Origin of the sequence: Anoxybacillus sp. EFIL (assembly GCF_013096955.1) — a bacterium.
Classification (GTDB): Bacteria; Bacillota; Bacilli; order Bacillales; family Anoxybacillaceae; genus Anoxybacillus; species Anoxybacillus ayderensis.
In genome coordinates this window covers 519,045-576,715 of the sequence record NZ_SDLH01000001.1, presented here as the reverse complement: position 1 = coordinate 576,715, position 57,671 = coordinate 519,045, and the positions used below count along the sequence as shown (strand labels likewise).

Genomic DNA, 57,671 nt, shown 5'->3' with positions numbered 1-57,671 from the left:
TGCTCCATACATTCAACAAGAAGTGTTGTTAAGCACGCACCGTTATCGATATATGAAGAAAAAGTTACAGACGATTATGACGAAAGCGACGACCGTATTAAGCGAACATGCGAAAAGAAGCGGATTTGTACCGATTGGCGTTGAATTAGGGTTTGGTGAAGGGGAGTTGCTCCCGCCGCTTTCGTTTACATTATCGGACGGGACGATGTTGCAGTTTGTCGGGCGCATCGACCGCGTCGACCAAGCAACGAGCGAACAAGGTGTACTTCTTCGCATTATTGACTATAAATCGAAACAAAAGACGCTTGATTTAACGGAAGTATATTACGGTTTAGCGTTACAAATGTTAGCGTATTTAGATGTCGTGCTTGAGTATGCGGAAAAGCTCGTTGGCACATCGGCGTTTCCAGCAGGGGTGTTGTACTTTCCGATTCATAACCCGACGATGAAACTGAATGAATGGCTTGAAGAACACGAGCTAGAGAAAAAGTTTTTAGAACAGTTTAAAATGGGTGGCTACGTATTAGCCGACGAACAAACGGTGCGGCTGATGGATGAACAAGTAGAGCCGGGAACGAGTTCTCTCGTTATTCCTGTTCGTTTCAATAAAAATGGAACGTTTGCGCAACATTCAAAAGTGTTAACAGAGCAACAATTTACGATGTTAAGGCAACATGTGCGCCGTCTAATCGTCGATGTAGGTGAACAAATGATCGACGGCGTGACGCATATTGCACCGTACAAACAGAAAAATAAAACAGCTTGTCAATATTGTGAGTTTCGCGATGTGTGCCAATTTGACGAAGGGGTCGATGCGGAACAATATCGCGTGTTCAAACCGAAAAATAATATAGACGAATGGTTAAAGGGGTGATCGTGTGATTCCGCGAAAACCACGAGAAAGTCAATGGACGGATGAACAATGGAAAGCGATTTATGCCACAGGTCAACATACGCTCGTTGCCGCCGCCGCAGGTTCAGGAAAAACAGCGGTGCTTGTCGAGCGCATTATTCAAAAAATATTGCATAAAGAGCGGCCGATCGATGTCGATCGGTTGCTTGTTGTGACGTTTACGAATGCGGCAGCAGCAGAAATGCGCCAGCGTATCGGAGAAGCGTTAGAGAGAGCGCTCGAAAACGAACCGCACTCGCTTCATTTGCGCAGGCAACTCAGTCTTTTGCAAAAAGCGTCTATTTCCACGATTCACTCGTTTTGTTTAGATGTCATTCGCAAATATTATTACATGATCGGCATTGATCCGGTGTTTCGCATCGCGGATGAAGGGGAGATGGCGCTATTAAAAGAAGAAGTGTTAGAAACGTTATTTGAACAATATTATGCGGAAAACGATGAAGCGTTTTTAGCTGTTGTTGACAAATATACGAGCGATCGGACAGATGCGGATTTGCAAACGCTTATTTTACGGCTATATGAATTTTCTCGTTCGCATCCAAACCCGAACGAATGGTTACAACAAATCGTTCATATGTACGATGTCGAAGAAGGTGCACGCGTCGACGATTTACCGTATGCACATTACCTTTTTCAAGCGGTTGATTTGGCGCTAGAGACAGCGGAACAACGATTGGCGCAAGCGTTGCAAAAAACGAAAGAGCCAGGTGGACCGGATTATTTGCATGCAACGCTCGTTAGCGATCAACAAGTTATTGCCAAGCTCAAAGAGGCGCGTGCTGAATCGTGGCAAAAGCTACATGAAACGATGAAAAACGTATCGTTTGCGACGGCAAAAAGAAAGCCGAAAGACGGGACATATGATGAACAATTGATTGATGAGGTAAAAAAACTGCGCGAGCAAGTGAAAAAAGAAATAAACAGTGTAACAGAAGAACTGTTTTCGTTTCAACCCGCGACATACGTGCGCCATTTGCGCGAGATGAAGCCGATGGTTGCTACGATCATACAAATGGTGCAACGGTTTGCCGATCTATTGCAAGCGAAAAAAGACGAAAAAGGGATCGTTGATTTTTCAGACTTAGAACATTATTGTTTACACATTTTACGCGATCGTTCTGCGGAACATGAGTTCAAGCCGTCGGAAGCGGCTCTTTATTATCGAGCGCAATTTGCCGAAGTGCTCGTCGACGAATACCAAGATACAAATATGGTGCAAGAGTCTATTTTACGGCTCGTATGTAACGACGATGAAGCGACAGGCAATTTGTTTATGGTCGGCGATGTGAAGCAATCGATTTACGGCTTTCGTCTTGCGGAACCGTCGCTTTTTTTACAAAAATATGATCGGTTTACGAAAGACGGCGAGGGCGGATTGCGCATTGATTTAGCGAAAAACTTTCGCAGCCGAAAAGAAATATTAGATGGAACGAACTTTATTTTCCGACAACTCATGACGGAAACGGTCGGGGACATGCGTTATGACGATGACGCGGCTCTTCGCTTTGGCGCGCGCGATTATCCGGAAAAACAAGTGCCAGTCGAATGTGTGTGGATTAATGAAGCAAAAGAAGAAAGCGACGAAGAAGAACAAGAAGATGTGACAGCCGTTCAGCTTGAAGCGAGATGGATCGCGAAAAAAATCAAACAACTGCTTGCCGAGCCGTTTTTCGTTTACGACCGTCGCTTAAAAGGAGAACGGCGTCTCATGTATCGCGACATCGTCATTTTATGTCGCTCGATGTCGTCTGCTTCAGCGATGTTAGAAGAATTTCGGAAGCAAAACGTTCCGGTATATGCCGAGTTGTCGACAGGTTACTTTTCAGCGACCGAAGTGTCAATTATGTTATCGCTTTTGAAAGTGATTGACAATCCGTATCAAGACATTCCGCTTGCAGCGGTGCTTCGCTCACCGATTGTTGGATTGGACGAAAATGAGTTGGCGCGCATTCGTTTGGCGAAAAAAGACGGGGCATTTTATGAGGCGTTGCTTGCTTTTGTCGAGCAATCACAAGATGATGAGCTTTATGAAAAAGTGAAACGTTGGCTTTCGTATTTATCGGAGTGGCGTACAGCCGCAAGACAAAAGCCGCTTGCTGACTTCATTTGGCAATTGTATCGTGATACAAACTTTTACGACTACGTCGGCGGAATGCCGGGAGGAAAACAGCGGCAAGCGAATTTACGCGCGTTGTATGATCGCGCAAAACAATATGAAAAAACGTCGTTTCGTGGCATTTTTCGCTTTTTACGTTTTATTGAACGGCTAAAAGAGCGCGAGGACGATTTTGGAGCGGCGCGTTCGCTCACAGAACAAGAAGATGTTGTGCGCATGATGACGATTCATAAAAGTAAAGGGCTTGAGTTCCCGATCGTCTTTTTAGCAGGTGCTGCAAAACGATTTAACACGAAAGATTTGCGCGGCGACTACATATTAGATAAAGATTTCGGGTTAGGGATGCGCTATGTTCATCCGACGTGGCGGGCAAGCTATCCGACGATCGCGCAGCTAGCGATCAAGAAAAAAATGAAACTGCACATGCTTGCGGAAGAAATGCGCATTTTATACGTCGCGCTGACGCGTGCAAAAGAAAAGTTATATATCGTATCGACGGTAAAGGATATCGAAGCGGAAAAGAAAAAATGGCAAGAAGTCACTTATACATCCACGTGGGAACTTCCTGCGTATGTCATTGAAAAGGCAAAAAGCTATGCGGATTGGCTCGGTTATGCCCTCATCCGTCATCCACAAAGCGTTTGTCCGTCGAAAACGGTGCTTCACGATGCATCGCTATGGGAGATGCACGTTGTGTCGGCGCATGCGCTTGAGCAAGAAGATGAGCAAGCAAATGAGCATCGTGACATCGTTGAAGCGATTCAACAACTGCAACCTGTGGCGATTAAAAGCGAATATGAAGAAGAAGTCAAGCGCCGCCTTTCTTGGACGTATACGTATGCGAGCGCAACGACGTTAAGGGCGAAACAAAGTGTATCGGAATTAAAACGACAACGCGACATATACGGTGGACATGCCGAACAGCCGTTTCGAAAAGAGATCGTTGAACGGCCGCGCTTTTTGCAAGCGAAAACGATGACGCCAGCCGAACGAGGAACGATTATGCATCTTGTGATGCAACATATTGACGTAACAAAAGAAGTGACTGCTCATGAGGTGCAGGAGCAAATCGCGCGCATGATAAACGGAGAATGGCTCACCGAAGAGCAGGCGAAAGCGGTTGATATAGAAAGCATCGTTGCCTTTTTCCACACTCCGATCGGCAAGCGAATGCAACGTGCGAAGCGACTTGAACGGGAAGTGCCGTTTTATTTGGCGCACGAGATGGAGGGGGAAACGGTGATCGTTCAAGGAGTCATTGACTGCGTATTTGAAGATGAATACGGGCTCGTTTTAATTGACTATAAAACAGATCGCGTATCGTGGATGAATGACCCACAGGAACAACTAAAGCGACGATATGAAGGGCAATTAGCGTTATATCGTGAGGCGATCGAAGCGATTTGGAAAAAGAAAGTAACCGAAACTTACGTGTACGCTTTTGACGGTGCGCTACTTGTAGCGATGGGAGGGGATTAATTTGCGTATTTTGCATACGGCTGATTGGCATTTAGGGAAAACGCTTGAAGGGCGAAGCCGCTTGAGCGAGCAAGAAGCGGTGATCGATGAAATAGTAGAAATCGTACAGAAGGAAAACATCGATGTCGTATTGCTTGCTGGCGATGCGTTTGATACAGTCAATCCGCCTGCTGATGCGGAAAAGCTTTTTTATGAATCGCTTTCACGTTTGAGCGATCACGGAAAACGTCACGTTGTTGTCATTGCGGGAAACCACGATCACCCGGGTCGTTTAAGTGCGGCCGCTCCGATTGCCGCAAAACATGCGATTACGTTGTTAGGATTTCCAACGGATGTTGTGCAGCGCTTGTATGTTCCATCAGCTGATGAAATATTAATCGTTGCGGCGCTTCCGTATCCGTCAGAGTCGCGCTTGAACGAATTGCTTTCCGACGAATGCGATGAAACGTTGTTGCGCGCACGATATGATGAACGCATTCGCGCCATTTTTGCAAAAATGAATGCATCATTTCAAGAAGATGCCGTCAATATTGCAATGAGTCATTTATATGTCGCTGGAGGGGCAACGTGCGATTCCGAGCGCCCGATTGAGCTCGGCGGAGCATATACGGTGTCGCCAGCAAGCTTCCCTCAGCGTGCGCAATATGTCGCACTCGGTCATTTGCACCGTCCTCAAGATGTGAAACATGCGGTGATGCCGGCGCGCTATTCCGGCTCACCGCTCGCCTACAGTTTTTCCGAAGCAGGATACAGCAAGTCGGTGACGATCGTTGACGTGCAGCCGCGCTCTGCTCCTGCCATTTCAGAATGTTGGCTTTCCAAAGGGCGTCCGCTTGTCAAATGGAAAGCGACAGAAGGGTTAGCGCAAGTGTATCGTTGGATTGAGGAAGGGCGCGATCGCGGGGCGTGGATTGATTTAGAAATTGATGTCGAGCAATCGTTAACGTTAGAAGAAACACATCGGTTGCGTAAATTGTATGACGGATTTGTTCATATTCGCCCGAATTACTTAAAAAAGGACGATGTTGTGCGTGAAGTGCGCACCGATGTTCCGATTGAAACGTTGTTTACGCGTTTTTATGAACGGCAAACAGGCGGGGGAAAGCCGTCTGAAGAGCTCGTTCAACTATTTTTGCAGCTCGTTGCTGAGGAGGATGAACGATGAAACCGATTCGTTTAACGATTGCAGGGTTGCATAGTTTTCGCCAGAAGGAAACGATTGATTTCGAACGGCTATGCGAAGGGGGATTGTTTGGCATTTTCGGTCCGACAGGAAGCGGAAAGTCGTCGATTTTAGATGCGATGACGCTCGCGTTATATGGAAATGTCGAACGCGCGGCAAATCAGACGAACGGAATTATGAACCATGCGGAAAATGAACTATTCGTTTCGTTTACATTTGAATTACAACATGCGGAAGGAGTAAAGCGATATACGGTTGAGCGCTCGTTTAAGCGCGCGGATGCGCTGCGCATTCGTTCTGTCGTCAGCCGCTTCATCGAAGAAGGAAACGAGCGCGTCGTCATCGCAGATAAGACGCGTCTTGTTGATGAACAAGTAAAACAACTGCTCGGTTTAGAAATGAAAGATTTTACAAGAGCTGTCGTTTTGCCGCAAGGAAAGTTTGCTGAATTTTTGTCGTTAAAAGGATCGGAGCGCCGTCAAATGTTGCAGCGGTTGTTTCATCTAGAACGGTATGGCGACGAATTAAATAAAAAACTAAAAAATAAATTGGCCGAAGCGTCTGCGAAGTTAGAGGCGATCAAAGGGGAGCAAGCTGGGCTTGGCGACGCTTCGAAAGAACAAGTCGAAAAACAAAAACAAGCGTTGACAGAAAGAAAAGAGGCGCTAGAGAGAGCGAAAAACGAGTTGCGTCACATGCATGAACGATATGAAAAAGAAAAACAATTATGGCAATGGCAATGCGAGAAAGAAAAAGTAGAACAACAGCTGAATGAATGGAGAAAGCAAGAAGAACGGATGAAACAGCTTGAGCAGACGTATGAACGAAGCAAAGAAGCTGAACGTCTTGCTCCGTATATTGAACAAGTAGAACGAAGCGAAAAAGAGGTTGCACATTGGCAACAAAAAGCAAGTGAACGATCTTTTCAATTACAGCAAGTGCGCACGATGTATGAACAAGCAAGCAAACAATATGAACAATGTCGTGCGAAAAAGAACGAAGAAGAGCCGAAAGCGTTGCAAAAGCAAGAGCAGCTGAAGCAAGCGCTACAAACGTTGGCGCTTATGCGGTCGCTTGAACAACAACAAGCAAAGCTACGCGCGAGTTTGCAAGAGATAGAGCAAAAAGAACAACAAGCGCGCCTTCAGGTTGACATATGCACGAAAGAATATACAACATGGAGTGCAAAACAAGCGGAATTAAAAAAACAATGGGAAGAGAAAAAAGTCGACGTGCATGTGAAAGAGCGTTTGGAACAAGCAGATGAAAAAAAGAAGCATATTCAATTGCAGTGGCAAGCGCTTGAAGAAATAGAAAAGGAAAAACAAGAAAAACAGAAAACATATGAAGCGATGAAACAAACATATGACCGAGAAATGAAACAAATGCAACAACTTGAAGCGCGTCTAGCTGAAGAGTTTCGCCATGTAGAATGGTTGTATCATCGCGTCTGTGAGCGGGAAAAGCAAGCGATGGTGCTTGTCTATCAATGGAAAGAAGAAAAAAAGCAAGTGGAAGCGGCACGATTACATGATTTAGCGGCTACGTTAGCCGAACGCTTGCGTGATGGGGAAGCTTGTCCGGTTTGTGGTTCGACGCATCATCCGAGTCGGGCAAAAAGAAAACAAGTGGCGCTCGATGAAGAAGCGCTCGAACGGATCGACCGTTCTATTCAAATCGGGGAACAGCTCGTTGCGGCGATACAGCAAATAAAAATGCAAGTCGAACAGCTGTCACAACTCATGTTACGCCACCCTTTGCCACAACGTGTCGATGCAGAAAAAGTGAAACGAGAAGTGGAAGAAGCACCGCTTTCTTCTTTAAAAGAAATCGAAACGGAAGGAAAGGCGCTGCAACAAGATTATATTGCATGCCGCGACCGGATGTATCGCTATATCGAGAAATGGAACGAACAAAAACAAAAAGAGCAACAATATGCATATCAAATGGAAACCGTTCGTCAACAAATCGCTGAATTAGAGGAAAAATGTGCAGAGCGACGCACGCGCATCGAACAAGAAAAAAAGATGTGGCATGAGGCGTATCCAGATGTATCGTTTGAACAAGTCGATGACATCGTTCGCAACCTTCGCAAGCGCGAACAGGAAGCCCAGCAGTTGCAACAGCGCATTGAAAAAAGCGTGACCGTACTAGATAATAAACGAGCGGAATTAGAGCAATGGAAAGAAACGTATCAAGAGGTCATAAAACAAAAAGCAGAATGGACAACTGAATGGAATATGCAACAGCAACAATATGAACAATATAAACAAACGCTGCCAGAAGGAATGGATGAGGAGTCTGTAAAACAACAGCTCATTCGTATAGAGGAAACGTTACAACGTGTCAAGCGTGAAGAAGAAGAGGCGTATGCCCGATGGATGTCATTACAACAACAACTGCACACGTTGCAAGCGGACAAACAAGCCGCAGATGTCGCTTTACAAGAAGGAGAGAAGCGAAAACAAGAAGCGGAACGAATGTTGGCAGAACAATTCCAAAAAACTGTTTTCAAAACGGTGGATGATGTGCTTGCGTCCCGCTTAGATGAACAAACGAAACAACAAATCGCTCATGACATTCAACAATATAAAGATATACTCATGAAGCTACAAAATGAATGGCAGCGATTAAATGAGGCGATGAATGGCGTCGTCATGACGAAACAACAATGGGAAGAAACGATGTGCGCGTACGAACAAGCGAAGCAACAAGTGGACGAACATATGCGGCAACTCGGTTCACTTGAAGCGATCGTCGCTGATTTAGAGGCGAAACATGCGCGCTTTGAACAATTGCACCAAGAAAGAATGCAACTAGAAAAGCTCGTCGGTCAGTACGAGGAGCTGCAAAAAGTGTTGCGCGGAAATAGCTTCGTTGAATTTATTGCGGAAGAACAGCTCGTTCATGTGACGCGCTATGCATCGGAACGACTTGGGGAATTGACGAGACAGCGTTATGCGATTGAGCTAGATTCCGAAGGAGGTTTTGTCATTCGTGACGATGCAAACGGAGGTGTACGTCGTCCGGTGACGACATTATCGGGAGGCGAAACGTTTTTAACATCTTTATCGTTAGCGTTAGCGCTATCGGCGCAAATTCAGCTGCGCGGGGAATATCCGTTGCAATTTTTCTTTTTAGATGAAGGATTCGGCACGCTTGACCAGGAGTTGTTAGATGTCGTCATGACCGCATTAGAACGATTGCGAGGAGAACATATGGCGATCGGGGTCATTAGCCACGTTCAAGAGTTGCATGCGCGCATGCCGAAACGGCTCATTGTAAAACCAGCAGAACCGTCTGGAAAAGGAACGACAGTCCAACTTGAAGTGATGTAAAGGAGACGGGCGATGAAAGGAATATGTGAACTGTGCGGGAGAGACGATGTTGTGTTCACCGCTCATCATTTAACGCCGAAAGAGTATGGCGGAACAGAAACGGCCAAACTATGCTTTCCTTGCCATAAGCAAATTCACGCGTTATATACGAACGAGGAATTAGCGAGTCGGCTATATACGATCGAGCGGTTACAACATGATGAACGCATCGCGTCATTTATTCGGTGGATTCGAAAACAACCAGCTGATCGGTTGCCGAAAATAAAAAAGGCGAAGCGGCAAAAGCGTTAAGCATTGCCGACAACGTTTTGATCGAATGCGTCGCAATCGAGCGTATTTGTTAAGCTAATGCCGTTGTTGGCGATAATAAAATTGCCTGTATTAAACGCGCCTGCGCCAGCGAATGTTTTCGATGATATTTTCGGTGAGACATATAACGTATCCCCTACTTGCATGACGGCGCCGCTAGCGACGAGGTTAATTTTAATCGGACCGACGAGAGCGGGCATGTCGTTCTCTCCTTTCTGTCAGCTGACGAATATGTTTGACTCGTGATTCCGCTTCTACATTTTTCGTGGAACCGATATGCACGACAGATGTAGAAGAAACCCCGATGATGCGAATGGAATGAACAGCGATGAGCGGGCAATCGTGCAACGTATAACGACAAACGTGTTCATGATCAACAGGTGGAAGCGGAATCAGTTTTGTAAAGATCGGAAAGGCGAGCGGAAATTCGTTGCTGTCGACATATTCAAATTGTCTTTGAACGGCAAGCGCCCGCCCAGAAAGACGAATGTGTTGGCTGTCTCCAACTTGCACGACAGAGCTAAAGGAGACGGCATTTGCTTTTAGTAAATGAACGACGGAAAGGCGGCTCATCGCTTTTCCTCATTTTTTTTATTGTTTTGTTTTTGTGGAAACGGACCGATAATTAACGATTCTGGCGGTGTGTCGAATGCGGAAGCTAATTGGATCGTTTCGCTATCGCCGATTAAAACGAGCGAGGCGCTCGCCACCCCCCCGATGGCGATATGACCAACCGATAAATGATGATTCACAACTGTCATATTCATTCGTTCGTCTCCTCTCGTGGTAAATGTTTTAAAAATGTCTCGATCGAATGTTCAATGTCTCGTTTTAAATAAGCGATAATGTTTTGTTGTAATTGTTCGTTTTCTGTTTCGCTTTCCCCATATTGTCGCAAATAAAAATGAATGCGATCATCAATTTGTCGAGCAATATCTTGCAATATAAATTGGCGATATGTTGGATCAAGCGACCGCTCATACGTTTGCTCGATGCGGGCGATGATGTGTTCTCCTTCTTCTTTTAAATATGAATGAACGGCTGTTTGAATGTTGCGAAAGAGCGGTGTCGGTTGCGGTGTCGGTTGTGGAATAATTGTTTGTGTTTTTGGAACCGCAAAATTTTCAATCGTATCTTCCCCGAACGTTGCAGGATTTAGACCGATATTTAACGTTCCTTCTAACGTTTCCACTTTTAGTTGATCAAAATGATATTCAATTTTTTCAATCGTTGTGCGCGGCTTTTTTTTTAACTGTTCATATTGTTGTTGTAAATCATGTATCGCTTGTTCAAGCGATTGCATTTTTTGTTGTTGCCATTTTAAATATGCCTCGAGCTGTTTAAAGTAATCGTGCCACATGCGCGCTGCCTCCTTCTTTTTCGGCCCGTTTATTTTCTAGTTTATGGCCGAGCCAAAAGAAGTAGCACTGTTTTATACAGGGGATTGAAGCGGGACGAACGGTCCTTCTTCCCCTTGAATATTGATTTTTGCTTCCGGAGCGGGTTCGGTAAATTGTCCGGTATTGCTTAATGTGGCGAGCGGTTGTACCTTTCCGGTCGTTCCGATTTGAAGGACGGATGAGTTCGTGAGCGAGCCGATTTTTAATTGATGAATGGAAATCGTTTGTTGAATATAAAAGTTCATGTTCCCACCTCGCTAGGCGTTTCCGGTAATATTGCTATCGGCAATATCACGGTCGTTCGTATTCGTGTTGCTATATTGGTTATAAATATGCAAGCCGTCTCCTGTATTAAATGAACCAGCGCCAGCAAACGTTTTCGCTACGCTGTATGGAGAGATGGCAAATACATCGCCGATATGAAACACGCCGCCGCTTCCGATGCTGTTAATTTGGACTGCTCCAACAATGGCAGGCATCGGCTATCCCTTGCTTTTTACGTTGCTATCGGCGATGTCTGGATCGATTGTATTTGTAAAGCTGATGAACGTGTTCGTTTGTAAAAAATCTCCTGTATTTCCGCCGCCGGCACCTGCGAGCGATTTAGATGAACTTTTTGGTGCGATTTGTAACGTATCGCCGAAATTGACGGTCGCGTCGCTACTGACGTTCGTAATTTTAATCGGACCTGCGATATAGGAAGGCATGGCCATCGTCCTTTCTCTCATTCTTTCCCTTATCCAATCATATGAAAACAACGAAAGAAATGTGCTCCACAAAAAGAAAGATATGTTATAATATTTCTGAAAAATGATAATTTTTAGATAAAAATGGGGGGAATGGGGATGAATGTGCCATTAGTATTAACGCATTTTTTAGATCGCGCCGTATCGCTTTATGGGGATAAAGTCGGCGTCATTAGCGAAGAACAATCGTTGACGTATCGCGAGCTGTATGAACGTGTGAACCAATTGTCGCACGGGTTAAGCGATATCGGAGTGAAAAAAGGAGATCGTGTCGCTTATTTAGCTCCAAATACGTTAGAAATGCTTGAAGGGTTTTATGGGGTGTTTCAAACAGGGGCGATCATGGTACCGTTAAACATTCGTTTAAAGCCAGACGATTACGTATTTATTTTAAACCATAGCGAAAGTAAAGTGTTGTTTGTTGATGCGGAGTTGTATCATTTAATTGCGCCAGTCAAAAACGAGTTGCAAACAGTTGAGCATATCATTGTGCACGGCAAAACGGACGACATTGCTGAAATCGCTTACGATACATGGCTTGCTCAATATACGACAGAGCCGTTTGCTCGTCCGGATATCGATGAAAACGACGTATGTAGTTTGTTATATACGAGCGGAACGACGGGAAATCCAAAAGGGGTCATGTTGACCCATCGCAACAACTATTTGCATGCGTTAAGTACGATGCACCATTTACGCGTGTCGGATCGGGATGTATATTTGCATATTTTGCCGATGTTCCACGTAAACGGATGGGGGGCACCGTTTTACTATACAGCGAACGGAGCGACGCACGTTTGCTTGCGTAAAGCGATTCCTGAAGTCATTTTCGAATACGTCAATAAATATAAAGTGACCGTTATGCATATGGCGCCAACGGTGTTAAATACGTTGTTGCAATATTATGAGCAACACGTGCCGACAATTGAGCATGATGTGCGTGTCGTCATTGCAGGTTCTGCTCCGCCGCCAGCATTTGTCACGCGTGTTGAAAAAGAATTAGGTTGGGAGTTTATTCAAGTGTACGGCATGACGGAATCATCGCCATTAAGCACGGTTTCTACCGTCCGTTCGCATTTGCAACATTTACCGCTTAGCGATCAATATCGTATGAAAGCGAAAGCAGGTTATGCGATGATTGGCTGTGAAGTGAAAGTCGTCAATGAGCATGGGGAAGAAGTGCCGCGCGACGGAAAGTCGATCGGAGAAGTCATTGTGCGCAGCAACGGTGTGATGGCAGGCTATTGGAAAAACCCAGAGGCAACGATGGAGACGATTCGCAACGGTTGGCTGCATACAGGAGATATGGCGACGATTGATGCATACGGAAATATCGACATCGTCGATCGGAAAAAAGATATTATTATTAGCGGTGGGGAAAACATTTCATCGATTGAAGTCGAAGGGGTGTTGTACGAGCATCCAGCGGTGTTAGAGGCGGCAGTGATTGCTGTTCCGCATGAAAAATGGGGCGAAACGCCGCATGCGTTTGTCGTTGTCCGTCCTGGAAAAGAAGTGACCGAACAAGAACTCATCGCTTTCTCACGTGAAAAACTTGCTCATTTTAAAGCGATTACCGGTGTGACATTCGTTCAAGAATTGCCAAAAACCGCATCAGGAAAAATTCAAAAAGTACATTTACGCAACGAATATTGGCAATCAATAGGGAAGACAGGAAGATATGTGAATTAATGAGAAAGAGCCGTTGTCGATTGACAGACGGCTCTTTTTTCTTTACGCTGAAATGGAAAAGGAGGGAAAAGATGCGTATTTCAATCATTGATGCGGTGCGCGGGGTGGCGTTATTCGGCATTTTGCTTGTGAACGTTCTTGATTTTTCGCTTCCGACGATGTATGTCGATGCTACGGTGTTTGCGAAAGATGGGGTTGATCGTTTCCTGCTTGTATTTGTAGATATATTTGTGCAAGCGAGCTTTTATCCGCTTTTTTCGTTGTTGTTCGGCTGGGGAGCGTGGATCATGCTTGAAAAAGGTGGCGAGCGGTTTCAAGTGATTTTTTTGCGCCGATTGCTTGCGCTGTTGTTATTTGGTATGATTCATGCGTTTTTTATTTGGCATGGCGATATTTTAATCGGGTATGCGATCGTTGGTTTGTTTCTTTTTCCGTTTTTTCAAGCGAGCGCAAAAACGTTGCGTAACTGGGCGCTTTCGCTTTGGAGCAGTTGGGCTTTCGGTTCCACCGTACTCATGTGGCTGATGTGGAAAATGAGCGGTGATGTCGATTTTTCAGAGCCAGAGCTGGCAAAGCAGGCGATCGCAAATTATCAACAAGGCACGTGGGAACAAATTTTTATGCAGCGAGCATATGATTGGTTGTACGTCAACTCATTGACACAAGCATTCATTTTTATTTTAACGATTTTCCCATTTTTTTTATTTGGGGCATTTATCGCAAAAGAAAAATGGTTTCATGACGTCAACCGACATCGCGCAACGATCCGAAAATGGTGCATCGGCTCGTTTATTATTGGCATGGCTTTCAAATGGCTTCCGTATGTCGAAAAAAATATCGTAACCGAGTATGCCCAAGATATGATCGGAGGTCCTGCGCTCGCCCTGTTTTATTTGACCGCGTTTTCGTTTGTGACAGAGAAAGTGATTCGTTTTTTTGCGCCTGTCGGCAAAATGGCGTTCACGAACTATTTGATGCAATCCGTCGTTTGCACGACCATTTTTTATTCATATGGCTTCGGCTTATATGGGAAAGTAACGCCAAAACAAGCGCTCGCTATCGCACTCGTTGTATATGTCATGCAAATATGTTTGAGTCATTGGTGGCTGAAAAAACATACGATCGGCCCGCTGGAACGCGTATGGCGATGGATGACGTACGGAAAAAAGAAAACGACATGAACAGATCATGTCGTACACGGCTTGTCCTCTTTTTCTTTATGAAAAAGCACGGCTTCTTTCAAATGCTTATTTAACAATTCGTCAAGCTCTTGGCTGCATTGGATCGTTTCCTTCGCAGAAAAACCGTACATTTGCGCCAATTCAATTAATTGTCGTCTTTTCTTTTCGATGAGGGAAAGAGACATAAGATTCACCAACATTTTTCATTTTCGTCAACAGTCTGTAAATGACTGCGTGTATAAACTATTATACATATTATAAAGAAAAAGGAAATAGGATAATGTGCTGAAAAATGATTTTTTTTTCAAAGGAGTTTAGCTATGAAAAAGAGAACATAATGATGTTCGATCATACAAAAGAGGGGATGAGGACATGAAATTTGTTACAGCGCACGCTGGATCGGATGTGTTTGTAGGGGTTGTTCATGGGAAGAAGGTCGTTCATTTATCGAAAGCGGATGAAACGATACCGAATACGATGATCGAATGTCTCGAACTTGGCGAATCGTTTATTGAAAAAGTGCAGCGTGTGCTTGAGCGCGCACAGCGAGAGTGGACGTATGATCTTCATGATGTGCAGTTGCTTGCGCCGATTCCACGTCCGACAAAAAACATTTTTTGCATCGGAAAAAATTATGCCGATCATGCGCAAGAAATGGGAGGCGTAGCGGATCGCGAAAATATGATTGTATTTTCGAAAGCGCCAACGACAGTGATCGGGCATGAGGCACCGATTTTACGCCATGCGGATGTGACCGATCAGCTAGATTATGAAGGAGAGCTTGCGATTGTGATTGGGAAGAAGGGAAAAGCGATCCCGAAAGAACAGGCGCTCGATTACGTATTTGGTTATACGATTGTAAACGATGTGACGGCGCGCGATTTGCAAGAACGACATAAACAATATTTACTTGGTAAAAGCTTAGATACGTCATGTCCGATGGGACCGTGGATCGTTCATCGGTCGGCAATTGCTGAGCCGCATGCGTTACATATTGAAACGAAAGTAAATGGTGAAGTGAGACAATCGGCAACGACAGCGCAATTTATTTTCGACATTCCAACAATCATTGCGACGTTGTCGAAAGGGATGACGTTAGAGCCGGGGGATGTGATTGCGACAGGAACGCCAGCTGGTGTTGGAAAAGGAATGAATCCGCCGCGCTTTTTACAGTCGGGGGATGTGATTGAAATTACAATTGAGCAAATTGGAACGTTACGAAATGTCGTGAAATAAAAAGCTGGGATATCCCAGCTTTTTACTGTTCAAATACTTTTTTCACTTTTTCAATCGCCCAGTCGAGCTCTTCTTTTGTAATGACGAGCGGAGGGGCAAAGCGAATAACCGTATCGTGCGTTTCTTTACATAATAGCCCTTCTTGTTGCAGTTTTTCGCAATATGGACGCGCTGGGACGTGTAATTCAACGCCGATAAACAATCCTCTGCCGCGCACTTCTTTAATATCTGGATGGTTGATTTCGCGCAATTTTTCTTGGAAATATTGACCGAGCTCCAATGAACGCTCTGGTAATTTTTCCTCGATGATGACATCAAGCGCAGCGATCGAAACAGCGCAAGCGAGCGGATTGCCACCGAATGTCGATCCGTGCGAGCCCGGATTAAATACGCCAAGAATGTCGCGATTTGCGGCTACGCATGAAATTGGGAATACGCCACCACCGAGCGCCTTACCGAGAATGTACATATCTGGTTCAATTTCTTCCCAATCGCATGCAAACATTTTACCAGAGCGACCAAGCCCGGATTGAATTTCGTCGGCAATGTATAACACGTTATGTTGTTTACATACGTCATAGGCGGCTTTTAAAAATCCTTCTGGTGGAATGTTAATGCCTGCTTCCCCTTGAATTGGCTCAAAAATAAACGCGGCTGTATTTGGTGTAATGGCTTGTTTAAGTGCTTCGACATCACCGAACGGAATGACTTTAATGCCCGGAAGCATCGGACCGAATCCGCGTTTATATTCTGGGTTCGATGACATCGACACTGCTGTCATCGTCCGACCGTGGAAGTTATCTTCACAAACGATAATTTCCGCTTGATCAGCAGGAACGCCTTTGACGTCATATGCCCAGCGCCGCGCTGCTTTCACAGCTGTTTCGACCGCTTCTGCCCCTGTGTTCATCGGTAAAACCATCTCTTTTTTTGTTAATTTTGCCACTTTTTCATACCATGGACCGAGCTGGTCGTTATGGAATGCGCGCGATGTTAATGTAATTTTATTAGCTTGTTCAATAAGCGCTTGTACGATGCGCGGATGGCGATGTCCTTGGTTGACCGCTGAGTAAGCGCTTAACATATCCATATAACGATTACCTTCTGGGTCTTCTACCCATACACCTTCGCCTTTTGATAAGACGACTGGGAGTGGATGATAGTTATTTGCTCCGTATTTTTCTGTTAGTTCGATAATTTGTGCTGTTTTCACGTCAATCCCTCCTATTTCGATAGTCACATATATAACATACTTGAAGTGCATATAGAAAGTAAATAGAAAAGGCGAGCGTTTTCTTTTTCAATTCATATACAGACGTGCTATCATAGGCATATATGAATTTGAGAAAGAAAGGAGCATGGTTATGACACATGCACATATTACAACGTGGGTCGTTGCGCTCATTTTATTTGTCGTTGCGATCTCTTTTCAAGCTAAGGGGCATGAAAAAACAAAAATGGTACACATGTTGTTGCGCCTGTTTTACATTTTGATTATTGCGACAGGTGCGTGGATTTTACATAGCATGTCCTCATTTCCGTTTCTGTATATCGTCAAAGTGATCGTCGGCTTATGGGTCATCGGAACGATGGAAATGATTCTCGTTCGGACAGCAAAAGGGAAAAATACGAACGTTCTTTGGCTTCAGTTCATCGTAGCTTTCGTCGTTGTGCTATACCTTGGCTTTAAATTGCCGTTTGGTTTTTCATTCTTTTCGTAAAGTTGGCATATTCGCCAACTTTTTTCTTTTTCTATCATATGGAAATGTGCTATAATACAAATTGATTAATAATTGAAAAAATATTATAAAGAGAAAGAAAGAGTGGGAAAAAGGGGATGAAATTATTTCAAACAGTTTGCAACACGTTTGCGGATTGGGAACGGTGGGTAAGTGACTATCGTTTATATGAGTATGACCAACTAACGATTTTCGTTTCTTCGCTTTCTCCTTCGTTTCGCATGCAAGTCGAACAATACGTGCAACATCATTTACCCCAAGCAAAGTTGTTTCCGATGATTGGGGATGCATCGGAAATAGCAGTCATCTGTGCCCTCGTTTTTGACGAATGTCGAGCGGATTTAGACGAAATGCGTCAAAAAATGAAAATATCTGAACAATATTACCGCTCCTTATTTGAACACAATCCAGACATTGTATATTCCACTGATTTAGAAGGTAATTTCACAAGTGTCAATCCTGCATTTGAACGAGTATTTGGGTATAAAGCAGACGAAATTTTGCATACAAACTCGCTTGATTACATTAAAAAAGAAGACATTCCGCGCGTGCGTCGCTATTTTTATCGTGCACTAAAAGGGAAGGTGCAACAATACAATTTAGAAATTCCAGCGAAATCAGGAGAGGTATATTTATTCCAAATTAAAAACGTTCCGATTATCGTTGACGGAAACAAGGTTGGTATTTACGGCATCGGACGTGACATTACTGAACAAAAGCGCGCGGAAGAACATATCAAATATATTGCATATCACGATATTGACACGGGGCTACCGAATCGACTGCAATTTACAAACATGGTGAAAAGCGCAATTGACAAAGCGAAAGAAAAAGGGGATTCCCTTGCAGTATTGTTTATTGATATGGATCGATTCAAAATCGTGAACGATACGATCGGTCATTACGGAGGAGATGAAATATTAAAGCAGATCGTGGAGCGAATAAAAAATATATTGCCATCTGGGGCGCATTTCGGTCGTTTTGGCGGAGATAAGTTTAGTTTATTGTTGACGAAACAAACGGATGTGCAAGCGGTCGTCGAATGGGCGAAAACATTGCTTCAGCATATTGCTTTACCGATTGTGTATGAAGAAAAAGAGTTTTTTTTAACCGCAAGCGTTGGTGTCAGTTTTTATCCAACGGATGGTGTAGATGCGCAGTCGCTATTAAAAAATGCGGATACAGCGGTCAATCGAGCGAAACAAAACGGTGGCAACAATGTGAAATTGTACGCGACAAAAATGAATGAACAAGTGTTGCATCGTGTCGAGCTGGAACGATATTTACGAAAAGCGCTCGATAAAAATGAATGTTTTCTCGTTTATCAACCGCTTCTCGATTTAATGTCTGGAAAAATTATTGGGAGCGAAGCGTTGTTACGTTGGAAACATCCGAAAATTGGTCTTGTTTCTCCACTTGAGTTTATTCCGATCGCTGAAGAAATTGGTTTCATCCATGACCTCGGGCGTTGGGTGCTTACTGAAGCGTGCATGCAAACGAAAAAATGGCACGATCTCGGCTTTCGTTCGTTAATAATTTCAGTCAACGTATCCGCTTCGCAATTTCAACATCCGACATTTTTTGAAGACGTCCAACAAGCGCTCAAACAATCGCAACTGCCCGCGCATTGTTTACATTTAGAATTAACGGAAAGTTCGATGTTGCGCAATATGTATTACAGTATCCACGTCATGAAAAAACTGCAACAGCTTGGTGTCCATGTGTCGATCGATGATTTTGGCACAGGCTATTCATCGCTTAGTTACTTAAAAGATTTGCCGATTAACACGTTAAAAATTGACCGATCGTTTATTTATCAGCTTCATAAAGATCGCTCGGATATTGCGATCGTCAAATCAATTATTACGATGGGGCACGGCTTGCGCTTAAAAGTTGTCGCAGAAGGGGTAGAAACGGCTGAACAAATTAAATTATTGAGACGATTAAAATGCCATTATGCGCAAGGATACGCCATTTTTAAACCACTTCCTGCCGAACGGTTTGAACAACAAGTGCTGCAAGGAAGCGAATCCATCATTCAATGATCGAGTTGTACACCAATCATTTTTTTTCCTGTTTGCAATGTCAGCTCGAAACGGTGTTGTTTCCCATCAAAATAATGTTGGACGTTACACATGTCGAGCGAGTTGTCGAACATTAAAAAATTCACCCCTTTTTCAGCAAATAACATGTAGTTATAACAATACAAACAGTCATATACCGAAAAATTCCATTCGTTAATTAAATGAATAAAATGGAAAAACGCGTGATCGGGTAGCTGAGCGAGCCATTGTTCGTATGCGTGCGACAACGGTTTCATGTAGCGAAGACGATCACCGTTTTTTAATGTATAACGTTCCGACATATATATGTCTCCATGTTCCCCGAGCCATCCTTTCACCCATTGACCGAAGCGAAACAATTCCACTTCTTCAGGCAAACTGATGAACTCATGCGCTTCATCATCTTCATCAAAAAACACCCATTCGCCATTTACTTGTTCAACAACACCATAGATGTAAGCACGTTTTTGTGTGCGCAATGTTGTAAGGCGATCCATTCGTTTCCCTCCTTTTTGTGTCAATTCCCTCCGTACGCCATTATAGACAACTCATCATTTATATAAACGATGCATAAAATAAAAGCATGCTTCATACTTGTTCACAACAGAAGGGAATGATTGACGTGTGCGGAATTACCGGATGGGTTCATTTTGGACGTCGTTTACATCAAGAGAAAGAAACGGTGCTCAAGATGGCCAATACGCTCTCTTTTCGAGGGCCGGATGATACGAATGTATGGCTTGATGACCATGTTGCATTTGGACATAAGCGGCTTGTCGTTGTCGATCCAGCAGGTGGCGTTCAACCGATGACGCGAACGAAAAACGGCTATGATTATACGATTTGTTATAATGGCGAACTGTATAATACGGAAGATATTCGCAAGCAGTTATTGAAAAAAGGATATACGTTTCAAGGACATTCGGATACAGAAGTGTTGCTTACGGCATATATGGAATGGCGTGAACAATGTGTCGACTATTTAAATGGCATTTTCGCGTTTGCGGTGTGGGATGGTGAACGAAAGCAGCTATTTTTAGCGCGCGATCGTCTAGGGGTCAAACCGCTCTTTTATCGCTATGAACAAGGAGAGTTTTTATTCGCTTCAGAAATTAAAGCGATTTTGGCGCATCCAAACGTTCGAGCGGAAATTGATCGCGAAAGTTTGTGCGAAATTTTAGCGCTTGGTCCGTCACGCACCCCGGGGCATGGCGTCTTTCGAACGATTCATGAACTGCGATCGGCCCATGCGATGATTGTTGCCAAACGTGGCGTGCAGAAATGGCGTTATTGGAACGTACAAAGCATACCGCATGTGCATTCGTTCGATGAGACGGTCGAGCATATTCGAACATTGCTTATTGATGCGATTACACGTCAACTTGTGTCGGATGTTCCTGTGTGTACGTTTTTGTCAGGTGGCGTCGACTCAAGCGCCATTACAGCGATTGCAGCGCAGGCGTTTGAACGAGAAGGAAAAGGACCGCTTCATACGTATTCGATTGATTACGAAGAAAACGAACAATATTTTACAGCCAACGCCTTTCAGCCGAACAGCGACGGGCCGTGGATTAAGCAAATGTCCGATGCGTTTCAAACCGTTCATCATACGTGTGTCATTTCGCAACAACAGTTAGCTGATGAATTACAAGCGGCGGTGATCGCTCGCGATTTACCAGGGATGGCGGATATTGATTCATCACTTCTCTGGTTTTGCCGTCAGATTAAGCAACAGTTTGTCGTTAGTTTGTCGGGTGAATGTGCCGACGAAATTTTTGGAGGTTATCCGTGGTTTCATAGAAAAGAAGACTTCGAGCGTGACGGATTTCCGTGGATGCGGTCGTTACATGAACGGTTCGATCTTCTCAATGAAACGTGGCGAGAAAAACTGCCCCTTCATGAGTATGCACATATGCGTTATACAGAAACGCTTCGTGAAGTTCCTCACGCAGACGGAGAAAGCGCGGAAGAAGCGCGCCGCCGCGAATTATTTTATTTAAATATGGTTTGGTTTATGACGACACTGTTAGATCGAAAAGATCGCATGAGCATGGCGGCAAGTTTAGAAGTGCGCGTGCCGTTCGCCGATCATCGTCTCGTGGAGTATGTATGGAACATTCCGTGGGAGATGAAAATGCATAACAATCGTGAAAAAGGTATTTTGCGTAAGGCATTGGAAGGGATTTTGCCCGATGACGTTTTGTATCGGAAAAAAAGTCCGTATCCAAAAACGCATCATCCGCGTTATACCGACATCGTTGCAGAACGGTTAGAGACGATTTTAACAAATCGTTCATCCGTTTTGTACGAATTGTTTGATGAAAAGAAGTTAAAACAATTAGTTGAGACAAAAGGAAATTCGTTCCGCATCCCATGGTTCGGTCAACTCATGTCTGGTCCGCAACTTTTAGCGTATTTCATTCAATTTCACGAATGGTTTGAGCATTACAACATTCATTTAAAAGACAGCTAAAAACGGCTGTCTTTTTTCTTTCTTGTTTTCTTATTATCTTGTATAATGTTTGTATAACTTTTGTTTAATGGAGTGGATAACGTGAAAAAAATTGTTGTCGTTGGTGCGGGACCTGGTGGGCTTGCTGCGGCGATGTTGCTTGCCTCGAAAGGATATGACGTTTCCGTATTTGAAAAACAATCTTACGTAGGTGGGCGAAATGGACGATTCGAGCTTGGGCCGTATCGCTTTGACATCGGTCCGACATTTTTAAGTATGCCTCATATTATTGAAGAACTATTTACAGCCTCAGGAAAAAACATACATGACTACGTCAAACTAGTTGAGTTACATCCGATGTATGAACTTATTTTTCCCGATGTGAAGTTAACGATGACGATGAATCGACAACGAATGAAAGAGCAAATTGCTGCGCTATTTCCTGGGGACGAAGATGGTTACGAGCGATTTATGAATGAAAACGAGCGGAAGTTGCAGGCGCTTGCTCCCATTTTGCAAAGTAAAATGGATAGATTATACCATTATTTGCGACCGACAGTGTTAAAAGCGTTGCCGCAATTGACGTTATCACAGTCGCTATACGACATATTAAGCCGATATTTTCATGATGAGCGCCTTCGTTTAGCATTTACGTTTCAAGCGAAATATTTAGGCATGTCCCCGTGGGAATGTCCAGGTGCATTTTCCATTTTATCGTATATGGAACATGCGTACGGCATTTATCACGTCATCGGTGGATTAAATGAAATTCCAAAAGCGATGGCACGCATCGTTGAAGAATATGGAGGGCGCGTGTATGTCAACACCGGAGTAAAAAAGCTTTGGCTTGATGGTCGTACGGTGAAAGGCGTCATATTAGAAAACGGTGAAAAAGTGGCGGCTGATGAAGTCATTATTAATGCTGATTTTGCTCATGCGATGACAAACTTCGTTGATGATGGGGTATTAAACAAATATCGCAAAGAAAAATTGCAACAAAAGAAATATTCATGTTCGACATTTATGATGTATGTCGGGATAAACAAGCCGGTGGATCTTGCCCATCATACGATTATATTTGCGGATGATTATAAGCGAAATGTCGATGAAATTACGAAAGAAAAAGTCATTCCACATGATCCATCGATTTACGTACAAAATGCGATCGTCACAGATGCGACAGTAGCACCAAAAGGAAAAAGTGCGCTTTACATTTTAGCGCCTGTGCCGAACAATATGAGTGGAATTGATTGGGAAAAAGAGAAAGAACCGTTTCGCCAAAAACTATGGGATACGCTCGCGAAAAAGTTAGGATGGGGTCGCATGGAACAACATGTTGAATATGAAAAAATCATTACCCCACATGACTGGGAGCACGACATGTTCGTTTACGAAGGGGCGACATTTAACTTAGGGCATCAGTTGTCGCAAATGATGGTGTTTCGTCCACATAACGAATTTGAAGAATTAAATCATTGTTGGCTTGTCGGTGGAGGGACGCATCCGGGAAGCGGTTTGCCGACGATTTTTGAATCGGCTCGCATTACCGCAAACGGCATATTGCACGCTCATCGTCAACCGCTTATTCCTGTTGGTGTTTTGCCGAAACGGAGGGAAGCGTAATGCACATAGCCATTGTCGGTGGCGGAATTGGTGGAATGATGACGGCGTTATTGCTGGCAAAGAGCGGGGCGCATGTGACGATTTTTGAGAAAAACGATCGACTTGGTGGGCGTCTTTCGTTTATTGAGCGAGACGGGTTTCGGATCGATGCTGGTCCAACGATTGTATTATTGCCAAAGAAGCTGCGCACCTTCCTTTCCGATGTTGGTATAACAGAAGATGAATACGAGCTTGTTCGCTGCGATCCGATGTATACGATTCATTTTGCAGACGGCATATCGTATACAAAATATGCGGATGTGGAAAGACAAAAACAAGAAATTGCTCGTGTTTTTCCGGGGGAAGAGGAAGGGTTCAGCCGATTTATGCGCGAGATGAATGAATATTTTGCGACAGGTGATCGACTCATTTTAACAACATCGTTTATAAAGAAAAAAACGTTTTTTACGAAAGAGACGCTGTCACTTTTTTCGCGCATGCGCGCCTATCAATCTGTGAAAACGAGTATGGCGCGTTATTTTCACGATGAACGGTTGCAGCTTGCTTATTCGTTACAAACGTTATATATTGGCGGCAATCCGTATGCAACGCCATCGCTTTATTCGCTCGTTTCGTTTAGCGAGCATGCGCACGGTGTGTATTACGTAAAAGGAGGGTATGCAAGCCTCGTTTCTTTACTTGCAAGAAAGCTAGAAGAAGCGGGGGTCACCGTCCGACTGCAGACGAAAGTCGAGCGGTATGAAGTGAACGGTTCAAAAATAGAAGCGCTTTATGCACAAGGAGAAAAATATCGTTTTGATGCATTTGTTATGAATACAGATGAGCCGACGATGATGACGAAAAAAAGAACATGGACACCTTCATCTAGCTGTGTACTGCTTTATATAGGGCTTCGGAAAACGTACAATGCGCCGATTCATCAATTTTTTTTACCTCATGATTTTCAACAACATATGGACGATGTATTTGTTCGGAAAGTTGTTCCGCAAGATCCGTCATTTTATACGTTTTATCCGTCAGCGGTCGATCGTTCGTTAGCACCTGAAGGGAAAAGCGTGTTGTATGTGCTCATTCCTGTGCCAGCTGGGCGGCATATCGATTGGACGAAACAAGATCGTTGGATTGCTCGTATCGTCGATGAAGTAGAAAAACGGGCGTTTCCGAATATAAAGCAGGCGATCGAGTGGATGCATGTGCGTACGCCGCTCGATGCACACAACGAAGGATTGTATGATGGCGGCATGTTTGGGATCGCACCGACGTTATTTCAATCCGGTCCATTTCGCCCACAAGTGAAGTCGACACGTTACGAAAACGTATATGGCGTTGGTGCGTCGATTCATCCCGGTGGAGGGGTACCAGTTGTCATGCAAGGGGCAAAGTTATGTGCCCAACAAATATCGCGTGATTGGAGTGGAGAATGATGAATATAAGGCAAGCGTATGCGCAATGTGAAGCGGTGACGGCATATCATTCGAAAACGTTTTATCGTGCATTTTCCGTTTTACCGTTACATGACCGCAATGCCATTTGGGCGATTTACGCATTTTGTCGTCGCGTCGATGATATTGTTGACGAAGGCAAACAGCCACATCAAGAACTACAGCAGTTTGAAAAACAGTGGGAATCGTTTTTAGGTGGATATACAGAAAATGACTTTATGTGGGTAGCGCTTCGCGACGTATTTTCTCGCTATGACATGGACGCTGAACCGTTTTCGCATATGATTGAAGGACAAAAAATGGATTTAACTGTTCATCGTTATGATACATTTCCCCAGTTGTTGCGTTATTGTTATTGTGTCGCAAGTACCGTTGGCTTAATGTTATTGCCGATTTTAGCCCCGCATCGTCGCGAGCAGTTAAAAGAAAGCGCCATCGCACTTGGCGAAGCGATGCAACTGACGAACATTTTGCGCGACGTCGGAGAAGATATGGCGCGTGGTCGTATTTATTTACCGCGTGAATGGATGAACATGTATGAAGTCAGTGAACAAGATATCGCTTTTGGTCGGGTGACGAACGCATTTATTGATTTATGGGAACATATTGCACAAAAGGCAGAAGAGAAATATGCGTATGCCGAAGCGGCATTTTCGCTTTACCCACTTTCAGCACGTTTTGCCGTACGGGGAGCTACATTGATGTACAAAAGTATTTTACACGCTGTTCGCGAGCAACAATACGACGTATTCACGAAGCGGGCGTTCGTGTCAGATGAGCAGAAAAAAGCATTGTTGCAACAAATAGGAGGAGAAAACGTTGAAGTGGGGTGAGCGTTTATATCGCCTTTTTCTCATTTGGTATGGATGTGGACTTGTGCTTGTCGGTTTCCATCTTTTGCCACCGTGGTTAGAATGGGCAAATGTTGTCTTTTTAATGCTCGCAGGAATGATTGGCGCATTATTTTTAATCGAAAGATACGGTCAACGGGGGATCATCGCAACGATTGCGATCTTCATTGGTACAATGGCGGTGGAGTATGTTGGGGCGACGTATAGTCTCATTTTTGGCTCATATGATTATACGAATCAATTTGGTATGACCATATTTGGCGTTCCGATAGCGATTGGGTTCGCTTGGCTTGCCGTGATCGGTTGTACGCATGCACTCGCATTACGTTTCGTATCGCCAACAAGGACGTTTGTTGCTTCTGCTGTTGGTGCGTCATTAGCGGTTGTATTAGATGTAGTTATTGACCCGGTTGCCTATGTTGCAAAGCAATATTGGATTTGGGAAGAGACGAGCGTATATTATAACGTTCCGCTTCAAAATTTTGCTGGGTGGTTTGTTGTTGCGTTTGTTATTCATCGGTTATTGTTCATTTTTCCAGCGCGTGAAGGAAGTTCGGATCGACGAGCGATTTCTCTTTTTTTCCTTCTTGACGCGATGTTTTTATTTCTTGCTTTACTAGAACAATTGTATGGTGCTTTCTTCCTTGGGTTATCGCTTACCACGTTTATTTTTTGGAAATGGAGACGGTCGGCATGATTGAAGCGAAAAAAAGTCGTTCGTTTGCATGGATGTTTTCCCTTTATAACACATGGTTGTTGCGCACATCGTTTCATCGTCTATACGTACGCGGACACGTTGTGCGCACACCCGCATTATATGTGGCGAACCATAGTTCATGGTGGGATGGACTGATCGCCTTTCAATTGAGCCGTTTTCTGTTTCAACAAAATAGTTATGCGATGATGAGTGAAGAAGGGTTAAAACAATATCCGTTTTTTCGTAAGCTTGGCGGTTTTTCGATTGATCGGACGAAACGAAAAGAGATGATGAGGTCGCTAGATTATGCTGTTTCATTATTGCGCGATGGAAACAGCGTTTGGGTGTTTCCACAAGGGGAAGAACAACATATCGAAAAACGTCCACTTCATTTTTTTACAGGAGCTATATATGTAGCCGAACGAGCGAACGTGCCGATCATACCGCTTGCGTTTTACCATAGTTTTCGCCATCATCGCAAGCCGGAATGGTTTATTCATATTGGCGAGCCGCTATGGGCGGCTCGTATGACGGGAAGCGATCGGAAGGAAAAAACGGTTGAACTCGAACGCATTTGCACCGCACAACTAGATGAAGTGAAGAGGTTCGTTGTGAGTGAACAGCTTCAATCGTTTACACGTTGGAACGGAGGGGCGTTATGATCGGGGTGTGGGTAAGTTTTTTCATTTGGACCGTTTTTAACGCTTTGTTTCTTATTTCGCTTCCGAAACGTCCACAAATCGTCGCTCGCCCGCTTGTGAGCGTGCTCGTTCCACTCCGCAATGAAGAGCGAAATGTCGTACGTCTCGTGCGCTCGTTAAAGCAGTTGACGTATGAGTCAGTCGAATTTTTGCTTCTTGATGACCAATCGACCGATTGTACGTATGAGTTATTGTTGAAAGAAACGAAAGAGGACGATCGTTTTCAAATATGGCAAGGGAAGCCTCTTCCTAACGGTTGGGTAGGGAAAGTGCATGCGTGTCATCAACTGGCGAAACAGGCGAAAGGGGCGTATTTATTTTTTATTGATGCGGATGTCGAGTTAAAGCCCGCAGTCATTGAAAAATTGTTGGCGGTCGCAGCCGCGTATGATGCGAAATTAGTGACGGGTTTTCCATCGTTTCATCCGTCGTCGCTTCCGTTGATCGGCAAATGGCTCGTGCCGTTGCAACATTTTTTTATTTTGTTTCATTTGCCTTTATTTTTAGCAAATTATACGCATATGCGTTCGGCGACCGCAGCGCATGGGGCGTGTTTGTTTTTTGAACGCGCGGCGTATGAAGCGATTGGTGGGCATGCGTCTGTAAAAAGTGAGCTTGTTGAAGATGTAATGATTGCCCGCAAAATGAAAGAACATCGGTATCGTGTCATCCTTGCGAACGTAGGCACACATGTTGTTTGTTATATGTATGAAACGAATAAAGAAGTATGGGAAGGTTTTTTAAAAAATGTATATATCGGGTTAAATCGCTCACCGTTTTTTGTCGTGATGCTCACGATGTTTTACGGACTATTTTACGTCGCACCGCTCGTTGTTGCTCCGTTGTCATTTATGTATGGAGCGGCGTATGCGACGCCACTCATCATCGTTATTGCTCAAAAAGCGTATGTCGAATGGAAGACGGAGCGCTCGATTTCGACGTGTTATTGGATGCCGATAAGCGCAGCGGCGTTTATTGCATTAATGTATGCGTCGATGCGCGCGAAACGTTATGAATGGAAAGGGAGGACGTACACGTGAAAAAAGTCGTCATTATTGGCGGTGGGCTCGGTGGGTTGTCTGCCGCTGTGACGCTCGCCCATCGCGGTGTGGATGTGCAGTTATTTGAAAAAAATCGCCATTTTGGCGGGAAGTTAATGCCCGTTCAACTTGGCGACTATTATTTTGATTTTGGGCCGAATACGATTACGATGCCGTTTGTGTTTCGCCACGTCATTGAGCAAACAGGTGAGCGCCTTGAAGATTACATGACGTTTCGGAAATTGGCTGTCCATACGAAAAACGTGTACGAAGACGGCACAACGTTTTTTCTTTCGAGCGATCGCGACTATATGAAAGAGCAGCTTGCGCGAATGGATCGCATCGGGGCGTTGCGATACGACGATTTTTTACGCGAAGTGGAGAGGTTGTATCAACTCGCAAAAACGTACTTTTTTCCGCGCATGTTTCGCTCGTTTGTTGATTATATGTCGCCATCGCTTGCGACTGCTCTTTTTTCTGCTCGCCCGCTTGAAACGCTTCATTCTTTTTTCAGCCGTTATTTTACAAATGAACATGTCATTCAAGCGTACGATCGTTACGCAACGTACATTGGTTCATCACCGTATATGGCGCCAGCGACGTTTGCGATGATCGCCTATTTAGAAATGGTTGATGGCGTATATTATGTAGAAGGGGGAAACGCTCGAATTGCTCATACGTTTGCGATGCTTGCGAAACGAGCAGGGGCAACGTTACATACGAATCGGGCGGTCAAACGCGTCATTGTAAAAAACGGTACGGTAAAAGGAGTCGAGCTTGAAGATGGGGAAAAGGTGGAAGCGGACGTCGTTATTATGAATGCTGATTTATTGAGGGCATATCGTGAGCTCGTCGATCCGCATGATCGTTCGTATGAACGAGCTGAGCCGTCTATTTCTGCATTTGTCATGTTAGTTGGCACAAAACAAACGTGGGATGATTTAGCTCATCACAACGTTTTCTTTTCCGCTCATTATAAGCAAGAGTTTGATCATCTATTTGCCGGACGGTATAGCGAACATCCGACGATATACGTTTGCGCCCCGCCGTTTACGAAAGAAGGTTCGTCTTTGTTTGTGTTAGTGAATGCCCCGCCTCTTACGAAAGATGGGCGTATGCAAGTCGATGAACAAGCATATAAGCAGCTCGTGTATGAAAGGCTTCGGGCATATGGGTTGGACATTGTACCAGATATCGAACAAGTGATCACTCCGCTTCATATTGCGGAACAGTTTGGTGCATATCGTGGGGCGTTATATGGGATGGCGTCCAATCGACGTCGTGATACGTTTTTACGTCCGTCGAATGCATGTCGGCGAGTGAAAGGATTGTATTTTGTTGGAGGGACGACCCACCCAGGAGGCGGGTCGCCGATGGTTGTCATTAGCGGACAAAATGTTGCGAACCATTTGCTCGGTGTTAAGCTGTCGCTTCCTTTTTGACGAACGATTTTGTGCGCCATACGTTTGATTTCCAACGCCAATAGACGAGCAAGCCACGTAACCATTCGTCCGCAGTAAACGCGAGCCAGATACCGACTAAGCCGAGATCGAACGAAATGCCAAGCACATAAGCAAGCGGAACGCTCACCCCCCACATCGATGCGATACCGATGTAGACAGGAAATTTTACGTCGCCAGCCGCGCGTAAAGAGTTAATGATGACGAGATTGAACGAACGCCCTGGTTCAAGAAGCATCGTGAGCAAAATGAGCGTTCCGCCTATTTCAATCATCTGTTTGTTACTTGTGAAAATGGAAAACAGTTGATCAGAAAAAACGGAAAACAACGCTGCCATCGTAAACGAAATGATGACTGCCAGACGCAAACTTTGTAAGCAACGGGTATACGCTTCATGAAAGCGTTCTGCCCCAACGAGATGACCGACGATAATTTGCGTCCCTTGCCCGATGGCGACGCTAAATAAAAAAATAAACATCATGATGTTTTGTGTATATACTCTCGTCGTTAACGCCTCTGTGCCAAGCATCGTGATGAAATAGGTGATGGCAAGTTGTGACGTATTGTAAGCGACATGCTCGCCAGCCGATGGGATGCCAATTTTTAATAATTGTTTGATGTAACGAAATGCAAACGCCTCTTTCGATAAAAGCGGGAGAGGGTGCGGGAGACGTTTCATGATGAGCAAAAATCCAATGACAAGCCCGATGATACGGCTAATCGTTGTTGACCAAGCGACCCCTTCAACACCTAAAACCGGTAAGCCAAACGGTCCGAACAACACGAAATAGTTGCCGATGATGTTTAATATGTTGACACCAATTGTAATATTCATCATATCGCGCGTAAACCCGTAGCTACGTAAAATGGCGCCAAGCGTCATAATAAGCGCTTGCACAAACGAAAAGCCACCAACAATCCATAAATAAGCACGCGCATCAGCCATCAACTCGTGTGGAACGTTCATTAGTTGAAGTAAACGATCGCTTCCTGCCCAAAGCGCAATGCTTAATATGACGCCAAATAACAAATTCGCCCAAATGGAAGCCGCTCCAATATAGGAAGCTGTTTTTTCATCATTTGCTCCAGCATATTGCGCAATTAAAATCGATGTGCCGGTCGCGATAAAACCAAACATGACAACGACCATAAACAATAGTTGATTCGCAACACCGACAGCCGCCACCGCTTCATCAGCATATTGACTGAGCATAAACGTATCGGCATTGCCCGTCAACATATGAAGCGTCAATTCAATAAAAATGGGCCATGTGAGCGCAAATAAAGAAAGCTTTTTTGCCAAACAAGACAACCCCTTTACGATTTCCGACTTGCAAACTGTTTTTAGTTTAATGGATTGTATATAATAGTGAAAAGAGAAAAAGGCGATGACTTTTGTACATTTCCGACTTAAAGGGGAGATTGTATGTATATATCGTTTTCCGTACCACCGTTTCCTGTTTTTATTAAAGGAGGGGAGGCGGTTTTTCAAAAAGGAATGAAACATTTTCGGCGTACATTTTCCGTATTTGATTTACTGTATGTACAAAAAGGGACGTTATATATGACAGAACAACAAGAAACGTTTGCTGTTCGTGAGGGGGAATACGTCATTTTATGTCCGGGCTTTGAACATTACGGCCATGAGCCTTGCGATGAAGATACATATTTTATTTGGCTTCATTTTTCTGCCCCACAATACGAGCGTGTTGAAAAACAGCCGTACGGATGGAGCGATATTATTGAGAGAGAGGCTACATATGTCGATTATGCGCAATATCGTTTATTCATTCCGCAATATGGGAAGTTGAACCAAACAGGAATGGAAACGATGCTTCAACATATCGTGCATGAACAGCAAACACCTGATCATTCACTGTCGCAACAGTTGTTATTCGCACAGTGGATCGTTCAACTGCAAAAACAAACGCTTCATATTCCATCAGCGGCTGAACATGTGTGTAGAGAGGCGATGGAATATATTCATCGTCATTACGGAGAGCCGTTTGAAATGGAGCATCTTTCTCATGCGCTTCGCCTTCATCCAGACTATATTTCGCGCTGTATGCAAAAAACGATTGGAATGAGCGCGTTGCAATATGTAAACGATTATCGATTGAAAGTAGCAAAGAAAAAACTAGCCGCAACCAACGAGACGGTCGCGGCGATTGCAAAACAAGTCGGATTTGAAGATGGCGCATATTTTTCGCGCGTATTTAAAAAAATGGAAGGCATGACGCCAAGCGAATATCGCCGTTTTATACAGCGGACGTAGGCTGTACAAGCAGCATGCGAAAGCCGTACGGCTCAATATTCATTATTTGTTCAGTTATGCATTCGTTTGTCCAAAGGTTGATGACCGTTTTGTCTTTTAGTGAAAATGGAACGGTCCATGTAAGCGATGTATCTGCATTGTTTAACAAGCAAACGATCGTTTCATCGTCGTACGTTTTCACGTAAGCGATATGATTTGTTTTATCGTTTGCTTCTAACATATGAAATTCCCCAAAACGCAAGGCGCGATATTGTTTGCGCAACGCAATGAGCTTTTGTACATGCGTGAATATATCGCGATCTTGCTTTTCTTTTTCCCATACCATACATTTGCGGCAAAGCGGGTCTTGCCCACCTGTTAAACCGATTTCATCCCCATAATAAATGCATGGTGATCCACTGAAAGAAAGTTGGAACGTAAACATGAGTTTCACTTTTTCTTTTCGTTCACCGCATTGCGTTAAAATGCGTGGTGTATCGTGGCTGCCGAGCAAGTTAAACGCCACTTCGTTTACGTTTTGCGGATAGTTATGCCATACGTTCATGATCGTATAGGCAAATTCGTTTGCTTTTACGTTTTCTTTCGCAAAGTAGTTGAGCGCCCCGTTTGTGAACGGATAGTTCATAACCGCATCAAATTGATCACCGCGAAGCCACGGCATTGCATCGTGCCAAATTTCACCGAGAATATAAACGTCCGGTTTGATCGCTTTTACCGCTTGACGAAACTCGCGCCAAAATTGGTGATCGACTTCGTTCGCAACGTCTAAGCGCCAGCCGTCGATGTCAAACTCGCGAATCCAATATGTCGCGACGTCTAATAAATATTGTTTCACTTCCGGATGTTCTGTGTTTAATTTCGGCATCTCTGGCACAAACGCAAACGTATCATAATTTGGAATCGGTTCCGTTTGAAGCGGGAATTCACGAATGTGGAACCAATCTTTATAGCGTGATTTCGCGCCGTTTTTTAATACGTCTTGAAACGGGGCGAAATAATAGCCGCTATGGTTAAACACAGCATCAAGCATGACACGAATGCCTTTTGCATGGCATGCTTCAACAAGCCGCTTAAATGTTTGTTTGTCGCCAAATTGTGGGTCGATTTCGAAATAGTCAATCGTATCGTATTTATGGTTCGATGGCGCTTTGAAAATAGGTGTAAAATAAATGCCGTTAATGCCGAGTTCGACGAGATAGTCTAATTGTGCGATGATACCTTCAAAGTCGCCGCCGAAAAAGCTCGTTGTTGTCGGATCGACGCTTCCCCATGGCAACGTATTTGGTGGGTTTAAGTGTGGATTGCCGTTGGCGAATCGTTCAGGGAAAATTTGATACCAGACGGTGTCTTTCACCCAGCTCGGTGCGTTAAACACGTCGATACGGTTTAAAAACGGGAAACAAAAATAGTATGCTGTATCGTCTGTCGGGGCTTTTTTATAAAAGCCTTTTTCTGTATAGATGAGCATGTCTTCTCCTGCGTGCAATTCAAACCCATAGCGCAAGCGGCGATACGGGGGTTGCACAGCGATAAACCAATAATCAAACAAAGCGTCACAACCGCTTTTTTGCATTGGTTGTTTGTCAAATTGCCATGCGTCGTCTTTCCAAACGTATGGATCCCCAAATAACAAGTATACCGCATCGACATCATCTTTTTTTGTTCGCAGACGAATATGTAGCGTTCGCTCGTCGTATGCATAAGCAAACGCATCTTTTGGACGGTGGTAAATCGCTTCTTTTAACATGTTTCAAACACTCCTTTCAACTGTAAGCGCAATCGATTGCGCTTTTTATCACATGTTTAGACGCTCTCTCTGTTTTGAATGAAGGAAGCGGATACAATGCTTATGTCAAGCGTAAAATGAACGGAACTAAAAAGTCAACATTCATTCAAAAAAAGATGAAAAAAATAGTTGTCAAAACGGAAAATGATTGTATAATGAAGATAAAGATTGTGCAATCGTTTTCGCAAAAATGAAAGCGTTTGTACGTATTGCTTAAAACACAGGAGGGGTCGAAATGAAAAAGACGGTATCCATTTTTTCATCGCTTGCATTACTTGCAGGTGTGATGGCAGGTTGTGGTCCACAAGATGAGGCAAAGCCGAAAGAAAACGAAAATGAAGGAAAAACAGAAGTATCAGAAGATGGCATGCCGCCAAAACCGGAAAAACTTGTCGTTTGGGAAGACGTGAAGCGCGGTGTGGCGTTAGAGCCAGCGATTAAAGCGTTCGAAGAAAAGTATGGTATTAAAGTCGAGTACAAAGAAGTGGAAATGGCAACAAAACAACGCGATCAATTGCGTTTAGACGGTCCGGCTGGCACAGGTCCTGACGTCATTACTGTTCCACATGACCAAATCGGTCAGCTCGTTACAGAAGGGCTTATTCGCGAAATTCAAGTCGATCAATCGGTATTAGATACGTTCACAGAATCTTCGATCGCAGCGCAAATGTATGATGGAAAATTGTACGGACTTCCAAAAGCGGTAGAAACTCCTGTATTCATTTACAATAAAAAGTTAATGGACAAAGCGCCAGAAACAATGGATGAATTGTATCAGTTCGCAAAAGAGTTTACGAAAGGTGATAAATACGGTTTCTTAGCGCTTTGGGATAACTTCTATTTTGCACACGGTGTGATCGCTGGTATGGGCGGTTACGTATTTAAAAACAATAACGGTGCGTTAGATCGCAACGACATCGGCTTAAATAATGAAGGAGCAGTCAAAGGAACAGAATATATTCAAAAATGGTATAAAGAATTGTTCCCGAAAGGTATTATCGGTGAAAACGGCGGTTCAGCGATGGACGGCTTATTCAACGAAGGAAAAGCAGCATCTGTCATGAACGGTCCGTGGGCGTTCCAAGGTATGCGTGATGCAGGCATCGATATCGGTGTCGCACCAATGCCGAAATTACCAAACGGTGAGCCTGTGAAAACATTTATGGGTGTAAAAGGATGGCACGTATCTGCGTTCTCTAAACATCCTGAATGGGCAACAAAACTTATTGAGTTTATTACAAACGAAGAAAATGCGAAAAAACGTTTCGAGTTAACGCGTGAAATTCCGCCTGTGAAGTCGCTCATTAACGATCCATTAATCGCAGAAGATGAAGGGGCAAAAGCGGTTGCGATCCAATCTCAATACGCGATTCCAATGCCAAACATTCCTGAAATGGCAGAAGTATGGGGACCAATGGCGACAGCACTTCAACTTGTGGCAAACCAAAAAGCGGAGCCAAAACAAGCGCTTGACGAAGCTGTAAAAACAATTAAAACGAACATTGAAACAAACCATCCAAGCAAGTAAGAAGTGAGCGGTACCTCTCTTGTAGAGGTACTGCTTCAACTTTCTTTTATTTGTTTAGTTATTCACATTCAAGTGCGCTCCTCGCCATTGTTTAGAAAGGAGACAAAATCAATGGAAACACCAATGTATCAATCGAACCATCGGAAAATTGCCCTCGGTTTATCACTTATTCCGGGATTTGGACAACTATATAATCGTCAATACGTGAAAGGTATCTCATTTTTTATTTTAGCTGCTTCGTTTTTGATCGTTTTTAAAGATTTATTAAATATGGGATGGTGGGGAATCTTTACGCTCGGTGAAGTCGTCGGACGTGACCATTCCATTTTCTTGCTCGTTGAAGGAATTTTAGCGGTTATTATTTCGGTGTTTGGTCTTGGGTTTTATACGTTTAATTTGCGCGACGCCTATAAAAATGGGCAAAAACGCGATTTAGGGTTGAAAATTAGCTCGTTGCGCGAGCAATATCGTGCGCTTGTAGACAACGGCTTTCCATATTTAATGATTTCACCAGGTTTTATTTTACTTGTGTTCGTCGTTATTTTCCCGATTATTTTCGTCGTGTTATTGGCGTTTACAAACTATGATTTGTATCATTCCCCGCCAGCAAAACTTGTTGATTGGGTCGGATTTCAAAACTTTATTGACTTAGTGAAGCTCGATCTTTGGCGGAAAACGTTTATTAACGTACTTGCCTGGACGATCGTTTGGACGTTCGGTGCAACAACGTTACAAATTGCGCTCGGTATTTTCCTAGCCATTATCGTGAACCAAAAAGACTTAAAAGGAAAAGCGATCATTCGGACGATTTTCATTTTACCTTGGGCTGTTCCAGCGTTTGTGACGATTCTCGTTTTCTCAGGTATGTTTAACGAATCGTTCGGGGTCATTAATAAAACGATTTTAGCTGCATTTGGCATCAAGCCGCTTGAATGGATGACCGATCCATTTTGGACGAAAGTAGCGTTGATTCTTATTCAAACGTGGCTCGGCTTCCCGTTCGTCTTTGCGATGACAACAGGGGTATTGCAAGCGATTCCGAATGAATTGTATGAAGCGGCGACAGTCGATGGTGCTTCAAGTTGGCAAAAGTTTACGAAAATTACACTTCCGCTTGTGTTGTATGCGACAGCGCCAATTTTAATTACGCAATATACGTTTAACTTCAACAACTTTAACATCATTTACTTATTTAATGGCGGTGGCCCTGCGGTATCTGGGCAAAATGCAGGTGCGACAGATATTTTAATTTCGTGGATTTATCGTTTAACGATGACGTCTGCGCAATATTCGAAAGCAGCAGCGATTACGTTATTGCTTTCGCTCGTTGTCGTATCTGTCGCATTATGGCAGTTTAGAAGAACAAAATCATTTAAAGAAGAGGATATGATGTAATATGGATATGAAAAGACAAAAACTCATTCGGCTTACGTTGTCGTATGCAGTCATTTTGGTGATGACGATCATTATCGTCTATCCGCTTCTTTGGGTCGTTGGCTCGTCATTTAATCCGGGACAAAGCTTATCTGGGTCAAAAATGATTCCAGACAACGCCACGCTAGCGCACTATAAAAAGTTGTTTGATACGTCGCAAAGCGATTACTTGATTTGGTATTGGAACTCGTTAAAAATTGCGACGTTGACGATGATTTTTTCCGTTATTTTAGTAAGTTTAACGGCGTATTCGTTTTCCCGTTACCGCTTCGTCGGGCGTCGAAACGGATTGATGACGTTTTTAATTTTGCAAATGATTCCGAACTTTGCGGCGCTCATTGCGATTTTCATTTTAGCGCTTTTAACAGAATTAGTTGATACGCATTTAGGGTTAATTCTCGTATACGTCGGTGGAGCCATTCCGATGAATACGTGGCTGATGAAAGGATATTTAGATACGATTCCGAAAGAGCTTGACGAATCGGCGAGAATTGACGGAGCAGGGCACTTGCGCATTTTCTTCCAAATCGTTTTACCGCTTGCGAAGCCAATTATTGCGGTCGTGGCGCTCTTTACGTTTATTGCACCGTTTGGTGACTTCATTTTAGCGAGCGTTTTGCTGCGCAGCAAAGAAAAATATACGCTTGCGGTCGGATTGTACGATTTAGTCGCAAAACAATTTGGTAGTGAATTTACAACGTTTGCGGCAGGTTCCGTTTTAATTGCGGTGCCGATCGCTATTCTCTTCCTTTCATTCCAAAAGTATTTCGTCTCTGGCTTAACGGCAGGTGGAACAAAAGGGTGAGAAACGGAAGGAAAGAATCGCTTAGGTTCTTTCCTTTCTTACTATTTCGAGATATATTAACATAAGAAGCTTTGGAATGAATGGGGAGTGAATAGGATGAAACATGTATGTCGTGCGCTACTTGTTTTTGTGTTTTTATTTTCAGTTGCGTTGCCAACAAGCGCAGAAACGGAGCGAACGTGGCAAGATGAACGCATTTATTTTATTATGGTCGACCGTTTTAATAACGGAAATCCGAAAAATGACTATGAAGTGAACGTACATGATCCGAAAGCGTATCATGGCGGTGATTTGCAAGGAATTATTGACAAGCTCGACTACATAAAACAAATGGGCTTTACAGCAATTTGGTTGACCCCGATTTTTGCAAATGAAAAAGGCGGGTATCACGGTTATTGGATTGAAGATTTTTACAAAGTGGAAGAGCATTTTGGCACGCTCGATGATTTTAAACGACTTGTAAAAGAAGCGCATAAACGCGATATGAAAGTTATTTTAGATTTTGTAGTGAACCATACGGGTTACAATCACCCGTGGCTAAACGATCCAGCGAAAAAAGATTGGTTTCATGAGAAAAAAGACATTTTCAATTGGGCGAACCAGCAAGAAGTCGAAAATGGCTGGCTATTTGGTCTCCCTGATTTAGCGCAAGAAAATCCAGAAGTGAAAGCGTACTTATTTGATGTTGCAAAATGGTGGATTCAAGAAACGGATATTGATGGCTATCGTTTAGATACGGTCAAACATGTGCCGAAATGGTTTTGGGACGAGTTTTCAAAAGAAGTGAAGTCGGTGAAACAAGACTTTTTCCTTCTTGGAGAAGTATGGCATGACGACCCACGTTATGTCGCGGAATATGGGAAGCACGGCATCGATGCGCTAATTGATTTTCCGTTTTACAAAGAAGCGTCAACCATTTTTTCAAACGTCGATCAATCGCTTGAGCCGCTTTACAACGTATGGAAGCGAAACGTGGCGTTTTATGACCGACCGTATTTGCTCGGAACGTTTTTAGACAATCACGATACCGTTCGGTTTACGCGTTTAGCGTTGCAAAATCGCATCAATCCGGTGACGCGTTTAAAGCTCGGATTGACGTATTTGTTTGCAGCGCCGGGCATTCCAATCATGTACTATGGAACAGAAATTGCGCTTGACGGCGGGGAAGATCCAGATAACCGTCGTTTAATGAATTTCCGTACCGATAAAGAGTTGATTGATTATGTGACAAAGCTTGGGGAATTGCGCGAGACACTTCCGTCGCTTCGTCGCGGTGATTTTGAATTGCTTTATGAAAAAGATGGCATGGCTCTATTTAAGCGGACGTATGGAAAGGAAACGACGGTAATTGCGATCAATAATACGTCAAAAACGCAAAAAGTGACGCTCGACGATGAGCTAGAACAAGGAAAAGAATTGCGCGGGTTGCTGGCGGGAGATTTAGTGCGCAGCAAAGACGGCAAGTACGACATCATTTTAGATCGCGAAACGGCGGAAATTTACGTGCTTGCGCCAAAAACGGGATTAAACATACCATTTATTGCGGCGCTTGTGGCAGTATATACGGCATTTGGTCTGTTTTTATACTTCGCGCGCAAACGCAAAGTATCATGATGATGGGGGGAAGAGGATGCTAGAAGATACGAGTTTTGCGATTCGGCCGGTCGATCAGGCGGACGAAAAAGAAGTGTGGCAACCGGTTGGGGATGTGCAAAAAATTGAAGAAAAAAAGCAAATTTGTTCATTCACATGCGAGAACGCGTCGGGTAAAATACATTTTTACCGTGATGATATCGTGCGAGTAACGATCGATCCGTTTGATGGGAAGTACGATTCCGTCAGCCCAGCGGTGATCGCAACGCCAGAAAAAGTGGATGTGCACGTTCAAGAAAAAGAAAACGGTTGGACACTACAGACGAAACAGCTGACGGTCATCATCGAGCGAAGTCCGTTTCGTTTAGCGATATACGATCAGGAAGGGACGCTTCTTGTTCGCGACGTACAACCTGTATGTTTTGAAGCGAAAGGGCGCATGCGTTGTACACATGCGCTCGCTCCGACAGATGTCGTATACGGTTTAGGGGAGAAAACGGGTGTATTAAATAAGCGCGGGGCAGTATGGACGATGTGGAATACGGATGTGTATGCGCCGCACAATTTAGAAACAGATCCGCTATATCAGTCGCATCCGTATATGATGGTGTTAAAAAATGGACATGCGCACGGCATCTTTTTCGATCATACGTATAAAACGACGTTTGATTTACGCCATGAATCGTTTTATACGTTTACGTCTGATGGTGGGGCGCTTGATTATTATGTGTTTGCTGGGCCGCATCCGAAAGATGTGTTAGCGCAATATACGCATCTTGTTGGGCGGATGCCTTTGCCGCCAAAATGGGCGCTTGGGTATCATCAGTCGCGTTATAGTTACGAAACCGAACAGGAAGTGCGTGAACTCATCGATACGTTTCGGGCGAAACACATTCCGCTTGATGCAGTATATTTGGACATTCATTATATGGATGAATATCGTGTTTTTACGTTTGATCAAAAACGGTTTCCACATCCGCAATCGCTCGTTCAATATGCAAAAGAACAAGGAGTTCATATCGTTCCCATTGTTGATCCGGGCGTGAAAGTCGATGCGGAGTATGATACGTATCGTGATGGAGTGCAAAAAGATTATTTTTGTAAATATGCTGACGGAACGCTATATAAAGGAGACGTTTGGCCGGGGACGAGCGTGTTTCCAGATTTTTTAAAGAAAAAAGTGCGCAAATGGTGGGGCGAACAACATACGTTTTATACGGACATTGGCATTGAAGGCATTTGGAACGATATGAATGAGCCGTCCGTATTTAACGAGACAAAAACGATGGATGAACAAGTTGTTCATGACGGATGGAAAACACATCGTCAAGTGCATAACGTATACGGGATGATGATGACAGAGGCGACGTACCACGGATTGAAAAAGCAACTGAAAGGAAAACGTCCGTTCGTGTTGACGCGTGCAGGATTTGCCGGTATTCATCGCTACGCAGCGGTATGGACAGGCGATAATCGTAGCTTTTGGGAGCATCTTGAACTGTCGATACCGATGTGCTTAAATTTAGGGTTATCCGCAGTGGCGTTTTGCGGGGCAGATGTCGGCGGATTTGCCCATGATGCGAATGGAGAACTGCTCGTTCGATGGACGCAAGTTGGGGCATTTTTCCCATATTTCCGCAATCATTGTGCGATCGGTTTTGCACGGCAAGAACCGTGGGCGTTTGGGGAAACATATGAACAAATCATAAAACGATATATTGAATTGCGATACGAATGGTTGCCTCACTTATATTCGTTATGCTTTGAAGCGCATCAAACAGGTGTGCCAATGATGCGCCCGCTGATGATGGAATATCCGAACGATCGCGAAACGTGGAACATCTCAGATCAATTTATGGTTGGAAATGAAGTAATGGTCGCTCCGGTGATGCGTCCGTATACAGCGCATCGTATCGTGTACTTCCCAGAAGGACGTTGGGTTGATTATTGGACGAAAGAAAAGTTTGAAGGTGGTCAGCGGTATATTGTCGAAGCACCGCTTGATCGTTTGCCGATATATGTGAAAGAAGGGGCGATGATCGCTCACGCTAAAGCGAAGCTATCGACGTTCATTAAGGATGAACAGTTGACATTATATGTGTATACAATGAAGGAAGGGACATCGACATATACGCTTTATGATGATGACGGTACGACGTTTGCATATGAAAAAGGAGAGTATGTACACATGCATATTCGTGCGACGTTTTTGGATGATACCGTTTATTTCGAAGTAGAAACAGAAGGGGCGTACGAACCAACTTGGCAGTTGCGTGTCGTGTTCGTTGGAGACGTACCGTCAACGGTCGTTGTCAACGGTGAACAACGGGCGATAGAGGAAGCGTCAATTGTTTTGTAAGAGATGGGGGATTTTTATGACAGTAACGATTAAAGATGTAGCGAAGCGAGCGAATGTGGCGCCATCGACCGTTTCCCGCGTCATCGCAGATAGCCCGCGCATTAGCGAAAAAACGAAGAAAAAAGTGCGCGAGGCAATGAAAGAGCTTGGCTATCATCCGAATTTCATCGCGCGCAGTTTGGCGAATAAGTCGACGCAAGTGATCGGGCTCGTCATGCCGAGCTCAGCTGATAAAGCGTTTCAAAACCCGTTTTTCCCAGAAGTTATTCGCGGCATTAGTAAAGCGGTGCATGATCGGCAATATGCGTTGCAGTTATCGACAGGGGAAACGGAAGCGGAAATTTACGACGGGGTCGTGCATATGGTGCAAGGAAAGCGCGTCGATGGTGTCATTTTGCTGTATTCGCGTGCGAACGATAAAATTATGGCGTATTTACAGAAAGAAGATGTGCCGTTTGTTGTCATTGGAAAACCGCATAAAAAAGCAGAGGAGATTACGCACGTTGATAACGATAACGTTCGGGCGGCGCGTGAGGCGACAGAATATTTAATTGAACTCGGTCATGAGCGCATCGCGTTTGTCGGTGGAAACGTCAATCTCATTGTAACGATGGATCGTTTGCGCGGTTATGAAAAAGCGTTAAAATCTGCAGGTCTTGTATATCGTAAAGATTACATTGTGCATGAAGAATTTTTAAAAGAAGGCGGACAAGAGGCGATGAAAGAGTTGCTTTCACTTGCTGAACCGCCAACTGCGCTCGTTGTCGCCGACGATTTAATGGCTCTTGGGGTATTAAATACGCTTGCTGAAATGGGATTAAGCGTGCCGGGAGATGTATCGATCGTCAGTTTTAACAACGTACTTTTATCGGAAATTTCTCGTCCACCGCTTACATCGGTAGACATTAACATTTTCCAACTTGGCTTTGAAGCAGCAAGAAATTTAATTCAACAAATCGAAAACCCAAATGAGCCGATTAAGCGAATCATTATTCCACATACGATCGTGAAACGATTTTCGTGCGATTACTACAAAGCGCCTCCTCGATAGGGAGGCTCTTTTTTGTAAACAGGATAGGCAAGAAGAAAAAAATGGTGTATCATATGATTAACACCATGTTCTTTGAAAACGTATATATGATGAGCAAGTACGGTGCATACGTTTGTATGCTTAAAAGGGAAGAACGGTGCAAAGCCGTCGCGGTACCCGCCACTGTGATGGGGAGTTTCGCTGCAACGTGCCACTGATTTTTTGGGAAGGCGCAGCGAAATGATGAACCTAAGCCAGGAGACCTGCCTGCTTGCGATACGTCGGCTGCCTACGGGAATATAGGGAGACGTGCGGGAACGATGGACGTTATATATGCTTAGTGGCGTATGCTCTATTTTTTGAATCTTTCGTTTTTTCTGCACCTCTGCCTAGAGGTGCTTTTTATTTTGAAAAAAAGGAGCGACGATATATGGCAACGTGGAATTTGCAAGGAACGAAACATCATGTACTTATTTGCAATGGAGCAAGCTGCATGCGAAAACGGGGAGAAGAGGTGACGCAAGCCATTCGTGATGAAATTGATCAACTTCAACTACATGCTTACGTGCATACGACGCGGACGAGGTGCAACGGTCGCTGTGAAGATGCATGTGTGGTCATCGTGTATCCAGAAGGTGTTTGGTATCGTACGATCGATGAACAAGTTGCGCGGGACATTGTCCGAAAACATGTACGTGATGGTGAAGTATTGCATGAATATGTGACGTACACATATGATGAAGGTTTTGTTATGCCTGAATATAGCGTGGCGACAAGGGGGAAGGAGAAGTGAAGAAATCGTTGTTTTTGTTCGTTAGCGTGTGCCTTACTGTCTATATTTTATTTGCACTCTCGCCTTCTGTATATGCGATGCACATTATGGAAGGGTTTTTACCTTGGCAATGGGCTCTCGTTTGGTGGTTGCTATTTTTACCGTTTTTCTTTATTGGTTTGCGTACAATGACGCGCCTCATGAAACAAAAGCCAGAGGCGAAACTACTTCTTGCGCTTGCGACGGCGTTTACATTTGTTCTCTCAGCATTAAAAATTCCATCGGTGACGGGAAGTAGCTCGCATCCGACAGGGACAGGATTTGGGGCGCTTTTATTTGGCCCGTTTATGATGACGGTCATTGGTACAGCAGTATTATTGTTTCAAGCGCTTTTGCTTGCGCATGGTGGCTTGACGACGCTTGGGGCGAATGCATTTTCGATGGCGGTTGTTGGCCCGTTTGTTGCGTACGGCTTGTTCGTTCTATGTAAAAAGTGTGGAATATCGTTGCGTATGTCTGTCTTTTTAGCGGCGATGATGGCTAATTTGGCGACATACGTTATGACGTCGTTTCAACTCGCTCTAGCATTTCCAGATGTAACGAGCGGCGTATGGGGCGCATTTTTGAAATTCGCTTCCATTTTTGCGGTGACACAATTACCACTTGCGATTACGGAAGGACTTCTTACCGTCGTCGTATGGAACTTTTTGCATACGTACTCGAAGCGAGAGTTAGATTTGTTAGAGGAGAGGGGAGTGTTTTTTAAATGAATCGTCTATTGTTGTTCATTGCCGCATTGTTGATCGTGTTGCCGCTATTTATTGTGAAAAATACGGAGTTTGCTGGGGCTGATACGCTTGCGGAAAAAATGATTCAACAAATCTCTCCACAATATGAACCGTGGTTTGATGTTTTATTTGAGCCGCCGGGCGGTGAGGTAGAGACGTTGCTGTTTTCGGTACAAGCAGCGCTTGGTGCTGGAGTGATTGGATATATTATCGGACTGTATAAAGGGCGAAAGCGAAATGGTTAGTTGGCTTGATGAATGGGCTTATCGAAACAAGCTTGCTAAATTAAATGTCACATTTAAATTGACGCTTACGTGTATGTTGCTCATATGGGCATTATGTGGAACGAATGTCGTTCGCTGTATTATTATCGTTTGGCTATTCGTCTGGCTTCTTTATCATGCGCGCTTACCTTGGCGTGTTTGTGTTCGCTTTTTTATCATCATGGGGCTCATCATTATCGGAAGCTGTGTTCCCCTTCTTTTTACAGTTGATCGTACGATTCATTTTGTCAGTGAAAATATGGCGCAAGCGGCGACGATTTGCTTGCGAGCATTGGCAAGTTCGTTTACTCTCTTTTTTCTCGCGATCACAACGCCATTTTTTCGTATTGCTCATGCATTAAGTAAATGGCACGTTCCTAAAGCATTTATTGAGCTATTGTTGTTGACGTATCGCTTCATTTTCGTGTTAGAAAAAGCAGCGATGCATTTGTTTATGACGGTGCGAACAAAAAATGGTGAACGAAGCTGGCACCTCGCTTCACTTGCTGTTGCACAACTGTTTCGCCAAACGATGCGCGAATATGAAGCAACGATCATTGCACAAGAGGCGAGGAACGTATCATTTGTTTTTCCGATCTGTGCGGACGAACAATTGCCGCGAAAATATGTGATCGAAACATGTGTGTGGCTCGTTGTTTTACTTATGATGGAGGGCTTATATGTTAACGTTTCATGATGTTCATTATACGTACCAAAACGGCGCATATGTGCTAAAAGGTGTATCGCTTACGATTGAGCGTGGGAAAAAATATGCGTTAATTGGGAAAAATGGTTGTGGAAAAACGACATGGCTCCTTCATGCAAACGGCATTTACCGTCCGACGAGAGGAGACGTGTATTGGGAAGGAAAAAAGGTAGAAGATCGGCGGTTAAGGCGCGAGTTACGACAACATGTCGGCGTCGTTTTTCAAAACCCAGAACACCAATTTTTAGCTCCGACCATTGAAGAAGAACTGGCGATTAGTTTGGAATCAAATCGTGAGCGGATGGATGAAGTGATGGAGCAGTTTTCACTTCATCGATGGAGAGATATACCGATTCACCACTTAAGTCTTGGACAAAAAAAATGGTTATCGCTTGCGGTAGCTATGGCTCCGCAACCTCGCTTACTTATTGTCGATGAGCCTTCTGCTTATTTAGACGGTTTGCAAAGCGAGCGCTTAATCAGTAAATTAAATGAGTTGCACGAAGCAGGTACGACGCTTGTCGTTATTACACATGATCTCGATTTTGTTTGGCAGTGGGCGGACGAAGTGTTTGTCATGCATGACGGGCGCATCGTTTTGCACGGAACACCCGCCTTTGTATTTACGCAAACGAATATATTTCGTGAACTTCATTTCCCATTACCGCTTCTTTTACGCATATGGGAGTATGAGAAGAAAACGTATACTGAACAACAATTCGCGCAATGGATTGAACGATGGAAAAAGGGGTGAAAATGTATGGCAGGAAAACTGTTTGTTGTTGGCTTTGGACCGGGAAGTGTGGATCATATGACGAAACGGGCACGTGAGGCGATAGCGGAAAGCGATGTCATCGTCGGCTATAAAACGTATGTTGATTTAGTGAAGGATCTCATTCATGGAAAAGAAGTCATTTGTACCGGAATGACGGAAGAAGTAGGAAGAGCCCAAGAGGCGATCAAGCAAGCGGAGCGCGGCAAAAAGGTAGCTGTCATTTCAAGCGGAGATGCTGGACTTTATGGGATGGCGGGACTCGTTTATGAAGTGTTAATTGAAAAAGGATGGAAAAAAGAAACAGGAGTAGGGGTGGAAATTATTCCAGGTATTTCAGCGATTCATTCTTGCGCTGCTTTGTTAGGGGCGCCGATTATGCACGATGCATGTACGATTAGCTTAAGCGACCATTTAACTCCGTGGCATATGATTGCGAAAAGAATTGAAGCGGCTGCCGCAGCGGATTTTGTCATTGCGCTATACAATCCAAAAAGTGGCCGCCGTACGCAACAAATCGTTGAGGCGCAGCGCATTTTATTAACGTATCGCTCGCCAAATACGCCAGTTGGACTTGTTAAAAGCGCGTATCGCGAGCGGCAACATGTCGTCATTACAAATTTAGGAGATATGTTACAACATGAGATTGGTATGCTAACGACTGTTATTATCGGAAACTCTTCTACATTCGTTCATGATGGTTTGATGATTACCCCGCGCGGTTACGAGCGAAAATATACGCTATCAAGTGCTGTCCAACCGTTAAAGCCGCATGAACGGTTACGACCAGAAGCGGAACCGTGGGCGCTCGCGAACGTGCGCACATTAGCGGAAGAAGCATATGAAAAAGTGACGTCTCCAAAAAAGATGGAACGGTTAGAAGTAGCGGTTAGTCCGGGAGTGGCAAACAAAACGTTGACACCACAACAAATGACGAACATTGCACGCATCGTTGGGGAACGAGGGACGATTGTGTATACTCCTGATCATTATTTGAAGGTGACAATGGAAACAGAGAGGCCGGATGAAGTCATTGCATCTTTTTTAGCAGCAGGATTAACGGTTGCGCCAGTGGGAGATGTGCTTGTGATGAAAGCGTGCGATTTTTGCGACGGGGAGAAAAAAGATGCTATTCCTTATGCTGAACAGTTGTACAAGCAATTTGGTGGGACGTCTTTGCCGAAAGAGTTACGTCTCGGATTTAATGGGTGCGGTATGGCGTGTTACGGTGCAGTAAATGAAGATATTGGCGTCGTTTATCGAAAAGGGGCATTTGATTTATTTTTAGGAGGAAAAACAGTGGGAAGAAACGCTCATCCGGGTCAGCTTGTTGCTGAAGGAATTCACCCTGATGACATTGTTGCCACGATTGCACGTATTATTGAGCAATACAAAGAAGAAGGATATGCAAACGAACGTTTTCATAAATTTTTTGAACGAAAAAGGGAAGTCGGTGGCTTTGTTTACGGACAAACAATGAAAGTAGAGTCGGCTGCATGTGGGGAGTGAAAAAGATGAAAGCTGTTTTATTTGTTGGACACGGAAGCCGTGATGAAGAAGGGAACGAACAAGTTCGCCAGTTTGTACAAACGATCCGTCCGCAAATCGATGAAACGTTTTATGTGCATACATGTTTTTTAGAGTTTGGTGTTCCATCGGTCATTGACGGCATTGCTCATTGTGTGGAACAGGGGGCGAAAAATGTCATCATCATTCCAATTATTTTGCTACCAGCTGGTCATTCGAAATTACATATTCCAGCAGCCATTGACGAAGCGAAACAACGCTATCCGCATGTTTCGTTTACGTATGGACGACCGCTTGGCATTCACGATGCAACGTTTACGATTTTACAAGATCGTTTAAAAGAAGCAGAGGTTGTTTTAGATGAGCATACAGCGATCATTTTGCTTGGGCGCGGCGGGAGCGATCCAGATGCCAATAGCGATTTATATAAAATTGCCCGTTTATTTTGGGAGCGAAATAAACAGGCGATCGTTGAACCTGCGTTTATGGGCGTCACAAATCCGTCATTAGATGAGGCAGTCGTAAGATGTGTCAAGCTCGGTGCAAAAAAAATCGTTGTTTTACCTTACTTTTTATTTACAGGCGTGCTCATTAAGCGATTAGAAAAGAAAGTTTCCGAGTTTCAAAGCGCGTATCCGCACATTTCGTTTATACTTGGGCATTATTTCGGTTTTCATCCGTCGCTACAGACGATTGTGCTCGATCGGTTACAAGAAGCAATGAGTGATTCCGTGCAAATGAATTGCGATACGTGTCAATATCGCATTCATGTCGCTGAACATCATCATCACCACCATCATCACGACCATTGAGGTGAAACGAATGATTATGATGTTATCTGGAACGAGTGATGCACGTCAATTGGCTTTAGCGATTCGCGATGCTGGATACGATGTGTTTGCAACAGTTGTGACAGAGCATGCAGCAGAACAAATGGCACATGTTGGATTGCATGCGCATGTCGGGCGTTTAACAGCGTGTGAAATGGTTCAGCTTATCCAGCAACATAGAGTGACAGCGATTGTTGATGCGAGCCATCCGTTTGCAGAAGAAGCGTCGCGTCAAGCGATGAAAGCAGCAGAAGAAGCAAATGTCCCGTATATTCGGTATGAACGAAAAGAAAGCGTCATTACGTACGATCGCGTCACATTTGTTGATAGTTATGAAGCAGCAGCACAGTATGCTGCAAATAAAAAAGGGGTAGTGATGTTGACGACGGGCAGTAAAACGTTGCCGATTTTTGCTGATATGTTGCTTCCGCTTCCTGATGTTCGTTTAATTGCCCGCATGTTGCCGCGAAAAGACAACATGGAATTGTGTGAACGATTGCGTTTTCCGCAAGAAAACATTATCGCGATGCAAGGTCCATTTACGAAACAATTAGATATCGCTTTAATGCAACATTTCGGTGTGACGCTTCTTGTGACGAAAGAAAGCGGACGGGTGGGATTTGTCGATGAAAAAATTGCAGCAGCCCAAGAACTCGGCATTGAAACGGTCGTCATCCGCCGTCCGAAACTTTCTTATCCCGTCGTGTATCATGAGTTTTCTGACGTCATTCGCGCGTTGGAAGAAATGAAAAAGAAAGGAGAAAAATAAATGGATTTTCAAACAACGTTTCGCCCATTAACTGTTCAGCCAGAACAAATTGAACAAAAAAGCTTTCAAATCATTGATGAAGAAATCGGAGAACACTCATTTACAAACGAACAATATGCGGTTGTTCAGCGCGTCATTCATGCGAGCGCCGATTTTGAATTAGGGAAAAGTTTATTGTTTCATCCACGTGCGATTGAAGCGGGTATTTCAGCGATTCGCGCAGGAAAAAAAGTCGTTGCTGATGTGCAAATGGTGCAAGTTGGAATCAATAAAGTGCGTCTTGAAAAATATGGTGGGAGTGTGCACGTGTATATTTCTGATGATGATGTCATGAAAGAGGCGAAGCGATTAAACACGACGCGAGCGATTGTTGCGATGCGCAAAGCAGTAAAGGAGGCGGATGGGGGAATATTTGCGATCGGGAATGCGCCGACAGCGCTTCTTGAGCTTATTCGCCTCGTGAAAGAAGGTGAAGCGCGCCCAGGGCTCATTATCGGTTTACCGGTCGGCTTCGTTTCGGCAGCGGAATCGAAAGAGGAATTAGCAAAGCTTGACGTGCCGTTTATTACGAACGTTGGACGAAAAGGGGGGAGCACGGTTACGGTTGCCGCTTTAAATGCCTTGTCTATTTTAGCGGAGCGAGAATAAGTATGGAGAAAGAGAAATTGCGTGAAGGATATACGACTGGCGCATGTGCAACCGCGGCGACAAAAGCAGCGTTATGTGCGCTTATTACTGGAAGGAAGCAAACAGAAGCGACAATTATGTTGCCGATCGGGCGGGAAGTCACTTTTCCGATCGTTTCTTGTGAAATTGAGAAAGATCGAGCGAGTGCGACCGTGGTGAAAGATGGGGGGGACGATCCTGATGTGACGCACGGTGCTTCCATTGTTGCGACAGTTTTCTGGACGGAAGAAGGAATTCATATTGACGGAGGAGAAGGCGTCGGAAGAGCAACAAAACCGGGATTGCCTATTCCAGTTGGCGAAGCAGCGATTAATCCCGTACCGCGTCAAATGATGACGGACGTTGCTCGTCATTTACTGACCGAACATCGCTTAACACGCGGAGTACGCATTATCATTTCTGTTCCAAATGGAGAAGAAATCGCGAAAAAAACGTTAAACGGTCGTCTTGGTATCGTTGGAGGCATTTCGATTTTAGGCACCCGCGGCATCGTTGTTCCATTTTCGACATCAGCGTATCGAGCAAGTATTGTGCGTGCGCTCGAAGTGGCGGTTGCTTGCGGTTGTGATCATGTTGTTGTCACGACAGGCGGAAGAAGCGAAGCGTATGCGATGAAACAATATCCTCATTTGAAAGAAGAAGCATTTATTGAAATGGGTGATTTTGTTGGATTTACGTTGAAACAATGCAAAAGGCTTGGGATTCAAACGGTGTCGCTCGTTGGGATGATGGGGAAATTTTCAAAAGTCGCCCAAGGCGTCATGATGGTTCATTCCAAAAGTGCGCCGGTTGACTTTCAATTTTTAGCAGATGTTGCGAAGCAAGCAGGTGCTCCGCCACCCCTCATTGAAGCGGTGAAACAAGCGAATACCGCGTCACAAGTTGGAGATATGATGTACGAAGCAGGATATTTATCGTTTTTTGATTTGTTATGTGATTATTGTTGTCAACATGCGTTGCGGGAAGTGCGTGGCGGAATGGTCATTGAAACGACGCTTTATACGTTAAAAGGACAACGGTTAGGAAGGGCGGTGCGAAACGATGGAGCGAATGAAATTAATCGGAATTGGAGCTGATGGGACAGATTCTCTTCCGGCGCTGTATGAACGATGGATTCATGAGAGCGAACGGCTCGTTGGCGGAGAAAGGCAACTGTCTTTTTTTCCTCACTACAAAGGGGAAAAAATCGTTATTCGAAGCAACTTATCATCGCTTTTTGAAACGCTTGTAAACGGGTCGAAAAAAACGGTCATTTTAGCATCTGGTGATCCGCTATTTTACGGAATCGGTAGTTATTTAGCGAAAAAAGTTCCGATTGAAGTATATCCTTCTGTCAGTTCGCTCCAATGGGCGTTTGCGAAAATAGGAGAAAGCTGGCACGATGCATATGTCGTTAGTTTGCACGGACGTTCGATGAAAGGGCTTGCTCAGCGTATAGATGGAAAAGAAAAAGTAGCCATTTTAACAGATGAAACGAACGATCCGCGTGCGATTGCTTCATATCTTTTAGAATATGGAATTACAGAATATGAGGCGTTTGTTGGGGAAAACCTTGGGGGAGAAAACGAACGCTGCCGATTCATGACGTTAGAAGAGATGAAAGATGACAAGTTCTCTCCCTTAAATATTGTCGTTTTACGACGTGTTCATAAAGGACCGAGTTGGACGTTTGGTATAGAGGATGAAGAGTTTTTTCAGAGAAAACCAGAAAAAGGGCTCATTACGAAAAAAGAAGTTCGCGTCTTAAGCTTGCAAGCGCTTTGTCTTCATGAAAAAAGCGTCGTATGGGATATCGGAACGTGTACAGGATCGGTAGCGATTGAAGCGGCAAAAATGGCTCGTGAAGGGGCTGTATTTGCGATTGAGAAAAACGCTCATGACATAGAAATGTGTCAGAAAAATATGAAAAAGTTTCGCGCCGATTTTACACTTGTTCACGGTCGAGCGCCAGAACAATTAGAGCTGTTTCCTGATCCAGATGCCGTCTTTATTGGAGGGACATCAGGAAGTTTACGGGATATTGTTGGAGTTTGTTGCGCGCGGTTAAAACAAGGGGGGCGCATCGTCGTGAATGCGGTGACGATTGAAACGTTATATGAAGCGATGGAAGCGTTTCGTCAATATGGGTATCATGTCGATATTTTGCTTGCCCAATTTTCACGAAGCAAACCGATTTTACAATTGACACGTTTTGATGCGTTAAATCCAATTTACATCATTTCAGCACGAAAGGATGAAAAAAATGATCGGTAAGTTATATGGTATAGGCGTTGGTCCGGGCGATCCTGAACTATTGACGGTAAAAGCGTTTCGGCGTTTAAAAGAAGTAGCTGTCATCGCCTATCCGAAAAAGACAAACGGCAGTAAAAGTTATGCGCAACAAATTGTAGAGGCATACTTTTCCCCGTCCGAAAAGCATATGCTTGGTCTCGTTTTTCCGATGACAAAAGATGAAAACGTGCTGCGCGAAAAATGGGATGAAACGGTAGATAATGTATGGGAACATTTGCGCGAAGGAAAACATGTTGCATTCGTGACGGAAGGAGATCCGCTTTTATACAGTACGTGTATTCATTTTATGCGCACTATGCAAATGAAATATCCGGATGTATCGATCGAAATCGTTCCAGGTGTTTCTTCTATCAATGGGGCGGCAGCACGGTTGCAATTACCGCTAGCTGATGGAGATGAGACGATTGCGATCGTTCCTGCACGAGATGATTACGATGCGATGAAAAAAGCGATCGAAGCGCATGATTGTGTCATTTTTTTAAAAGTCGCGAAAGTGATGCCCCTTCTTTTATCGATTTTAAAAGAGATGAACTTAACAAAAAAAGCGGCAGTTGTGACGAAAGTGACGTCACATGAAGAAGTGATATGGGACATCGAGCAATTAGATCATGTGTCGTTGCCATATTTAACGTTAATGGTGGTGAGAAAGTGAAAATATATATTGTTGGAGCTGGTCCAGGAGCGAGCGATTTAATTACAGTCAGAGGAATGAAGTTGTTGCAGCAAGCGGATGTGATTTTTTATACTGATTCACTCGTCAATGAAGAACTGCTTACATATGCGAAAACAGAGGCGCGTATTTTTCGTACGTCTGGCATGCATCTGCAACAAATCGTTTCGCTTATGTGTGAAGAAGTAAAGAAAGGACACGTTGTTGTACGGCTTCATACAGGTGATCCGTCGATTTATGGAGCGACGTTGGAACAAATTGCTCTTTTGAAAAAAGAGGGAATCGACGTGGAAATTGTACCAGGGGTCAGTTCAGCGTTTGCTGCTGCCGCTGCGGCGCAAGTGGAGTTGACGGTGCCGAACTTAACGCAAACGGTTATTTTTACGCGTGCAGAAGGAAGAACGCCTGTACCAGAAAAAGAACAGCTCGCTTCTCTTGCTAAACATCATTGTACGATTGCCCTATTTTTAAGCGCGACGTTAACGAAAAAAATAACTGCTGCTCTTCTTGAAGCGGGATGGAGCGATCGAACGCCTGTCGTTGTTGTGTATAAGGCGACGTGGCCAGACGAAAAAATTGTACGCACAACGGTTGGTATGCTTCATGAAGATATGCAGCGTCACGGCATTCGCCAACACGCTCTTATTTTAGCGGGATGGGCGCTTTCGAATGAACTAGATGAATCGTATCGCTCGAAATTGTACGATGAAACATTTACTCACGGCTATCGCAAGGGAGGGAAGTGAGATGTATGCTGTTGTCGCCATTACAAAACACGGGGTACATATTGCGAGAAAGCTATACGATCAACTTCCGCATGCGCACATTTATTATACGGATAAATTTGCGAAAGGGGACGAACACGAGAAAGGAATTCATTTATTTTCAGGAAATGTTCGATTGTTGTTGCCGCAATTGTTTTCAACGTATCGCGGGCTGATTCTCATCATTTCACTCGGTGCCGTCGTACGAATGATTGCTCCGTTGCTAAAAGACAAAAAAACAGATCCTGCTGTTGTTGTGATTGATGATAAAGCAGAACATGTCATTAGTGTATTATCTGGTCATTTAGGAGGAGCCAATGAGCTGACAAAAAAAGTGGCGAATTTGCTTGACGCTCGTCCGGTCATTACGACAGCATCCGATGTGCAGCAAACGATTGCGGTTGACTTATTCGGTCACTCGTTCGGATGGGAATGGGAAAATGAAAACAATTTGACACCTGTGAGCGCTGCGGTTGTTAATGAGCAACATGTCGCGATTGTCCAAGAATCAGGAGAGCGCAATTGGTGGACGTATGATACGCCGATTCCATCAAATATTCGGCAATATACCTCGATTGTTGAGGCGCTTGAAGCGAAGCCGGATGCGGCGCTTATTGTCACGCATCGCTTGCTCGAAAAAGAGGAAGAAGCGATTTTACAAAACGGGGTGTTATATCGCCCAAAAGTGATTGTCATTGGTATCGGCTGTAATCGTGGGACGAGCGCAGAAGAAATTGAACACGTCATTGATGAAACGCTACAACAGCTTCGTTTTTCAATAAAAAGTGTCAAAGCATTATGCACGATCGATTTAAAAAAAGATGAAGAAGGGTTGCTAGCCGTCGCAAACAAATATCAATGGCCGCTTATTTTTTACACGCCTGAGCAGTTGAACGACGTTCCGATCGATGACCCTTCGGAAACGGTATTCCGCTACACGGGAGCATACGGGGTAAGCGAACCTGCAGCGAAGCGATATAGCGGACAAAATAAGCTTGTGTTAACGAAAAAAAAGAGCGGGAATGTAACGATTTCTGTTGCACTATGGGAGGGACAAGAGTGAGGAGAATTGTCGTTGCAGGAACGGGAAGCGGTGTCGGCAAAACGACGGTGACGCTCGGCTTAATGAGCGCATTTAAACAAAAAGGATATGTTGTGCAAGGCTTTAAGTGTGGGCCTGATTATATTGATCCGACGTATCATACAGCGGTAACAGGAAGACGTTCGCGCAACTTAGATAGTTGGATGGGGAACGAACAAATTGTGCGCCACGTATGTAGCCGTGGGAGCGAAGGAGCGCATTTGTCGATCATCGAAGGGGTGATGGGACTATTTGATGGGAAGCGAGCGACGACAAATGAAGGTTCCACTGCAGAAATTAGCATCATCACCGAAAGCCCTGTTTTGTTAGTCATCGACTGTTCAGGGATGGCGCGTAGCGCTGCGGCAGTTGTGCGCGGATTTCAACGGTTTGATGAGCGCGTTCGCATCGTTGGAGTTATTGCGAATCGCGTTGGGAGCGAAGGGCATTTTCGCCTCGTCAAAGAAGCGATTGAACAACAATGCGGTATTCCTGTCGTTGGCTATTTGTTAAAAGAAAACGATTTGAAGATTCCAGAGCGTCATTTAGGGCTTGTTCCATCTGTGGAACGTGGAGAGCTTCAACCGTTTTTTGAGAGGCTTGGGAAGCGCATCGCGCAAACGTTCGATTTAGATGCTATATGGAAACTAGCGGAAACGACCATCCTTCATAGCGAACCGTTTTTTACACCAAAACAAACGTACGATGTGCGCATAGCTGTCGCGAAAGATGCTGCATTTCATTTTTATTACGAAGAAAATTTAGAAATGCTTCAGGCGTATGGGGCAACACTCGTTTATTTTTCTCCACTCGTCGGTGAATGTGTGCCGAACGATGTGCACGGATTGTACATTGGCGGAGGTTTTCCAGAGGAATTTGCCGCGGAGCTTGCGCGCCACGAAAAAGTGAAACGATCGGTTGCCGAAGCCATTCAGCGCGGTTTACCGACGCTTGCCGAGTGCGGTGGATTTATGTATTTAACAGAAGGCATCGAAACGACTGACGGGCAATATTACGAGATGGTCGGCGTCATTCCGGGGCACGTGTGTATGCATCGAAAGCTTGTGGCGCTCGGATATCGCGAAGTGACAGGAATGGAAGGAAACTTTTTGTTTGAACAAGATGAAGCGAAAGGACATGAATTTCATTATTCAACGTTTATTCGACGCGAAGAAGAAAAATTTTCATATGAAGCGAAAGGGCTGCGCGGATGTAAACGAGACGGATATATGGATCAGCGGTTAGTCGCTGGTTACATTCATTTTTATTTTCCGTCGAACCCTTTGCTTGTTGAGCGGTGGTTGAAGGCGTGCTGCGAGGTGAAAGGCGATGCGTAAAGCGCTGCCGATTATGTTTCAAGGAACGCATTCAGATGCGGGGAAAAGTGTGATCGCGACAGCTTTTTGTCGCATATTTGCCCGCAAAGGTTGGAAAACGGCACCGTTTAAGTCGCAAAATATGTCACTTAATTCATACGTAACGATTGACGGAAAAGAAATCGGACGCGCGCAAGGAGTGCAGGCGGAAGCGGCAGGCGTGTTAGCGACGACGTATATGAATCCAATTTTAATTAAGCCGAGCCGCGATCAAGAAGCGCAAATTGTTGTACATGGAAAACCGTACAAAAACATGCAAGCGGGTGCTTATCGAACCGAGTTTTTTCATACGGGACTGAACATTATTCAACAGTCGCTCGATGTATTAATGAAACAATACGATCGACTAGTCATTGAAGGAGCGGGAAGCCCTGCGGAAGTAAATTTGAACGATCGTGAGCTTGTAAATATGCGCGTGGCACGCATGGCGAATGCTCCCGTTGTCTTAATTGGTGATATTGAGCGCGGAGGAGTGTTTGCGAGTTTAGTTGGCACATTGCAGTTGTTAGATGAGTGTGATCGGAAACGTGTCATCGGGGTGATCATTAATAAATTTCGTGGCGATGTTGCGCTTCTTCAGCCGGGATTGCGTTGGTTCGAGCAATATACAGGCGTGCCGGTGCTTGGCGTCGTTCCATATGTGCATTTGCGCATCGATGCGGAAGATTCTGTGACACTTTCTCGTTATGCGACAAAAAAAGATGATACGAAAGCGATCGATGTAGCGGTCATTCAATATCCGCGCATGTCTAACTTTACTGATATCGATCCGTTTTTTGCCGAGCCGGACTGTTCGGTGCGGTTTGTGACGGACGCGTCGTTGTTAGGTGAGCCAGATATACTTATTTTGCCGGGCAGTAAAAATACGATTGAAGATGTGCAGTTTTTAAAAGAAACAGGATTATTTGTAGCGATCCGCCGTTTATATGAACGAAGCGATACGATCATGATCGGTATTTGCGGTGGCTATCAAATGCTTGGAGAACGTATAAAAGATCCGTTTCATGTCGAAACGTCACTCGATGAGATAGAGGGATTAAATTTGCTGCCGATTGAAACGACGCTCGCTTGTGAAAAAACGACGGTGTTATGTGAAGGGATATTGACGTTTCAACGCGAAACGTTTCATGTGAGTGGGTATGAAATTCATATGGGACGTTCGATCGTAAAAAGCGGTGCGCCGCTTATTTCGCTCAATGGAAAAACAGACGGCTGTAAAACGAAAGATGAACGCATTATTGGAACATATATGCACGATCTATTTCATAACGATGCGTTTCGCCATCATTTATTAAACGACGTGCGGAGAAAAAAACAACTTCCGTCACTTCCTACACGAGCTCTTTATCGACAATTGCGCATGCAGGCATTTGATGAACTAGCTAATTGCGTCGAAGCGAGCGTCAATGTGACAACAATTGAACGAAAAATGATGGAATTTCAAGGGGGAGACAATCATGCTTTATGAACAAATTGGGGAAGAAGTACGCAACTATATTGATCAACTAACGAAACCGCGTGGAAGCCTTGGACGACTTGAAGAGCTAGCAATTGACATTGCGAAAATGACAGGGGAGCGTTTTCCGAACGTGACGCCGCCGGGCGTGCTCGTGTTTGCGGCCGATCATGGTATTGCGAAAGAAGGGGTGTCTGCGTATCCGCAAGAAGTTACCGCACAAATGGTGCTCAATTTTGTGCGTGGCGGAGCTGCCATTAACGTATTTAGCAAACAAATTGGCGCCATATTTTCAGTTGTCGATGTTGGCGTGGCAACTGATATTCATGAAGAACGTGTCATCGACGAAAAGGTAGCATATGGAACGAACAATTTTGCCGATGAGGAAGCGATGACGAAAGAAGAGGCGGAGCGAGCAGTGCAAGCAGGATATCGCCAAGCAAATGC

The 57,671-nt window shown here is 44.3% G+C and carries 54 protein-coding genes and 1 riboswitch (2 of these 55 cut by a window edge); of the genes, 42 read left to right on the top strand and 12 right to left on the bottom strand.

What is annotated here, in order from left to right; genetic code table 11:
• The 5 genes in view from addB to ES017_RS02905 are tightly spaced (at most 12 nt apart) and all read left to right on the top strand, a layout consistent with a single transcriptional unit that may run on beyond the window.
• A protein-coding gene (gene addB / locus ES017_RS02925; protein ID WP_171334749.1) for a helicase-exonuclease AddAB subunit AddB crosses the window boundary here: on the top strand, positions 1-874 show its 3' end. It extends 2,594 nt beyond the left edge of the window; 874 of the gene's 3,468 nt are visible here — the last part of the coding sequence; its start codon lies off the left edge, out of view; it ends in the stop codon at positions 872-874.
• 4 nt (positions 875-878) lie between these two features.
• Complete coding sequence (gene addA / locus ES017_RS02920) at positions 879-4,508, top strand: helicase-exonuclease AddAB subunit AddA (protein ID WP_042534553.1); 3,630 nt, start codon at positions 879-881, stop codon at positions 4,506-4,508.
• 1 nt (position 4,509) lies between these two features.
• The gene (locus tag ES017_RS02915; protein ID WP_042534551.1) at positions 4,510-5,673 is read left to right on the top strand and encodes an exonuclease SbcCD subunit D; all 1,164 of its coding nucleotides are present in this window, start codon (positions 4,510-4,512) and stop codon (positions 5,671-5,673) included.
• A complete protein-coding gene (locus ES017_RS02910; protein WP_171334748.1) occupies positions 5,670-9,029 on the top strand; it encodes an AAA family ATPase in 3,360 nt (1,119 codons plus the stop codon). Before ES017_RS02915 ends, ES017_RS02910 begins: the two co-directional genes overlap by 4 nt.
• 12 nt (positions 9,030-9,041) lie before the next feature.
• Positions 9,042-9,320: an HNH endonuclease family protein gene (locus ES017_RS02905; protein WP_042534546.1), complete on the top strand. Its 279-nt coding sequence runs from the start codon at positions 9,042-9,044 to the stop codon at positions 9,318-9,320.
• Here the strand turns inward: ES017_RS02905 and ES017_RS02900 are convergent.
• From ES017_RS02900 to ES017_RS02870, 7 genes are all read right to left on the bottom strand, one after another.
• Positions 9,317-9,538 (bottom strand): spore germination protein, encoded by a 222-nt coding sequence (locus ES017_RS02900; RefSeq protein WP_171334747.1) that lies wholly within the window; start codon positions 9,536-9,538, stop codon positions 9,317-9,319. The genes ES017_RS02905 and ES017_RS02900 overlap by 4 nt on opposite strands.
• Positions 9,513-9,911: a spore germination protein GerPE gene (locus ES017_RS02895; RefSeq protein ID WP_042534542.1), complete on the bottom strand. Its 399-nt coding sequence runs from the start codon at positions 9,909-9,911 to the stop codon at positions 9,513-9,515. Before ES017_RS02895 ends, ES017_RS02900 begins: the two co-directional genes overlap by 26 nt.
• A complete protein-coding gene (locus tag ES017_RS02890) occupies positions 9,908-10,105 on the bottom strand; it encodes a hypothetical protein (protein WP_009361960.1) in 198 nt (65 codons plus the stop codon). Before ES017_RS02890 ends, ES017_RS02895 begins: the two co-directional genes overlap by 4 nt.
• The gene (gene gerPC, locus ES017_RS02885) at positions 10,102-10,698 is read right to left on the bottom strand and encodes a spore germination protein GerPC (protein ID WP_042534540.1); all 597 of its coding nucleotides are present in this window, start codon (positions 10,696-10,698) and stop codon (positions 10,102-10,104) included. The genes ES017_RS02890 and gerPC overlap by 4 nt, the downstream gene beginning before the upstream one ends.
• A gap of 72 nt (positions 10,699-10,770) precedes the next feature.
• Positions 10,771-10,983 (bottom strand): spore germination protein GerPB, encoded by a 213-nt coding sequence (locus ES017_RS02880; RefSeq protein ID WP_035064814.1) that lies wholly within the window; start codon positions 10,981-10,983, stop codon positions 10,771-10,773.
• Between the two features lie 12 nt (positions 10,984-10,995).
• Complete coding sequence (locus tag ES017_RS02875; protein ID WP_009361957.1) at positions 10,996-11,217, bottom strand: spore germination protein; 222 nt, start codon at positions 11,215-11,217, stop codon at positions 10,996-10,998.
• Between the two features lie 3 nt (positions 11,218-11,220).
• Positions 11,221-11,445 (bottom strand): spore germination protein, encoded by a 225-nt coding sequence (locus tag ES017_RS02870; protein ID WP_042534536.1) that lies wholly within the window; start codon positions 11,443-11,445, stop codon positions 11,221-11,223.
• A 138-nt stretch (positions 11,446-11,583) separates the two neighbouring features.
• Here ES017_RS02870 and ES017_RS02865 point away from each other — a divergent pair, with 138 nt between their 5' ends.
• Together ES017_RS02865 and ES017_RS02860 are read left to right on the top strand one after the other, a co-directional pair.
• Positions 11,584-13,176, top strand: coding sequence for a long-chain-fatty-acid--CoA ligase (locus ES017_RS02865; protein WP_171334746.1), 1,593 nt, complete (start codon positions 11,584-11,586; stop codon positions 13,174-13,176).
• A gap of 71 nt (positions 13,177-13,247) precedes the next feature.
• Positions 13,248-14,357, top strand: coding sequence for a DUF418 domain-containing protein (locus ES017_RS02860; protein ID WP_171334745.1), 1,110 nt, complete (start codon positions 13,248-13,250; stop codon positions 14,355-14,357).
• Between the two features lie 5 nt (positions 14,358-14,362).
• Here the strand turns inward: ES017_RS02860 and ES017_RS02855 are convergent, their stop codons facing one another.
• Complete coding sequence (locus tag ES017_RS02855; RefSeq protein ID WP_035046237.1) at positions 14,363-14,542, bottom strand: aspartyl-phosphate phosphatase Spo0E family protein; 180 nt, start codon at positions 14,540-14,542, stop codon at positions 14,363-14,365.
• Between the two features lie 187 nt (positions 14,543-14,729).
• Here ES017_RS02855 and ES017_RS02850 point away from each other — a divergent pair, with 187 nt between their 5' ends.
• Positions 14,730-15,593 carry a fumarylacetoacetate hydrolase family protein gene (locus ES017_RS02850; RefSeq protein WP_171334744.1) on the top strand — a complete coding sequence of 288 codons (864 nt, stop codon included), beginning with the start codon at positions 14,730-14,732 and terminating at the stop codon, positions 15,591-15,593.
• 22 nt (positions 15,594-15,615) lie between these two features.
• Here ES017_RS02850 and ES017_RS02845 read toward each other — a convergent pair whose 3' ends face one another.
• A complete protein-coding gene (locus ES017_RS02845) occupies positions 15,616-16,857 on the bottom strand; it encodes an ornithine--oxo-acid transaminase (protein WP_171334743.1) in 1,242 nt (413 codons plus the stop codon).
• A gap of 100 nt (positions 16,858-16,957) precedes the next feature.
• Here ES017_RS02845 and ES017_RS02840 point away from each other — a divergent pair, with 100 nt between their 5' ends.
• Positions 16,958-17,314, top strand: a complete 357-nt coding sequence (locus ES017_RS02840) for a YisL family protein (protein WP_171334742.1) — start codon at positions 16,958-16,960, stop codon at positions 17,312-17,314.
• Positions 17,315-17,430: 116 nt separating this feature from the next.
• Entirely contained in the window at positions 17,431-19,377 is a 1,947-nt protein-coding gene (locus ES017_RS02835) for a putative bifunctional diguanylate cyclase/phosphodiesterase (protein ID WP_171334741.1), read from the top strand.
• Here ES017_RS02835 and ES017_RS02830 read toward each other — a convergent pair.
• Positions 19,371-19,892, bottom strand: coding sequence for a DUF2777 family protein (locus ES017_RS02830; protein ID WP_055440491.1), 522 nt, complete (start codon positions 19,890-19,892; stop codon positions 19,371-19,373). The genes ES017_RS02835 and ES017_RS02830 overlap by 7 nt on opposite strands.
• Before the next feature lie 125 nt (positions 19,893-20,017).
• Here ES017_RS02830 and asnB point away from each other — a divergent pair, with 125 nt between their 5' ends.
• From asnB to ES017_RS02790, 8 genes are all read left to right on the top strand, one after another.
• Positions 20,018-21,868, top strand: a complete 1,851-nt coding sequence (gene asnB / locus ES017_RS02825) for an asparagine synthase (glutamine-hydrolyzing) (RefSeq protein ID WP_171334765.1) — start codon at positions 20,018-20,020, stop codon at positions 21,866-21,868.
• Between the two features lie 81 nt (positions 21,869-21,949).
• Entirely contained in the window at positions 21,950-23,470 is a 1,521-nt protein-coding gene (locus tag ES017_RS02820) for a phytoene desaturase family protein (RefSeq protein WP_171334740.1), read from the top strand.
• A complete protein-coding gene (locus ES017_RS02815; protein ID WP_171334739.1) occupies positions 23,470-24,894 on the top strand; it encodes a phytoene desaturase family protein in 1,425 nt (474 codons plus the stop codon). Before ES017_RS02820 ends, ES017_RS02815 begins: the two co-directional genes overlap by 1 nt.
• Positions 24,894-25,745, top strand: a complete 852-nt coding sequence (locus ES017_RS02810; protein ID WP_171334764.1) for a phytoene/squalene synthase family protein — start codon at positions 24,894-24,896, stop codon at positions 25,743-25,745. The genes ES017_RS02815 and ES017_RS02810 overlap by 1 nt, the downstream gene beginning before the upstream one ends.
• Positions 25,732-26,460, top strand: a complete 729-nt coding sequence (locus tag ES017_RS02805; protein WP_171334738.1) for a carotenoid biosynthesis protein — start codon at positions 25,732-25,734, stop codon at positions 26,458-26,460. The genes ES017_RS02810 and ES017_RS02805 overlap by 14 nt, the downstream gene beginning before the upstream one ends.
• Complete coding sequence (locus tag ES017_RS02800; RefSeq protein ID WP_171334737.1) at positions 26,457-27,122, top strand: lysophospholipid acyltransferase family protein; 666 nt, start codon at positions 26,457-26,459, stop codon at positions 27,120-27,122. The genes ES017_RS02805 and ES017_RS02800 overlap by 4 nt, the downstream gene beginning before the upstream one ends.
• Positions 27,119-28,201: a glycosyltransferase family 2 protein gene (locus tag ES017_RS02795; protein WP_171334736.1), complete on the top strand. Its 1,083-nt coding sequence runs from the start codon at positions 27,119-27,121 to the stop codon at positions 28,199-28,201. The genes ES017_RS02800 and ES017_RS02795 overlap by 4 nt, the downstream gene beginning before the upstream one ends.
• On the top strand, positions 28,177-29,643 hold the full coding sequence (locus ES017_RS02790; RefSeq protein WP_171334735.1) for a phytoene desaturase family protein: 1,467 nt from the start codon (positions 28,177-28,179) through the stop codon (positions 29,641-29,643). The genes ES017_RS02795 and ES017_RS02790 overlap by 25 nt, the downstream gene beginning before the upstream one ends.
• Here the strand turns inward: ES017_RS02790 and ES017_RS02785 are convergent.
• The gene (locus ES017_RS02785) at positions 29,621-30,964 is read right to left on the bottom strand and encodes an MATE family efflux transporter (protein ID WP_483296335.1); all 1,344 of its coding nucleotides are present in this window, start codon (positions 30,962-30,964) and stop codon (positions 29,621-29,623) included. The two genes, ES017_RS02790 and ES017_RS02785, sit on opposite strands and share 23 nt — an antisense overlap.
• Before the next feature lie 123 nt (positions 30,965-31,087).
• Between ES017_RS02785 and ES017_RS02780 the strand changes: the two genes are divergently transcribed.
• Complete coding sequence (locus ES017_RS02780) at positions 31,088-31,936, top strand: helix-turn-helix domain-containing protein (RefSeq protein ID WP_171334733.1); 849 nt, start codon at positions 31,088-31,090, stop codon at positions 31,934-31,936.
• Here the strand turns inward: ES017_RS02780 and ES017_RS02775 are convergent.
• Positions 31,920-33,683, bottom strand: coding sequence for an alpha-glycosidase (locus tag ES017_RS02775; RefSeq protein WP_171334732.1), 1,764 nt, complete (start codon positions 33,681-33,683; stop codon positions 31,920-31,922). The two genes, ES017_RS02780 and ES017_RS02775, sit on opposite strands and share 17 nt — an antisense overlap.
• Before the next feature lie 274 nt (positions 33,684-33,957).
• Between ES017_RS02775 and ES017_RS02770 the strand changes: the two genes are divergently transcribed.
• The 23 genes from ES017_RS02770 to cobT all read left to right on the top strand — a co-directional run.
• The gene (locus tag ES017_RS02770; RefSeq protein WP_171334731.1) at positions 33,958-35,250 is read left to right on the top strand and encodes an extracellular solute-binding protein; all 1,293 of its coding nucleotides are present in this window, start codon (positions 33,958-33,960) and stop codon (positions 35,248-35,250) included.
• A 111-nt stretch (positions 35,251-35,361) separates the two neighbouring features.
• Positions 35,362-36,645 carry a carbohydrate ABC transporter permease gene (locus ES017_RS02765; RefSeq protein WP_042894238.1) on the top strand — a complete coding sequence of 428 codons (1,284 nt, stop codon included), beginning with the start codon at positions 35,362-35,364 and terminating at the stop codon, positions 36,643-36,645.
• A gap of 1 nt (position 36,646) precedes the next feature.
• Positions 36,647-37,489 carry a sugar ABC transporter permease gene (locus ES017_RS02760; protein ID WP_171334730.1) on the top strand — a complete coding sequence of 281 codons (843 nt, stop codon included), beginning with the start codon at positions 36,647-36,649 and terminating at the stop codon, positions 37,487-37,489.
• 96 nt (positions 37,490-37,585) lie between these two features.
• Positions 37,586-39,103 carry an alpha-amylase family glycosyl hydrolase gene (locus ES017_RS02755; RefSeq protein ID WP_171334729.1) on the top strand — a complete coding sequence of 506 codons (1,518 nt, stop codon included), beginning with the start codon at positions 37,586-37,588 and terminating at the stop codon, positions 39,101-39,103.
• Between the two features lie 16 nt (positions 39,104-39,119).
• On the top strand, positions 39,120-41,441 hold the full coding sequence (locus tag ES017_RS02750) for a glycoside hydrolase family 31 protein (RefSeq protein ID WP_171334728.1): 2,322 nt from the start codon (positions 39,120-39,122) through the stop codon (positions 41,439-41,441).
• A gap of 16 nt (positions 41,442-41,457) precedes the next feature.
• A complete protein-coding gene (locus ES017_RS02745; RefSeq protein WP_171334727.1) occupies positions 41,458-42,492 on the top strand; it encodes a LacI family DNA-binding transcriptional regulator in 1,035 nt (344 codons plus the stop codon).
• A gap of 82 nt (positions 42,493-42,574) precedes the next feature.
• Positions 42,575-42,756, top strand: a riboswitch (cobalamin riboswitch).
• A gap of 145 nt (positions 42,757-42,901) precedes the next feature.
• Positions 42,902-43,264 carry a (2Fe-2S) ferredoxin domain-containing protein gene (locus ES017_RS02740; RefSeq protein ID WP_171334726.1) on the top strand — a complete coding sequence of 121 codons (363 nt, stop codon included), beginning with the start codon at positions 42,902-42,904 and terminating at the stop codon, positions 43,262-43,264.
• Entirely contained in the window at positions 43,261-44,013 is a 753-nt protein-coding gene (locus ES017_RS02735; protein WP_171334725.1) for an energy-coupling factor ABC transporter permease, read from the top strand. The genes ES017_RS02740 and ES017_RS02735 overlap by 4 nt, the downstream gene beginning before the upstream one ends.
• Positions 44,010-44,276, top strand: coding sequence for an energy-coupling factor ABC transporter substrate-binding protein (locus tag ES017_RS02730; RefSeq protein WP_171334724.1), 267 nt, complete (start codon positions 44,010-44,012; stop codon positions 44,274-44,276). The genes ES017_RS02735 and ES017_RS02730 overlap by 4 nt, the downstream gene beginning before the upstream one ends.
• Positions 44,269-44,991 carry a CbiQ family ECF transporter T component gene (locus tag ES017_RS02725; RefSeq protein ID WP_171334723.1) on the top strand — a complete coding sequence of 241 codons (723 nt, stop codon included), beginning with the start codon at positions 44,269-44,271 and terminating at the stop codon, positions 44,989-44,991. Before ES017_RS02730 ends, ES017_RS02725 begins: the two co-directional genes overlap by 8 nt.
• Complete coding sequence (locus ES017_RS02720) at positions 44,975-45,754, top strand: energy-coupling factor ABC transporter ATP-binding protein (RefSeq protein WP_163150543.1); 780 nt, start codon at positions 44,975-44,977, stop codon at positions 45,752-45,754. The genes ES017_RS02725 and ES017_RS02720 overlap by 17 nt, the downstream gene beginning before the upstream one ends.
• Positions 45,755-45,760: 6 nt before the next feature.
• A complete protein-coding gene (gene cobJ, locus ES017_RS02715; RefSeq protein WP_171334722.1) occupies positions 45,761-47,281 on the top strand; it encodes a precorrin-3B C(17)-methyltransferase in 1,521 nt (506 codons plus the stop codon).
• 5 nt (positions 47,282-47,286) lie between these two features.
• Positions 47,287-48,111 carry a sirohydrochlorin chelatase gene (locus ES017_RS02710; RefSeq protein WP_171334721.1) on the top strand — a complete coding sequence of 275 codons (825 nt, stop codon included), beginning with the start codon at positions 47,287-47,289 and terminating at the stop codon, positions 48,109-48,111.
• A gap of 10 nt (positions 48,112-48,121) precedes the next feature.
• Positions 48,122-48,898 (top strand): precorrin-6A reductase, encoded by a 777-nt coding sequence (cobK, locus tag ES017_RS02705; RefSeq protein WP_171334720.1) that lies wholly within the window; start codon positions 48,122-48,124, stop codon positions 48,896-48,898.
• Entirely contained in the window at positions 48,899-49,546 is a 648-nt protein-coding gene (locus ES017_RS02700) for a precorrin-8X methylmutase (protein ID WP_171334719.1), read from the top strand.
• Positions 49,547-49,548: 2 nt separating this feature from the next.
• Positions 49,549-50,661, top strand: coding sequence for a cobalt-precorrin-5B (C(1))-methyltransferase (locus ES017_RS02695; protein ID WP_171334718.1), 1,113 nt, complete (start codon positions 49,549-49,551; stop codon positions 50,659-50,661).
• Positions 50,627-51,838 carry a precorrin-6y C5,15-methyltransferase (decarboxylating) subunit CbiE gene (gene cbiE / locus ES017_RS02690; protein WP_171334717.1) on the top strand — a complete coding sequence of 404 codons (1,212 nt, stop codon included), beginning with the start codon at positions 50,627-50,629 and terminating at the stop codon, positions 51,836-51,838. Before ES017_RS02695 ends, cbiE begins: the two co-directional genes overlap by 35 nt.
• Entirely contained in the window at positions 51,828-52,529 is a 702-nt protein-coding gene (cobI, locus tag ES017_RS02685; protein ID WP_171334716.1) for a precorrin-2 C(20)-methyltransferase, read from the top strand. Before cbiE ends, cobI begins: the two co-directional genes overlap by 11 nt.
• The gene (gene cobM, locus ES017_RS02680; protein ID WP_171334715.1) at positions 52,526-53,293 is read left to right on the top strand and encodes a precorrin-4 C(11)-methyltransferase; all 768 of its coding nucleotides are present in this window, start codon (positions 52,526-52,528) and stop codon (positions 53,291-53,293) included. Before cobI ends, cobM begins: the two co-directional genes overlap by 4 nt.
• Before the next feature lies 1 nt (position 53,294).
• On the top strand, positions 53,295-54,374 hold the full coding sequence (locus tag ES017_RS02675) for a cobalt-precorrin 5A hydrolase (protein ID WP_171334714.1): 1,080 nt from the start codon (positions 53,295-53,297) through the stop codon (positions 54,372-54,374).
• Positions 54,356-55,729, top strand: a complete 1,374-nt coding sequence (locus ES017_RS02670; protein ID WP_171334713.1) for a cobyrinic acid a,c-diamide synthase CobB — start codon at positions 54,356-54,358, stop codon at positions 55,727-55,729. Before ES017_RS02675 ends, ES017_RS02670 begins: the two co-directional genes overlap by 19 nt.
• Positions 55,722-57,236, top strand: a complete 1,515-nt coding sequence (locus ES017_RS02665; protein WP_021094032.1) for a cobyric acid synthase — start codon at positions 55,722-55,724, stop codon at positions 57,234-57,236. The genes ES017_RS02670 and ES017_RS02665 overlap by 8 nt, the downstream gene beginning before the upstream one ends.
• Positions 57,226-57,671: the 5' end (the start) of a nicotinate-nucleotide--dimethylbenzimidazole phosphoribosyltransferase gene (gene cobT, locus ES017_RS02660; protein ID WP_021094033.1), read on the top strand. 580 nt of this gene lie beyond the right edge of the window; 446 of the gene's 1,026 nt are visible here — the first part of the coding sequence; it begins with the start codon at positions 57,226-57,228; its stop codon lies beyond the right edge, outside the window. The genes ES017_RS02665 and cobT overlap by 11 nt, the downstream gene beginning before the upstream one ends.

Coding starts and splice junctions, on each gene's coding strand:
- ES017_RS02710 (WP_171334721.1), top strand. CDS start 47,287: ATGAAAGCTGTTTTATTTGTTGGACACGGAAGCCGTGATGAAGAAGGG.
- ES017_RS02900 (WP_171334747.1), bottom strand. CDS start 9,538: ATGCCCGCTCTCGTCGGTCCGATTAAAATTAACCTCGTCGCTAGCGGC.
- ES017_RS02880 (WP_035064814.1), bottom strand. CDS start 10,983: ATGAACTTTTATATTCAACAAACGATTTCCATTCATCAATTAAAAATC.
- ES017_RS02835 (WP_171334741.1), top strand. CDS start 17,431: ATGAAATTATTTCAAACAGTTTGCAACACGTTTGCGGATTGGGAACGG.
- ES017_RS02745 (WP_171334727.1), top strand. CDS start 41,458: ATGACAGTAACGATTAAAGATGTAGCGAAGCGAGCGAATGTGGCGCCA.
- ES017_RS02665 (WP_021094032.1), top strand. CDS start 55,722: ATGCGTAAAGCGCTGCCGATTATGTTTCAAGGAACGCATTCAGATGCG.
- ES017_RS02795 (WP_171334736.1), top strand. CDS start 27,119: ATGATCGGGGTGTGGGTAAGTTTTTTCATTTGGACCGTTTTTAACGCT.
- ES017_RS02860 (WP_171334745.1), top strand. CDS start 13,248: ATGCGTATTTCAATCATTGATGCGGTGCGCGGGGTGGCGTTATTCGGC.
- ES017_RS02830 (WP_055440491.1), bottom strand. CDS start 19,892: ATGGATCGCCTTACAACATTGCGCACACAAAAACGTGCTTACATCTAT.
- ES017_RS02765 (WP_042894238.1), top strand. CDS start 35,362: ATGGAAACACCAATGTATCAATCGAACCATCGGAAAATTGCCCTCGGT.
- ES017_RS02790 (WP_171334735.1), top strand. CDS start 28,177: ATGGAAAGGGAGGACGTACACGTGAAAAAAGTCGTCATTATTGGCGGT.
- ES017_RS02870 (WP_042534536.1), bottom strand. CDS start 11,445: ATGCCTTCCTATATCGCAGGTCCGATTAAAATTACGAACGTCAGTAGC.
- ES017_RS02910 (WP_171334748.1), top strand. CDS start 5,670: ATGAAACCGATTCGTTTAACGATTGCAGGGTTGCATAGTTTTCGCCAG.
- cobJ (WP_171334722.1), top strand. CDS start 45,761: ATGGCAGGAAAACTGTTTGTTGTTGGCTTTGGACCGGGAAGTGTGGAT.
- ES017_RS02850 (WP_171334744.1), top strand. CDS start 14,730: ATGAAATTTGTTACAGCGCACGCTGGATCGGATGTGTTTGTAGGGGTT.
- ES017_RS02740 (WP_171334726.1), top strand. CDS start 42,902: ATGGCAACGTGGAATTTGCAAGGAACGAAACATCATGTACTTATTTGC.
- ES017_RS02775 (WP_171334732.1), bottom strand. CDS start 33,683: ATGTTAAAAGAAGCGATTTACCACCGTCCAAAAGATGCGTTTGCTTAT.
- ES017_RS02725 (WP_171334723.1), top strand. CDS start 44,269: ATGGTTAGTTGGCTTGATGAATGGGCTTATCGAAACAAGCTTGCTAAA.
- ES017_RS02700 (WP_171334719.1), top strand. CDS start 48,899: ATGGATTTTCAAACAACGTTTCGCCCATTAACTGTTCAGCCAGAACAA.
- ES017_RS02905 (WP_042534546.1), top strand. CDS start 9,042: ATGAAAGGAATATGTGAACTGTGCGGGAGAGACGATGTTGTGTTCACC.
- ES017_RS02755 (WP_171334729.1), top strand. CDS start 37,586: ATGAAACATGTATGTCGTGCGCTACTTGTTTTTGTGTTTTTATTTTCA.
- ES017_RS02720 (WP_163150543.1), top strand. CDS start 44,975: ATGTTAACGTTTCATGATGTTCATTATACGTACCAAAACGGCGCATAT.
- cbiE (WP_171334717.1), top strand. CDS start 50,627: ATGGAGCGAATGAAATTAATCGGAATTGGAGCTGATGGGACAGATTCT.
- ES017_RS02770 (WP_171334731.1), top strand. CDS start 33,958: ATGAAAAAGACGGTATCCATTTTTTCATCGCTTGCATTACTTGCAGGT.
- gerPC (WP_042534540.1), bottom strand. CDS start 10,698: ATGTGGCACGATTACTTTAAACAGCTCGAGGCATATTTAAAATGGCAA.
- ES017_RS02875 (WP_009361957.1), bottom strand. CDS start 11,217: ATGCCTGCCATTGTTGGAGCAGTCCAAATTAACAGCATCGGAAGCGGC.
- ES017_RS02730 (WP_171334724.1), top strand. CDS start 44,010: ATGAATCGTCTATTGTTGTTCATTGCCGCATTGTTGATCGTGTTGCCG.
- ES017_RS02855 (WP_035046237.1), bottom strand. CDS start 14,542: ATGTCTCTTTCCCTCATCGAAAAGAAAAGACGACAATTAATTGAATTG.
- ES017_RS02865 (WP_171334746.1), top strand. CDS start 11,584: ATGAATGTGCCATTAGTATTAACGCATTTTTTAGATCGCGCCGTATCG.
- ES017_RS02845 (WP_171334743.1), bottom strand. CDS start 16,857: ATGCACTTCAAGTATGTTATATATGTGACTATCGAAATAGGAGGGATT.
- ES017_RS02675 (WP_171334714.1), top strand. CDS start 53,295: ATGTATGCTGTTGTCGCCATTACAAAACACGGGGTACATATTGCGAGA.
- ES017_RS02780 (WP_171334733.1), top strand. CDS start 31,088: ATGTATATATCGTTTTCCGTACCACCGTTTCCTGTTTTTATTAAAGGA.
- cobK (WP_171334720.1), top strand. CDS start 48,122: ATGATTATGATGTTATCTGGAACGAGTGATGCACGTCAATTGGCTTTA.
- ES017_RS02840 (WP_171334742.1), top strand. CDS start 16,958: ATGACACATGCACATATTACAACGTGGGTCGTTGCGCTCATTTTATTT.
- ES017_RS02890 (WP_009361960.1), bottom strand. CDS start 10,105: ATGAATATGACAGTTGTGAATCATCATTTATCGGTTGGTCATATCGCC.
- ES017_RS02810 (WP_171334764.1), top strand. CDS start 24,894: ATGAATATAAGGCAAGCGTATGCGCAATGTGAAGCGGTGACGGCATAT.
- ES017_RS02670 (WP_171334713.1), top strand. CDS start 54,356: ATGGGAGGGACAAGAGTGAGGAGAATTGTCGTTGCAGGAACGGGAAGC.
- ES017_RS02895 (WP_042534542.1), bottom strand. CDS start 9,911: ATGAGCCGCCTTTCCGTCGTTCATTTACTAAAAGCAAATGCCGTCTCC.
- ES017_RS02815 (WP_171334739.1), top strand. CDS start 23,470: ATGCACATAGCCATTGTCGGTGGCGGAATTGGTGGAATGATGACGGCG.
- ES017_RS02800 (WP_171334737.1), top strand. CDS start 26,457: ATGATTGAAGCGAAAAAAAGTCGTTCGTTTGCATGGATGTTTTCCCTT.
- ES017_RS02695 (WP_171334718.1), top strand. CDS start 49,549: ATGGAGAAAGAGAAATTGCGTGAAGGATATACGACTGGCGCATGTGCA.
- ES017_RS02760 (WP_171334730.1), top strand. CDS start 36,647: ATGGATATGAAAAGACAAAAACTCATTCGGCTTACGTTGTCGTATGCA.
- cobI (WP_171334716.1), top strand. CDS start 51,828: ATGATCGGTAAGTTATATGGTATAGGCGTTGGTCCGGGCGATCCTGAA.
- ES017_RS02750 (WP_171334728.1), top strand. CDS start 39,120: ATGCTAGAAGATACGAGTTTTGCGATTCGGCCGGTCGATCAGGCGGAC.